Source organism: Sediminitomix flava, from assembly GCF_003149185.1.
GTDB classification, from domain to species: Bacteria; Bacteroidota; Bacteroidia; order Cytophagales; family Flammeovirgaceae; genus Sediminitomix; species Sediminitomix flava.
In genome coordinates this window covers 230,686-288,356 of the sequence record NZ_QGDO01000007.1, presented here as the reverse complement: position 1 = coordinate 288,356, position 57,671 = coordinate 230,686, and the positions used below count along the sequence as shown (strand labels likewise).

At 33.7% G+C, this 57,671-nt stretch carries 54 protein-coding genes, 1 tRNA gene and 1 riboswitch (1 of these 56 running past the window's edge); of the genes, 29 read left to right on the top strand and 26 right to left on the bottom strand.

The window, feature by feature from the left end; translation table 11 throughout:
- The first annotated feature begins 213 nt into the window (after positions 1–213).
- The 4 genes from BC781_RS21720 (at position 214) to BC781_RS21705 (ending at position 6,529) form a co-directional block, all read left to right on the top strand.
- Positions 214–1,530 carry an alginate export family protein gene (locus BC781_RS21720; RefSeq protein WP_109621893.1) on the top strand — a complete coding sequence of 439 codons (1,317 nt, stop codon included), beginning with the start codon at positions 214–216 and terminating at the stop codon, positions 1,528–1,530.
- A gap of 321 nt (positions 1,531–1,851) precedes the next feature.
- On the top strand, positions 1,852–3,453 hold the full coding sequence (locus BC781_RS21715; protein WP_109621892.1) for a glutamate synthase-related protein: 1,602 nt from the start codon (positions 1,852–1,854) through the stop codon (positions 3,451–3,453).
- Between the two features lie 13 nt (positions 3,454–3,466).
- On the top strand, positions 3,467–4,267 hold the full coding sequence (locus BC781_RS21710; RefSeq protein WP_109621890.1) for a hypothetical protein: 801 nt from the start codon (positions 3,467–3,469) through the stop codon (positions 4,265–4,267).
- Between the two features lie 315 nt (positions 4,268–4,582).
- Positions 4,583–6,529, top strand: coding sequence for a thiamine pyrophosphate-dependent enzyme (locus tag BC781_RS21705; RefSeq protein WP_109621956.1), 1,947 nt, complete (start codon positions 4,583–4,585; stop codon positions 6,527–6,529).
- A 149-nt stretch (positions 6,530–6,678) separates the two neighbouring features.
- Here BC781_RS21705 and BC781_RS21700 read toward each other — a convergent pair whose 3' ends face one another.
- The 6 genes from BC781_RS21700 to BC781_RS21675 form a co-directional block, all read right to left on the bottom strand.
- Positions 6,679–7,041, bottom strand: a complete 363-nt coding sequence (locus tag BC781_RS21700; RefSeq protein WP_109621888.1) for a hypothetical protein — start codon at positions 7,039–7,041, stop codon at positions 6,679–6,681.
- A gap of 3 nt (positions 7,042–7,044) precedes the next feature.
- The gene (locus tag BC781_RS21695; protein WP_109621886.1) at positions 7,045–7,395 is read right to left on the bottom strand and encodes a DUF1622 domain-containing protein; all 351 of its coding nucleotides are present in this window, start codon (positions 7,393–7,395) and stop codon (positions 7,045–7,047) included.
- A 7-nt stretch (positions 7,396–7,402) separates the two neighbouring features.
- On the bottom strand, positions 7,403–7,873 hold the full coding sequence (locus tag BC781_RS21690) for a hypothetical protein (protein ID WP_109621884.1): 471 nt from the start codon (positions 7,871–7,873) through the stop codon (positions 7,403–7,405).
- A gap of 523 nt (positions 7,874–8,396) precedes the next feature.
- Positions 8,397–9,254: a GIY-YIG nuclease family protein gene (locus tag BC781_RS21685; protein WP_109621882.1), complete on the bottom strand. Its 858-nt coding sequence runs from the start codon at positions 9,252–9,254 to the stop codon at positions 8,397–8,399.
- A gap of 448 nt (positions 9,255–9,702) precedes the next feature.
- A tRNA-Arg gene (locus tag BC781_RS21680) sits at positions 9,703–9,775 on the bottom strand.
- Positions 9,776–10,004: 229 nt separating this feature from the next.
- Positions 10,005–10,346 carry a hypothetical protein gene (locus BC781_RS21675; protein WP_109621880.1) on the bottom strand — a complete coding sequence of 114 codons (342 nt, stop codon included), beginning with the start codon at positions 10,344–10,346 and terminating at the stop codon, positions 10,005–10,007.
- 154 nt (positions 10,347–10,500) lie between these two features.
- Here BC781_RS21675 and BC781_RS21670 point away from each other — a divergent pair, with 154 nt between their 5' ends.
- From BC781_RS21670 to BC781_RS21655, 4 genes are all read left to right on the top strand, one after another.
- Positions 10,501–10,839 carry an enzyme of heme biosynthesis gene (locus BC781_RS21670; RefSeq protein ID WP_109621878.1) on the top strand — a complete coding sequence of 113 codons (339 nt, stop codon included), beginning with the start codon at positions 10,501–10,503 and terminating at the stop codon, positions 10,837–10,839.
- On the top strand, positions 10,829–12,070 hold the full coding sequence (gene xseA / locus BC781_RS21665; protein ID WP_158281552.1) for an exodeoxyribonuclease VII large subunit: 1,242 nt from the start codon (positions 10,829–10,831) through the stop codon (positions 12,068–12,070). The genes BC781_RS21670 and xseA overlap by 11 nt, the downstream gene beginning before the upstream one ends.
- On the top strand, positions 12,057–12,263 hold the full coding sequence (gene xseB, locus BC781_RS21660; protein ID WP_109621874.1) for an exodeoxyribonuclease VII small subunit: 207 nt from the start codon (positions 12,057–12,059) through the stop codon (positions 12,261–12,263). The genes xseA and xseB overlap by 14 nt, the downstream gene beginning before the upstream one ends.
- Before the next feature lie 87 nt (positions 12,264–12,350).
- The gene (locus BC781_RS21655) at positions 12,351–13,157 is read left to right on the top strand and encodes a M48 family metalloprotease (protein ID WP_109621872.1); all 807 of its coding nucleotides are present in this window, start codon (positions 12,351–12,353) and stop codon (positions 13,155–13,157) included.
- A gap of 57 nt (positions 13,158–13,214) precedes the next feature.
- On the opposite strand, the gene BC781_RS21650 is transcribed toward BC781_RS21655, so the two are convergent.
- On the bottom strand, positions 13,215–13,475 hold the full coding sequence (locus BC781_RS21650) for a hypothetical protein (protein ID WP_109621870.1): 261 nt from the start codon (positions 13,473–13,475) through the stop codon (positions 13,215–13,217).
- Positions 13,476–13,738: 263 nt separating this feature from the next.
- Between BC781_RS21650 and BC781_RS21645 the strand changes: the two genes are divergently transcribed.
- From BC781_RS21645 to BC781_RS21620, 6 genes are all read left to right on the top strand, one after another.
- Positions 13,739–14,617, top strand: coding sequence for a formyltransferase family protein (locus BC781_RS21645; RefSeq protein WP_109621868.1), 879 nt, complete (start codon positions 13,739–13,741; stop codon positions 14,615–14,617).
- 223 nt (positions 14,618–14,840) lie between these two features.
- On the top strand, positions 14,841–15,422 hold the full coding sequence (locus BC781_RS21640) for a peptidase associated/transthyretin-like domain-containing protein (RefSeq protein WP_109621866.1): 582 nt from the start codon (positions 14,841–14,843) through the stop codon (positions 15,420–15,422).
- 65 nt (positions 15,423–15,487) lie between these two features.
- Positions 15,488–15,597, top strand: a riboswitch (SAM riboswitch).
- A 174-nt stretch (positions 15,598–15,771) separates the two neighbouring features.
- On the top strand, positions 15,772–19,566 hold the full coding sequence (metH, locus tag BC781_RS21635; RefSeq protein ID WP_109621864.1) for a methionine synthase: 3,795 nt from the start codon (positions 15,772–15,774) through the stop codon (positions 19,564–19,566).
- A 69-nt stretch (positions 19,567–19,635) separates the two neighbouring features.
- Entirely contained in the window at positions 19,636–20,496 is an 861-nt protein-coding gene (locus BC781_RS21630; RefSeq protein WP_109621862.1) for an alpha/beta hydrolase, read from the top strand.
- Between the two features lie 67 nt (positions 20,497–20,563).
- Positions 20,564–21,154: a porin family protein gene (locus tag BC781_RS21625; protein ID WP_109621860.1), complete on the top strand. Its 591-nt coding sequence runs from the start codon at positions 20,564–20,566 to the stop codon at positions 21,152–21,154.
- Between the two features lie 74 nt (positions 21,155–21,228).
- Positions 21,229–22,104 carry a DUF6263 family protein gene (locus BC781_RS21620; RefSeq protein ID WP_109621858.1) on the top strand — a complete coding sequence of 292 codons (876 nt, stop codon included), beginning with the start codon at positions 21,229–21,231 and terminating at the stop codon, positions 22,102–22,104.
- Positions 22,105–22,166: 62 nt separating this feature from the next.
- Here BC781_RS21620 and BC781_RS21615 read toward each other — a convergent pair whose 3' ends face one another.
- The 5 genes from BC781_RS21615 to BC781_RS21595 form a co-directional block, all read right to left on the bottom strand.
- Positions 22,167–22,589, bottom strand: a complete 423-nt coding sequence (locus BC781_RS21615) for a DoxX family protein (protein WP_109621856.1) — start codon at positions 22,587–22,589, stop codon at positions 22,167–22,169.
- A gap of 95 nt (positions 22,590–22,684) precedes the next feature.
- Entirely contained in the window at positions 22,685–25,384 is a 2,700-nt protein-coding gene (locus BC781_RS21610; RefSeq protein ID WP_109621854.1) for a DEAD/DEAH box helicase, read from the bottom strand.
- Positions 25,385–25,453: 69 nt separating this feature from the next.
- Positions 25,454–26,482 (bottom strand): potassium channel family protein, encoded by a 1,029-nt coding sequence (locus BC781_RS21605; RefSeq protein ID WP_109621852.1) that lies wholly within the window; start codon positions 26,480–26,482, stop codon positions 25,454–25,456.
- 15 nt (positions 26,483–26,497) lie between these two features.
- The gene (gene murB / locus BC781_RS21600; RefSeq protein WP_317047249.1) at positions 26,498–27,523 is read right to left on the bottom strand and encodes a UDP-N-acetylmuramate dehydrogenase; all 1,026 of its coding nucleotides are present in this window, start codon (positions 27,521–27,523) and stop codon (positions 26,498–26,500) included.
- A gap of 105 nt (positions 27,524–27,628) precedes the next feature.
- Positions 27,629–28,990 carry a UDP-N-acetylmuramate--L-alanine ligase gene (locus BC781_RS21595; RefSeq protein WP_109621850.1) on the bottom strand — a complete coding sequence of 454 codons (1,362 nt, stop codon included), beginning with the start codon at positions 28,988–28,990 and terminating at the stop codon, positions 27,629–27,631.
- Positions 28,991–29,215: 225 nt separating this feature from the next.
- Here BC781_RS21595 and dnaB point away from each other — a divergent pair, with 225 nt between their 5' ends.
- Entirely contained in the window at positions 29,216–30,856 is a 1,641-nt protein-coding gene (gene dnaB / locus BC781_RS21590) for a replicative DNA helicase (protein WP_109621848.1), read from the top strand.
- A gap of 73 nt (positions 30,857–30,929) precedes the next feature.
- Here the strand turns inward: dnaB and BC781_RS21585 are convergent, their stop codons facing one another.
- The 5 genes from BC781_RS21585 to BC781_RS21565 form a co-directional block, all read right to left on the bottom strand.
- Entirely contained in the window at positions 30,930–31,109 is a 180-nt protein-coding gene (locus BC781_RS21585) for a histone H1 (protein WP_109621846.1), read from the bottom strand.
- 229 nt (positions 31,110–31,338) lie between these two features.
- Entirely contained in the window at positions 31,339–32,586 is a 1,248-nt protein-coding gene (locus BC781_RS21580; RefSeq protein WP_109621844.1) for an aminotransferase class I/II-fold pyridoxal phosphate-dependent enzyme, read from the bottom strand.
- A 252-nt stretch (positions 32,587–32,838) separates the two neighbouring features.
- Positions 32,839–33,483 carry a polysaccharide deacetylase family protein gene (locus BC781_RS21575; protein WP_109621842.1) on the bottom strand — a complete coding sequence of 215 codons (645 nt, stop codon included), beginning with the start codon at positions 33,481–33,483 and terminating at the stop codon, positions 32,839–32,841.
- Between the two features lie 143 nt (positions 33,484–33,626).
- The gene (locus BC781_RS21570) at positions 33,627–34,298 is read right to left on the bottom strand and encodes a DUF4159 domain-containing protein (protein ID WP_109621953.1); all 672 of its coding nucleotides are present in this window, start codon (positions 34,296–34,298) and stop codon (positions 33,627–33,629) included.
- 11 nt (positions 34,299–34,309) lie between these two features.
- Positions 34,310–35,017, bottom strand: coding sequence for a 16S rRNA (uracil(1498)-N(3))-methyltransferase (locus BC781_RS21565; protein WP_109621840.1), 708 nt, complete (start codon positions 35,015–35,017; stop codon positions 34,310–34,312).
- A 202-nt stretch (positions 35,018–35,219) separates the two neighbouring features.
- Between BC781_RS21565 and BC781_RS21560 the strand changes: the two genes are divergently transcribed.
- From BC781_RS21560 to BC781_RS21530, 7 genes are all read left to right on the top strand, one after another.
- Positions 35,220–35,753 (top strand): YceD family protein, encoded by a 534-nt coding sequence (locus BC781_RS21560; protein WP_109621838.1) that lies wholly within the window; start codon positions 35,220–35,222, stop codon positions 35,751–35,753.
- Between the two features lie 21 nt (positions 35,754–35,774).
- Positions 35,775–35,975, top strand: coding sequence for a 50S ribosomal protein L32 (gene rpmF / locus BC781_RS21555; RefSeq protein ID WP_109621836.1), 201 nt, complete (start codon positions 35,775–35,777; stop codon positions 35,973–35,975).
- 331 nt (positions 35,976–36,306) lie between these two features.
- The gene (locus BC781_RS21550; protein WP_109621834.1) at positions 36,307–37,296 is read left to right on the top strand and encodes a beta-ketoacyl-ACP synthase III; all 990 of its coding nucleotides are present in this window, start codon (positions 36,307–36,309) and stop codon (positions 37,294–37,296) included.
- A gap of 73 nt (positions 37,297–37,369) precedes the next feature.
- Positions 37,370–37,936, top strand: coding sequence for an elongation factor P (gene efp / locus BC781_RS21545; protein WP_109621832.1), 567 nt, complete (start codon positions 37,370–37,372; stop codon positions 37,934–37,936).
- Positions 37,937–38,017: 81 nt separating this feature from the next.
- Positions 38,018–38,536: an acetyl-CoA carboxylase biotin carboxyl carrier protein gene (accB, locus tag BC781_RS21540; protein WP_109621830.1), complete on the top strand. Its 519-nt coding sequence runs from the start codon at positions 38,018–38,020 to the stop codon at positions 38,534–38,536.
- 52 nt (positions 38,537–38,588) lie between these two features.
- Entirely contained in the window at positions 38,589–39,932 is a 1,344-nt protein-coding gene (gene accC, locus BC781_RS21535) for an acetyl-CoA carboxylase biotin carboxylase subunit (protein ID WP_109621828.1), read from the top strand.
- Positions 39,933–40,376: 444 nt separating this feature from the next.
- Positions 40,377–41,786: a tyrosine-type recombinase/integrase gene (locus tag BC781_RS21530; protein ID WP_109621826.1), complete on the top strand. Its 1,410-nt coding sequence runs from the start codon at positions 40,377–40,379 to the stop codon at positions 41,784–41,786.
- Positions 41,787–41,829: 43 nt separating this feature from the next.
- Here BC781_RS21530 and BC781_RS21525 read toward each other — a convergent pair whose 3' ends face one another.
- From BC781_RS21525 to BC781_RS21495, 7 genes are all read right to left on the bottom strand, one after another.
- Positions 41,830–43,254 (bottom strand): PP2C family protein-serine/threonine phosphatase, encoded by a 1,425-nt coding sequence (locus tag BC781_RS21525; RefSeq protein ID WP_109621823.1) that lies wholly within the window; start codon positions 43,252–43,254, stop codon positions 41,830–41,832.
- 146 nt (positions 43,255–43,400) lie between these two features.
- Positions 43,401–44,720, bottom strand: a complete 1,320-nt coding sequence (gene mtaB, locus BC781_RS21520; protein ID WP_109621821.1) for a tRNA (N(6)-L-threonylcarbamoyladenosine(37)-C(2))-methylthiotransferase MtaB — start codon at positions 44,718–44,720, stop codon at positions 43,401–43,403.
- A 152-nt stretch (positions 44,721–44,872) separates the two neighbouring features.
- Positions 44,873–45,406: an SRPBCC family protein gene (locus BC781_RS21515; protein WP_109621819.1), complete on the bottom strand. Its 534-nt coding sequence runs from the start codon at positions 45,404–45,406 to the stop codon at positions 44,873–44,875.
- Positions 45,407–45,480: 74 nt separating this feature from the next.
- Positions 45,481–46,062 carry a DUF3109 family protein gene (locus tag BC781_RS21510; RefSeq protein WP_109621817.1) on the bottom strand — a complete coding sequence of 194 codons (582 nt, stop codon included), beginning with the start codon at positions 46,060–46,062 and terminating at the stop codon, positions 45,481–45,483.
- Positions 46,063–46,143: 81 nt separating this feature from the next.
- The gene (locus BC781_RS21505; protein WP_109621815.1) at positions 46,144–46,965 is read right to left on the bottom strand and encodes an aminotransferase class IV; all 822 of its coding nucleotides are present in this window, start codon (positions 46,963–46,965) and stop codon (positions 46,144–46,146) included.
- 29 nt (positions 46,966–46,994) lie between these two features.
- Positions 46,995–47,459: an SsrA-binding protein SmpB gene (gene smpB, locus BC781_RS21500; RefSeq protein ID WP_109621813.1), complete on the bottom strand. Its 465-nt coding sequence runs from the start codon at positions 47,457–47,459 to the stop codon at positions 46,995–46,997.
- An 11-nt stretch (positions 47,460–47,470) separates the two neighbouring features.
- The gene (locus tag BC781_RS21495) at positions 47,471–48,181 is read right to left on the bottom strand and encodes a 2-phosphosulfolactate phosphatase (RefSeq protein ID WP_109621811.1); all 711 of its coding nucleotides are present in this window, start codon (positions 48,179–48,181) and stop codon (positions 47,471–47,473) included.
- 302 nt (positions 48,182–48,483) lie between these two features.
- Here BC781_RS21495 and argS point away from each other — a divergent pair, with 302 nt between their 5' ends.
- Complete coding sequence (gene argS, locus BC781_RS21490) at positions 48,484–50,388, top strand: arginine--tRNA ligase (RefSeq protein WP_109621809.1); 1,905 nt, start codon at positions 48,484–48,486, stop codon at positions 50,386–50,388.
- Between the two features lie 64 nt (positions 50,389–50,452).
- Here argS and BC781_RS21485 read toward each other — a convergent pair whose 3' ends face one another.
- Entirely contained in the window at positions 50,453–50,842 is a 390-nt protein-coding gene (locus BC781_RS21485) for a VOC family protein (RefSeq protein WP_109621807.1), read from the bottom strand.
- Positions 50,843–51,052: 210 nt separating this feature from the next.
- On the opposite strand from BC781_RS21485, the gene BC781_RS21480 reads away from it, so the two are divergent.
- From BC781_RS21480 to BC781_RS21455, 6 genes are all read left to right on the top strand, one after another.
- Positions 51,053–51,838: a LytR/AlgR family response regulator transcription factor gene (locus BC781_RS21480; protein ID WP_109621805.1), complete on the top strand. Its 786-nt coding sequence runs from the start codon at positions 51,053–51,055 to the stop codon at positions 51,836–51,838.
- A gap of 138 nt (positions 51,839–51,976) precedes the next feature.
- Positions 51,977–53,242 (top strand): sterol desaturase family protein, encoded by a 1,266-nt coding sequence (locus tag BC781_RS21475; protein WP_109621803.1) that lies wholly within the window; start codon positions 51,977–51,979, stop codon positions 53,240–53,242.
- A gap of 103 nt (positions 53,243–53,345) precedes the next feature.
- Positions 53,346–54,206, top strand: a complete 861-nt coding sequence (locus BC781_RS21470) for a fibronectin type III domain-containing protein (protein WP_109621801.1) — start codon at positions 53,346–53,348, stop codon at positions 54,204–54,206.
- A gap of 39 nt (positions 54,207–54,245) precedes the next feature.
- A complete protein-coding gene (locus tag BC781_RS25895) occupies positions 54,246–54,479 on the top strand; it encodes a T9SS type A sorting domain-containing protein (RefSeq protein WP_109621800.1) in 234 nt (77 codons plus the stop codon).
- Positions 54,480–54,666: 187 nt separating this feature from the next.
- The gene (locus BC781_RS21460; RefSeq protein ID WP_109621799.1) at positions 54,667–55,473 is read left to right on the top strand and encodes a DUF3298 and DUF4163 domain-containing protein; all 807 of its coding nucleotides are present in this window, start codon (positions 54,667–54,669) and stop codon (positions 55,471–55,473) included.
- Position 55,474: 1 nt separating this feature from the next.
- Positions 55,475–56,500: a radical SAM/SPASM domain-containing protein gene (locus BC781_RS21455; RefSeq protein WP_109621797.1), complete on the top strand. Its 1,026-nt coding sequence runs from the start codon at positions 55,475–55,477 to the stop codon at positions 56,498–56,500.
- 113 nt (positions 56,501–56,613) lie between these two features.
- Here the strand turns inward: BC781_RS21455 and BC781_RS21450 are convergent, their stop codons facing one another.
- On the bottom strand, positions 56,614–57,671 hold the 3' portion of the coding sequence (locus BC781_RS21450) for a glycerate kinase family protein (protein WP_109621795.1). The gene runs 55 nt beyond the window's last position; the window shows 1,058 of its 1,113 coding nt (coding positions 56–1,113); its start codon lies beyond the right edge, outside the window; it ends in the stop codon at positions 56,614–56,616.

Genomic DNA, 57,671 nt, shown 5'->3' with positions numbered 1-57,671 from the left:
ACTCTAATCATAAAAATCATCAATTAAGGTAGGTAGAAGATTTATAAAACATGAGCTTTTATAAGATATATTAATTCTAGAGTAATAACCTTTTTTGATAATTAGGATACGATTTTTTAAGGCTATTTCTTATGCTTAAATCTAGGATATGAATATGAATATGAGTATTTAACTTAAGTAAAAGTACCGATTTCTTTAAGTCTCTTATGTTTTATGATAGAAACAATTCTACTTTTACTAATTCTATTATTTAGATCTTCAGTTTATGCACAAGAATATAAAGTAGATCTAGACATTCGCTCACGCTTTGAATATCGGAAAGGTTTTGGTGAGCCTCGTCCTACCGATGAAGATTTAGATGTAGCAGCTAACTTCATTTCTCAACGGACTAGAATGAATACTTTTTTTAAGGATAAAAGAAGTTTCATTGAATTAAAATTCAGTTTTCAAGACGTAAGGACATGGGGTGCAACTCCAATATTAAATAATATTGATTATGGAAACTTTAGCCTTTATGAAGGTTGGGCAAAATTTAATATTAGTAAATCCACTTCAATAAAAGTGGGGCGACAAGAACTAAAATATGATGATTACCGAATATTAGGTAATGTGGATTGGGCGCAACAAGGCTTAGTTCATGAAGCTATAGTTTTCACATATGAAGGTTTATTCAAAATACATGTAGGCGGAGGGTATCAAACGGATGAAGAAAATCTATATAGGCAGGCCTACTCAAGTAACAACTACAAAACACTACAGTTTGTATGGCTAAATAAGAGTTTTAAGAAACTCCAATTAAGCTTTCTTTTTCTCAATAATGGAATTGAACAAGTTGAGTCTATTGATCCTAACTTTACTGCAAGTGATCTTAAAATCCGTTTCAGTCAGACAATGGGTGGACGTTTACTATTTAATTTAGAGTTTTTAGATGTGACTCTTAATGGTTATTACCAAACTGGGAAAGATGGGGTAAATAGAAATATCAATGCATATAACTTGCTTTTAGAGCTAAGGGGGAAATTGTATGAATTAGTAGAGATAATCGTTGGGGGAGAACTCCTATCTGGTAACGATGTTATTGACGATGGTAGTAATAAAGCATTTAATCCATTGTATGGAATGAATCACAAATTCAATGGATTAATGGACTATTATTATGTTGGAGGAAGGCATGTAGATAATGTAGGCTTACAAGATTACTATGCTAAGTTGAAGTTTAATATTCGTGATAATTGGAAGCTAAATGCAAATTATCACCTTTTTAAATCAATAGGGCGTCAATTATTAAATTCTTCAGGGGATTTAACCGATATATCCCTAGGTCAAGAATTTGACTTCATAGCGACTTATGAACTAAATAATCAGATTAAGTTCGATGGTGGTTTTTCATTTTTATTTGCACAAGAAGGAATAATTGATTTAAGACAATTAAGTACTGGAATTGCTAGGGACAAAAATAAAATCAACAAATGGGGATGGTTTCGTGTAAGTATTAATCCAACTATTTTCTTTATTAAGAATGAAAATTAGTAAAATGTATTTAAAACTGAGTTTACTTTTTTAGTCTTTATACCTTAAACGAGAATATATTTTTGTTGGTACATTTATCCTATTTCTATCATAATCAAATAGCCCACTCAGAACATTAATCACAATCCTTCCAATCCCATTATTCATAACTACATTCTGGATAGTGGGATTATTTTACCAAGTAACTCCTTAAATATGGAACCTAAATAGTATAATAATGGTAAGTGTTAGAAATTAACGAGTGTTTATCTTACGCTTATTCACTAAGGAATAGCTACCTATAACTCTTTTAATTTATCTGAATTATTTACTATCTCAATCATGATAAAAACACTTCTATTTAGTAAGCTCCACAGCAAAACACCTTATCATTATCAGGTGAACGGTCTTGATTTAGTAATGATAAGGTATGATGAAAATATATCAGTATTATATGGAAGGTGTCTTCATCGTGGAGCTCTAATGTCTGATGGACGAATTGAAGGCAATAATATAATATGTGGTGTTCATGGTTGGGATTATTGCTATGATACTGGAATCTCAGAATACAATAACAATGAAGCTCTCTACAAATTCAAATCTGAAATTCGAGATGATTTCGTCTGGATTGATGAAGATGAAATAAATGAATTTTTAAAGAAGCATCCTCAACCTTTTAATCGAAATGAGTATTTAGGACAGTATGCAGATACACATCCTGAAAATACTGAACCTTATACAAGGTATATAAAGGAATTATCGCAAAATGGACTCAAAAATTATGGTCATCATGGACCTTCAGAGGCTATGGGTGTTGATAGAAACACACTACCGAAATGGGAAGATATTCAATTTTTACCTGCCCAATTATCTAAAAGACCTTTACTTGATGAAGTAGAAGTTGTGACATCTACCATTATTGGTCCAAATGCGAAAAAACCACTACAATTGGACATTCCTATTTTTGTATCCGATATGAGTTTTGGTGCACTTTCTAAAGAAGCTAAAATCGCTTTGTCTAAGGGAGCCGAATTGGCAGGGACAGGAATTTGTAGTGGTGAAGGAGGCATGCTAGAAGAAGAACAATCTAGTAACTCAAAGTATTTTTATGAACTTGCTTCAGGTAAGTTTGGGTTTTCTTGGGAAAAGGTAGAAAAGGCTCAAGCTTTTCATTTTAAATGTGGGCAGGGGGCAAAAACAGGAACTGGGGGACATTTACCTGGTCATAAAGTTACTCATGAAATAGCAAATGTTCGAGGGTTAAAAGAAGGCCAAACAGCAATTTCACCAGCAACATTCCCAGATTTAAAATCTGTTGAAGATTTCAAAAACATTGCTGAAGAGGTTAGATCAAGAACGGGAGGTATCCCTATTGGTTTCAAAATTGCTGCGAGCCATTTAGAAGCTGATATTGATTTTGCACTAAAAGTTGGAGCTGATTACATCATTCTAGATGGTAGAGGAGGAGGTACAGGTTCTGCTCCAACTATTTTGAGAAATAATATAAACATACCCACCATTCCTGCATTGGCTAGAGCAAGAAGGCATTTAAATAATGTTGGAGTTGAAGGTGTGACTTTGATCATTACAGGAGGGCTAAGGGTACCAGAAGATTTCTGTAAAGCAATGATGCTAGGAGCAGATGCCATTGCTGTCTCTAATTCTGCTTTGCAAGCTATTGGATGTTTAGGGATGAGAGCTTGTAATACCAATAATTGTCCTGTAGGGATTGCTACTCAAAAAGAAAGTTTAAGACAGAGAATTATCATTGATCAATCGGCAAAACAACTTTATAACTTCTTCAATGCAAGTACAGAATTAATGAAGGTTGTCGCAAGGTCATGTGGGCATGATCATCTATCTAAATTTAATTTTCATGATTTGAGTACTTTCAATTATGAAATACACCAACTCACTGGTATATCTTATGCTGGTGTAAAGTAATAAATTAATAATCATGCAATTATATTCAGAAGCGGACCAGTTATTACACTTACTTTCTCAGGTTATTGCCAAGGTTAATAAAGTGTTTGTGCCTTCAAAAGAAGACGACAGTCATACGAATTTATATTTTGATTCAGTAAGTAAAGCTATTTATGGGAGGTGGTTTCAAAAGGGGCATAAACGCTATATTTTTTCATTGAATCTAATTGCGTTTCAATTTGAATTGTTGGATGAAAGAAAAAGAATTGAAATAAAACAGGATATAGTTGATAAAACTATTTTTGAAGTAGAACAAGAGTTAATTATAAAATTGACAAAAAAAGGTTTTAAAGCAGAATCTATTAGTAAACCATTACACTTTATTATAACCGAATATGATTTTGCAAATAATCCTATCCAATTTCTTTCAGAAGAAAGTATTTCACAATGGCTAGGCTACAGATCATTAGCTAATTATGCTTGTTTAGATTTCATAGGTTTGACCCAAATTTCATCTGAAATACGAATTTGGCCTCATCATTTTGATACAGGAATTTATTTTGAACCAACCCCTAAATTGGGTATTGGTTTTGGTTTAGCTATGGAAGATAATAAAGTAGGAAACCCCTATTTTTATATATCAGCTTATCCAATAAAAACTGAAATTGACTACACTAAGATTGATGATCCACAAATTGGAAAATGGATCATCTTAGATGATTGGAAAGGATGTGTTTTAAGTCTTGAAGAAATAGGGAATAAAGCCATTCAAAAACAGCTAAATCAGATTGGATACTACATTGAACATGTCTATCACTGGCTTATAAATCAATAAAAGAATTTGATTTACATTAGTTTGATTGTTTTCTATACCTGTACCTTAACTAAGTAATTTGATGTTAAGTACAAAGGAAAGTGATTTGATTGAGTACTTGAACAAAAGCTTAGACGGCTTAAAAATTGGATATGGCTAATGCTTAATTTTATTTAAGAGTTATATGCATTATCAATACAAATCAGAGATTCTATGATCTAGTATTCGTTATCCCATTTTTATAGCCTTCGAAATAATTTGTGTGAAGACTAAACGAGTATTTCAATAATTAATTCGTTCTCTATAATCCATTGAAAACCAGGAAATCATATGAAAATGAAAAAAAAACTGTACTGGCATAAGGTTCTCGACAATAAGGATACACTAAAAGAGGGAAGAGTTATGACTGTGGTCGCAGGACATAAGGATATCTGTTTATCTCACTTTAAAGGAAAGTTTACAGCCTTAGATAACAAATGTCCTCATCAAGGAGGACCTCTTGGTGAAGGTTCTATAGAAAATGGATTATTGAGATGTCCTTGGCATGGATGGGATTTTTGTCCTCATGGAGGAAGTTCTGGAGATTATAATGATGGTTTGAAGACTTATGATGTTAAAATTGAGAATGACGCTATCTATATTGGATTGGAGGAAGAAGCTCCTCATGAAACTACCGTAACAGATATTATGGTGGAAACTATGGTTAATTGGGGAGTAACTAGTGTATTTGGTATGGTCGGACACTCTAATTTAGGCTTAGCAGATGCTATAAGAATACAGGAAGAGAAGGGACACTTAAAGTTTATAGGTATTAGGCATGAGGGGGCAGCATCTTTCGCTGCTTCAGCTTATGGAAAATTGACGGGTAAACCAGCGGCTTGTTTTGCAATAGCAGGACCTGGAAGTACCAATTTATTTACAGGATTATGGGATGCAAAAGTAGATAGATCCCCCATACTAGCCTTAACAGGACAAGTTGCTACACAAGTTGTAGGAACTGGTAATTTTCAAGAAGTTGATTTAGTTAGAGCTTTTCAAACTGTAGCCGAATTTAACCAAAGAGTTGAGCATCAAAGTAAACATACTGAGCTTATGGCTTTGGCAATTAAACATGCTATTTTGAAGCGTGATGTATCACATTTGACCTTTCCTGATCAAGTTCAAGTATTACCTGCACAAAATGAAAAAGCTCAAACACCAGAAGGTAGAATTGCAAAACTAAGTATAGCACCTCCTGAAGATCAATTAGATACTGCTATTAATAAAATTGCCCAAGCTGAAAAACCTATAATTATCGTTGGACATGGAGCTAGATTTAACATGAAAGAGATTATTGAGTTAGCAGAAAAACTCAATTGTCCTGTCATGACAACATTTAAAGGTAAAGGTCAAATCTCAGATTCACATAAACTTGCATGTGGTGTGTTAGGAAGAAGTGGAACTCCGATTGCATCATATTTTATGAATGAAGCAGACCTACTAATCGTTATTGGCGCTTCATTTTCGAATCATACTGGAATCACTCAAAAGAAACCAATTATACAAGTTGATTTTGATCCATTGGCTTTATCTAAATTTCACAAAGTTGATGTTGCTGTGTTTGGTGAAATCTCAAGAACCATTGGTCTAATACATAAAACGGATGTTGAAATAAAAGCAAATAAAGTTAATCAAATAGAGTCAATAGCTAAAAGGTGGAAGATCTGGAGAGCCGAAAAGAAAAAAAGATTAACTGAAGCAACAGGTCATGGAATTAGTTCAATTGCAGTTTTTGATACATTAACTAGACTTGCTCCAGAGAATGCAATAATGTGTGTTGATGTAGGGAATAATGCATATTCTTTTGGACGCTATTTTGAGTCCAAGAATCATAATTTTCTGATGTCTGGATACCTTGGATCGATTGGATTTGCTTTACCTGCAGCTATTGGTGCTTGGGCTGCGGTTGGAGATAAAAGGCCAATTATTGCTGTAGCTGGTGATGGTGGAATATGCCAATATCTTGCAGAATTTACAACTTTGGTGAAATACAATATGAACATCAAGGTTATTGTATTAAATAACAATGAGCTAGGTAAAATAACCAAAGAGCAGCGGGCAGGAGGATGGGATAAATGGGCCACAGACCTTGTTAACCCAAGTTTTGCTAAATATGCACAAAGCTGTGGCGGGTTGGGGTTAAAGGTAGATTCAGAAGAAAAGCTTGAATCAACAATAAGGACATTAGTCTTACATGAAGGACCTGCATTACTTGAAATAACTACAGATGTAAAGCTCATATAAGGCAATTATATTGCTCTAGCATATAATTATGCTAGAGCAATATAATATCGATGATATTAGTATGATAAATTCAGTATTGTAAGTTGTAAGAATACTCAAAGTATTAGTATAGGAAATGCTCAAGATTTAGCTCAAGGAAGGGTATTTTATTAAACATCTAAATTTTTTTGTCTTACTTGGATTGCTTTGATTGAATGGATACATAAAAAAAATAATGCTATTGTAGTAAATATGACAGCAATTATCATCATCATTTTAAATATATATTCATGTTGAAAGATTGCTTTTGATAAACCAGATAATAAAAAAATAAGGGCACTTCCATAAAGACAAGCATTAGCGACCCCTAAACGTTTCAATTGTTTTAACTTTTCTCTAATAATTGGAATATTCTTCTCTTTTAATTGTTCAAGTTGCGTAAGTTCATTGTTGAGTGCTACAATAAACCCACTCGTAGACATAATGATTAAACCTATTGCTGGTAAAATTGTTAAAGGGGCATACCATTCCATTAATTATTCATCTTGTTTTTCTTCACTTAATTCTTTGATTTCTTTCCCTAAGAAATAACCGATTGCTATTCGAGTTACAATAAATAAACTTAAGGAAATCATTTGTTCCTCTGAAAGCTCACTGAGAGTGAAAATAATATCAGATGTGATTAAGAAGTCAAGCGCAAGTAATATATAAATCCCAATCTGACATCTTATTCGTTGAATATAGTATATATCAACTTTTGTGATATCTTTTCCTTCAATACATATAAATTTTATAAATACCTTAAGAAATCCATAAATTAATATTGTCATTGCTACAACCTCAATTATTTCGGCAATTATCCAAAATATATTTTTAATTTCTTCCATATTTACTTTAAAATGTATACAAGATTGCTAGACTAACAAAAGAATCACTCAAACTGCTTTCCACTCTGGTAAATTCTCCAAGTATGGTAATGTTTTTTATATTTCTGTGTACACCTACTCCCCATAACACACCAAATGCATCTTCTTCATGATGATGGTCCAACTCTTTTTCGATTGTATAATTTAAGCCCACTACTGGGTAGATGCCTACAATAGGAGTTTCAAAAATATAATGAAAGACAAAGTCCATATCATACAATTCTATCTCATTCTTTTTGAAATAAGTGAATTCAGGGCCGAAACAGATATGTTCGCCAATATTGTAATACAACCTTCCATTGATACCCACAGTTCCTAATTCCGAAGATAATGCAGCTCCTACTCCTAACGTAATAGATCCCTTTTCAAAAAATGTGTGATGATGTTTTTCTTCCTTCCCTTCCTCTTTAGATTGATTTTCAGAGGTGTGCTGAGCCATAATTATTTGAGGGCTACCTATGAAAAAAATAATGAATAAAATGCCTATAAATCGTGTCAAAATCATAGTTAGTATTATGGGTAATAATCTAAACCATTTGTTAAATATGTCTTTAAATAAAGCCTATATTATTTCAAAAATTCACTTTAGTTACTTTTAAAGTAAGTGTTCTTGCCATAAAATTCATCAAGAATAATCGCTTCAACAGATATTGATCTAAAGAAAAAAATAATTACAGTAAAAAAATCAACTGCCTCTTAGATTATGACTATGTGGTAACGAAATTCATAATTGATAAGAACAAGGTTATCATTAACATGTATCACCAAAGAGCTATTTCCCTGCCATAAATCCATGGCAGGGAGTTGCCTACTTATACTGTTGTGAAATAGTTCACGAGTATAAATAAGACTAATAGAAATAATCATTTTACTAAAAAAACACCCAGCAGATTTAATAAAAACCATTGCTGGGTTCTAAATAACCAAGTACCTTATACTTAATAAGTTTGTAGTAATAAAAATTATTTATAATCAGTACCCTCCATTGCTTCTCTCAACGTCTGTCCTGTAGCATTTTTCCATAATTGCCATCCATTTCCAACTGTACCGGTAATAACTTGCCCAGCGGTAGAAGGAGTTGGGAATATATAATCTTTTTGTAATATATAATGTTCACCTTTATCTAAAAGTAATCCATCTTTCACTAGTTGTCTATGTAGTAATTTATGGGAAGAGTATAGACTTTTCGTAAATGTTTTTGTAAAAGCTGAGCCCTTGAAAACGACAAAACCTTGACTTGATGGTTGTCCTTTAGCTCCAGATGTTGTTTTATGCTTAAGGTAAAATGTCATATCATCTTCAGTGTCAGTAATTGATTTGAAGACTAAATACCCAGCATCATTCATTAAAAGTTTAATTATATCAAAGCAATCAAGGTAACAGTCTTTTTGTCCCCTTGTTATATGAGGTTGATGTGGTTTTGTTCTATTGACTAGCTTGTATCTCCCTATACTTAATGCTAATTTATATGAATGTGATTCTAGAAAACGAGTAGCTGTAGTATCTAAGTCTTTCTCCGTTAATGATTCGAAAACAAAAGCAAAGTTCCAATCAATTCTCTCTTCTTGTATATGCTCTTTTAAACGCCTATATGTATCGGCAGATTCTCCAATGTAAATACATGGCTCCAGTGACTTTTCATCATAGCCAAATAAGTAATAGAGATTGGCAGATTCCCTTTGTAAGTAGTTTTTTACATTTTCAATGAGGTGCCTAGGGAAACAATAAGCTCTAATGACACTATTACTAACAGTTTTTATTCTTACGGAGTCTTGATCAGGATTAGGGATGTGGGTGTTTATACTTTTTCCTCTTTTCATTTATTTTATTATCGGGGTTTTGTTAAAGAGTAGCTTTACCTAAAGGTTTATGTTTTTAAATACTTTAGGGAGTGATTCCTCTTGGTTTGATTATAGTACTAAATTAGTACCTTAGATTAAATATTAGGTATTTAATAGAAGGTTATAAATGATGTTTTAGTACAGACTATTAATTGAAAGCTTGTGATTTAACCTTCTTACTTTTAATTGTATGTTTTGAGCTAAAAAAGATTGATTATGAAATTGAATATTGGGGAAAGTGATTTATTTTGGTATTTACCTTAACTTCTATACCTTTATTTAAAGAATACTGAGACTTATACTGTGTTGATTATCTGTCTAATAGGTGGTTTTTATACATATTAGGAAATGTCCCCCTATATTGTCCCCTAAATAAAAATAAAACGCTATAACAATTTACATATCAATGTGTTACAGCGTTTAGTTGTAGCCCCAGCGGGACTCGAACCCACATCAACGGCTCCGGAAACCGGCATGCTATCCAGTTGCACCATGGGGCCAAAATCATGACAAATATAATTATTTAAAGGGCATTATACTATCTATCTATTAAGAATTAGATGGTATATAATTTTACGAATTGATTTTCAATTGAAAAAGTTAGTTTTTATAAAAGCAAGATTGATGATACTGACTATCTATTAGTTATAAAATATCGGAACATTAAAACAAAAAATCCCTTATTCTGAAAAGAATAGGGGATTTTTAATTATACGAATATAGATTCTATTACTTAGGGTTTTCATAGAATATATATGAAGTAGAATAATCTGAGAATTCAAAATAGACTTTTTTCTCACCTGGATCTTTTACTCCATTCATATTCTCATCATATATACCATATCCATAACGATAAGGTCGATCTGATTTACCCTCAGTACTTTTCGAGGTTGTAAGTTTATCAATTTTAATAAACTTTTTTACCAATTTATCACCAGCGTATACTTCTAAAACGCCATCAGTACCTGTCCAATTTTGTACGCCTCTACTGAAACGGTTCTGTGTTTCTTGTGTACAGCCCATTAAGGCTACAAACAATAATAAAGGGACACTATAGAGTAATTTCTTCATTTTTTTAATCCGTAATTGAAAGATATAGCTATCTAAAAAGCAATAATATTAGAATGCGAGTTCACTATTGAAGAACATAAGTTCTATGACAATTTGCAACTGATGTCTAAATATTATCATTTTTGTCAAATATTTATAGTTAACATTTAACGAAATGAATCAGGAAAGGTTGAATAAACTTTTTGCGTTTCTAGAGGAAGAGCCTAATGATCCGTTCCTTATTTACGCAATAGCAAATGAATATTTAGAGTCTAAGCCTACTGAGGCTAAGAAATATTACGATAGATTATTGTTTGAGCATGAAAATTATACTGGTACATATTATCATGCAGCTCAGTTGTATTTAGATTTGGGTGATAAAGAAAAAGCAGAGAGTATCTATAAGAAGGGCTTGTTAATTTGTCAGAAAGAAAATGATAGACATGCTTTAGCAGAGCTTCAACGAGCGTATAATGAATTTTTATACGAAGACGAAGAGGAAGATGAGTGGTAACAAACAAACATTTACCTTATTACAACTCAATAAAAGTATTAAAAAGCATATTGAGAAAATAGGGACAAGTATTTGGGTTACCGCAGAAATTGCTAGAGTTCAAGAAAAGAATGGACATTTATATCTGGAATTAGTACAGAAAAAGGAAGATTTTCTTGTTGCTCAGATAAAGGCAAATATATGGAAGGATACCTATAAAATTCTTCTTCAAAAAATTGGGGAAGAGGAGTTTTCATGGATTATTGAGGAGGGAAAAGAAGTATTAATTGAAGTATGGGTTACATTCCATGAAGTTTATGGAATGTCACTTCGAGTAAATGACCTTGATTTAGCTTACACAATAGGGGAAATGGCTTTAAGAAAGCAAATGAACCTTAAAAAGCTACAGGAAGAAGGCTTTTTATTTTTGCAGAAGCAATTAATTCCCCCTAAAGTAATCCAAAAGATTGCTATAATTTCTTCTTCAAATGCTGCTGGTCTGAAAGACTTTTTGGATCAACTGACTAATAATTCCTATGGTTACAAGTTTTATACAGAATTATTTGAAGCCACAGTTCAGGGAAAAAATGCAATTCAAGCAATCCAAGATCAACTTCAGAAAATTAGTGTAGATGAATTTGATGCTATTGTTCTAATTAGGGGAGGAGGAGCTAAATCAGATTTAGAGATTTTTAATCATTATGATTTATCAAAAACGATAGCACTTACGAAACTACCCATTTATTGTGGTATTGGACATCAAATAGATGAAACAATTGTCGATATTATATCTCATAAATCATTAAAAACACCTACTGCGGTTGCTTCTTATCTTATAGAAGATATGCTTTCATATGAAGAAAAACTATTGCAGTCTTTAATTTCAATAGAAAGAACAATACAGAATAGGTTGCTGGAAGAAAATTGGCAGTTAGATAAATTAATGTCAATGATTCAAAACCAATCGAATCAATTGATCCAAAATCAATTATATGAATTGAAAGGAGTTGAAGATGGTCTTAAAATGAAGTCTGAACATATTCTTTACCTAGAAAATGAAAGGTTAAAGAATATTGCTTGGAGGATTAAAGAAATGGATCCGAGAGCCTTATTCAAAAAAGGATTTTCTCTTTCCTTGATTAATGGTAAGAAGATTGTAGAAGAAACAAAGATTAATAAAGGTGATAAATTAGAAACACATATTTCGGGAAAGAGACTCTATTCAACAGTAGATAAATATGAAAGAGGATAATAATGAATTAAGCTACGAGAAAGCATTGGAAGAGCTACTTTCCATTCAGTCATTAATTCAAGATAATGAGATTCCTATAGACCAATTAGAAGGAAAAGTAAAAAGAGCAAACGAGTTGATTAAATACTGTCAACAAAAACTTAGAGGAATTGAAAGTAAAATAGATGAGCTTTTCAATGATTCTGAAAAATAAAATGTAATTTTAGGCTTAGTTTAAGTGGTTCATTATAAGTTGATAACACTTATTCTTGAGAAGTATATTAAATATATCAGACCTATTATGTTAAAACACTTTTCAAAAATCTTATCATTTATACTCATTATGAGTTTTACAGCATCTTGCGGAGAAGATGGTGTTTTTTTATTTAGTATTGAAGATGATGTAGCTCTAGGAGCACAGGTCAATGATCAAATCCTTTCAGATCCACAAACTTACCCTGTTTTATCTGAAGATGATTACCCAGATGCTTATAATTACCTTCGAGGAATACTTGATGATATTTTAGCTTCACCCGAAATTAAGTACAAGGATACTTTTGCTTATGATCAGATTAAAATCATAGACAACGATGTATTGAATGCATTTGCAACCCCAGGTGGTTATATTTATGTACATAAAGGTTTGATTCAATACTTAGACCATGAAGATCATTTGGCAGGGGTTATTGGACATGAAATTGCCCATGCTGAAAAAAGACATTCTTCTAAGGCAATGCAAAGACAATACGGTATCTCTATATTACTTGAGATCCTCTTAGGTAATTCAGCAGACTATCAACAACAACTTGCTCAGATTGCCACTTCTCTTGTTACCTTGAAGTTTGGTAGAGACCAAGAAGCTCAATCAGATGAGTTTTCTGTAAAGTACCTTAAATCTACTTCATATGATTGTGGCGGTGCTGCTGGATTCTTTGAAAAAATGGAAAGTGATCCAAATTTTGAATCTTCAACTCCTGCATTTTTAAGTACTCACCCGTCGAATGACAGTAGGATTTCAGATATCAGAAGTCAAGCTGATGCACAAGGGTGTGAAAGAACTGAAGGAGGAATAACAACATATCAACAGTTTAAGAATATGCTTCCTTAAGGTAAGACATATGCAATACGAAAAGCCTTTCAGATTTAGATATTTGAAAGGCTTTTTTTATGGGGTAACTTCTTCAGATTGGTTTAAGATATAAAATAGGTCATTCAAATTAGACACTCGGTCCCTATTAAGGTCAATTAGGTTGAGATGATATTCATCCTCAATTTCTAAAATTATGGTTTCAAGTTCTATTCTTGAAAATGAATACTGAATAGCTTCTTCTGATTTTATGATTTGCTGAGGCGAATTAAGAATTAACTCTTTTTCAATCGATAGGATATTAGCAATAAGTGCAGCAGTAATTAGGTTTCTATACATATCTCAGAATAGGTTATTTCATAATTATGCTAGATACTACTTTCTTTTAACCTATTTGTAAACAAACAGCGGCGTATCTTACTCATATACAGGTTTACATACTTTAAAATATTTTGATTTTGTAAGAATTGTAGATTTAATACAATTTATTTCATTAATGAAAAATCATTCACTTAACATTAAATAATTGTATTATTTTATTATTTAAATACCAACATTGCTATATTCGGGCATCATTTACATATCACTATTCTAATTTTTTTATGAACATTGTATACGGGTGCTCACCATCTTATGTGGCGGTGTTAGCTTTGAACTTAATGTTGAGAAAATATAAATTGCCTATAAAAGCAGTTGTTTTTTCAAAAAAAGACATGAAAATTGATGGAGTTACTATCAACGATTTGAAGGGATTGAGATTCATGTTTAAACGATTTAATTCTTCCTTCATTTTTTATTATTTAGGTTTAGCGGCTTTTATTCCTTTGGCTGCATCAATCTTAAATATATTCAGAAAAGAAGAAGATAAACTATACTCCGTTCAAGAGCTTTCTAAAATGTATGGATTCAAAATCATTGAATCAGACAACTTTAATAAGAAAGAAACTATTGATGAGTTGAAAAATCTTGAAACAGATGTTTTCCTTTCTTGTGGCTTAGATCAAATCTTGAAAAAAGATTTTATCAATATGCCTAAAGTATCAATTGTCAATATTCATCCATCACTTCTTCCTGACTTTAGAGGAGTAGAACCATTTGTACACCTAATGGAATCTGATGAAGAAGTTTATGGATCAACACTACATGAGCTTACAGCTGACATTGATTGTGGTGACATTTTAATTCAGACTCCAATAAAAAGAGGAAAGAAAGATTCTCATTTAACTATCATGTATAACTTTATGCATGTTGCGATGAAACAGTTTAATGAGTATTTCCACAAGCTTGATAATAAAGAAGCAATTATTCCAATACCACAATTCAAAGAGCCTAAATATCCATATATGTCATGGCCATCTATTCAAACTCTTGATAGATTGAAAGAAAAAGGTTTAGAATACACAAATTGGACTGAAGTAAGACAATATACTAGATTCACACCCAATCAAAAGGTACATACAATAGAAGAGTCATACGCTTAGATTTTCTATTAAAGTATAAAAGGCTATAAGTTAAATCTTATGGCCTTTTTTTGTTTTTTTTATAGCTGTAAAAACAAAACCTTACTTGATTAGGTTATTCACTTATGTTTTAACCCATTAAGAGAATTTATGACTTTTAAAGTCAACAAACAGTAATACTGTTAAATTTATTCCGATAATGATATTTTACTAGCAAATTACTTCAATATAGAATCAGATTTTTATGAGAAGAAACATCAATTATATAACCTTAGTCATAGTAGGACTATTCTTTTATTTCCCATCTTTTGCTCAAGACCAAGCTAAGACTGATAAATTAACAGTAATTGTTTACGAAAAAGAAACAGGGCGTCCGTTGAACAGAGCGCATGTGTTGGCAGGAAGAACAGGAGCTATTACGAAAGGAGATGGTAGAGCAGAAATGCTGATCAAACCTGTAGATAGTATTCAAGTGAGTTTTCAAGGATATAAAACAGTAAAGGTGGCTTTACCTGAGTTTGAAGGTAAGGATCATTTATTCATTAAAGTACCTTTATCCGAAATGACAGTTTACTTGGATGAAGTTGATATTTTTCCATTTCCAGAAACCAAAGAAGAGTTTAAAGCAACTTTCTTAGCATTGAAAAATATGCAAACCGAAAATCAAAGATGGGCAATGGAATTAAAAAATAACTTTAAGCCATTTAGTAACCCACAAATTGTAATGTCATATCGTTCTAATTACCAAGATCCACAAGAACAATATCGAATTTGGATGAATATACAGAAAGAACCTGTGGGAGAAGGACAAAATTGGAGAAATTAATTAAGTGAAATTACATTTCTCAATAATAAAATTTTAATAATAAGATTGATTACATATCTTTGTACCACTTATCCTGAAAGGTGGAGAGACCGGGCTCAATGATGCCTTGGCAACCAAGAAGCTTTACATGCTTGGTGCCAATTCCCGGCTCAGAGGTGTCTGAGGAAGATAGGTGAAAGCAATCATAGATTTATTTTGATTAAATAGGGCTTTCTTGCCCTTTTTTTTATGACCAAAAACTACTTACAAAGTATATGTAAGTTGCTAGTAATCAATCAAGAATTTTCTATTGTTTGTTTTCACATGCGTCTGTATAATTAGTGTGTCAAAATATGAATTGACTGCAAGCATGGAGAAAAAAGACATCAAAGACTTAGCGAAAGAACGTATTCTAATTTTGGATGGTGCAATGGGTACTATGATCCAACGCCATAAATTAGAAGAAAAAGATTTTAGAGGAGATAGATTTACTGATCATCCATCTGACCTTAAAGGCAACAACGATTTATTGTCTATTACTCGTCCAGATATTATTAAGGATATCCATAGACAGTATTTCTTGGCAGGGGCAGATATTGTTGAAACCAATACCTTTAGTGGTACAACAATAGCCATGGAAGATTATAAGCTTGAACATATAGTTTATGAACTTAACTATGAATCTGCAAGAATAGCCAAAGAAGTAGCTGATGAATTAACAGCGGAAGATCCTTCTAAGCCTAAATATGTGGCAGGTTCTATGGGACCTACAAACAGAACAGCTTCCATTTCCCCAGATGTGAATGATCCGGGTTATCGTGCCGTTACTTTCGATCAACTTGTAGATGCATACTATTTACAGACCAAAGGATTAGTAGAAGGTGGTTGTGATCTACTTCTAGTCGAAACGGTTTTTGATACGCTAAACTGTAAGGCGGCTTTATTTGCGATCGAAAAGTATTTTGATGATCAAGAAAAAGGTAATGTTGAAATCACTGATGAATTTCCAAATCTAAGCTATGGTAAAAGACTTCCTGTAATGGTTTCTGGTACTATTACTGACGCGAGTGGTCGTACGCTTTCTGGACAGGTTGCAGAAGCATTTTGGCATTCCATTTCACACGCAAACTTGTTTAGTGTAGGTTTGAACTGTGCTTTAGGTGCAGATCTTCTCAGGCCTTATGTTCAAGAACTTTCAAGAGTCTCTAATTGTCTAATCTCAGCACACCCAAATGCAGGTCTTCCAAACGAATTTGGTCAATACGATCAAACAGGAGAGGAGATGGCAGAAATTATTGAAGGCTTTGCTAGTAATGGTCTAGTAAATATTATTGGTGGATGTTGTGGTACTACACCAGATCACATTCAGAAAATTGCTGAAGTAGTTAGTCCTCATGAAACAAGACAAATTCCTGAAGAAGATGCAGTACTTCACCTATCTGGACTAGAACCTATTTCTATCAAAGAAGATAGTATGTTTGCTAACATTGGTGAGCGTACAAATGTTACTGGTTCGTTGAAGTTTAAAAGACTTATCAAAGAAGATAAGTACGATGAAGCTTTGGAGGTTGCTCGTAGCCAAGTAGAAGGTGGTGCACAAATGATTGATGTAAATATGGATGAAGGGATGTTGGATTCTGAGGAAGCCATGACCCGATTCCTAAACCTCATTGCATCTGAACCAGATATTGCTCGTTTACCAATTATGATTGACTCTTCAAAATGGTCAGTAATTGAAGCTGGTCTGAAGTGTGTACAAGGTAAAGGGGTTGTAAACTCAATTTCTTTGAAAGAGGGAGAAGAAGAGTTTATTAAAAAGGCAGAACTGGTAAAGAAATATGGAGCAGCTGTAGTAGTCATGGCATTTGATGAAACAGGGCAAGCGGATAGTTATCAAAGAAGAATTGAAATCTGTAAGAGATCATATGATATATTAGTAGAGAAAGTTAATTTCCCTCCACAAGACATCATTTTTGACCCTAACGTACTTACTGTTGCTACAGGTATTGATGAGCACAATAATTACGGTGTTGATTTTATTGAGGCTACACGTTGGATCAAACAGAATCTTCCTCATGCGAAAGTGAGTGGAGGTATCAGTAATGTCTCTTTCTCTTTTAGAGGTAACAATGTAGTTCGTGAAGCAATGCACTCAGCATTCCTTTATCATGCAATTAAAGCAGGTTTGGATATGGGTATTGTAAACGCTGGTATGATTGAGGTCTATGAAGAGATTCCTAAAGAACTACTAGAACGCGTAGAGGACGTATTACTCAATAGAAGAGATGATGCGACAGAAAGACTTGTTGAACTTGCTGAAACTGTAAAAGGGGATGGTAAGAAAAAAGAAGTTGATCTTTCTTGGCGTGAAGCTCCTGTAGAAAAGCGTCTTTCTCATGCGCTAGTAAAAGGTATTGTAGACTTTATAGATGAGGATACTGAAGAAGCAAGGCAGAAGTTTGATCGCCCACTTCAAGTAATTGAAGGCCCTCTGATGGATGGAATGAATATCGTAGGTGATCTTTTCGGAGAAGGAAAGATGTTCTTGCCACAAGTTGTTAAATCGGCTCGTGTAATGAAGAAAGCTGTAGCCTACTTGATTCCATTTATTGAAGAGGAAAAGAGAAATAACCCTGGACTTTCAGGAAAAAGTAGCGCGGGAAAAATCTTGATGGCTACAGTAAAAGGAGACGTACACGATATCGGTAAAAATATTGTAGGAGTTGTACTAGCTTGTAACAACTTCGAAATAATTGATATGGGTGTGATGGTTCCTCTTGAGCAGATTATTGCTAAAGCTGTAGAGGAGAATGTAGATATGATCGGATTGAGTGGTCTAATTACTCCATCGCTTGATGAAATGGTTTATGTAGCTGAAGAATTGGAGCGTAAAGGACTTAAAATTCCTTTAATGATTGGTGGTGCTACTACGTCAAGAATTCACACAGCAGTTAAAATTGACCCTGTATATAGTGGTCCTGTGATTCATGTTTTGGACGCCTCTAAATCTGTTCCTGTAGCGAGTGCATTTACATCTGAAACTGAAGGTGTATATGAAGAAGCTTATGAGAATTTCAAAAATGAATATGCTCGATTGAGAGAAGATCATTCAAAGCGTAAATCAAATAAGAAATATATCTCTATTGAAGATGCTCGAAAGAACAAGGTGAAAATTGATTGGGAAAATACAAATATCAATAAGCCTTCATTCTTCGGATCTAAAACTTTCGATGATTATTCACTAGAGGAAATCCAACGTTATATCGATTGGACACCGTTCTTCCAATCTTGGGAATTAGCTGGTAAATTCCCTGCTATCCTTAAAGATGAAATTGTAGGAGAGGAGGCTAGCAGATTGTATAAAGATGCTCAAGAAATGGTTGAAAAGATTATTTCTGAGAAATTGTTAACGGCTAAGGCTGTCATTGGATTCTTCCCAGCCAATACAGTAAACCATGATGATATTGAGGTTTACGATTATAATATTGAGGAAATCCCGATGCCTGATAACCCTTCTCATACTGAGATTTTCTTTAAAGAAAACAGAGAAGCGACCATACAAACACTTTCTCATCTGAGACAGCAAAACAAAAAGGCTAAAACTTCACCTAACTTCTCTTTGGCAGATTATATAGCGCCTAAGGAAACCGAAAAACGTGATTATATTGGTGGTTTTGCTGTTACAATCACTGGAGCTGATGAAATTTCTAAGAAATATGAAGCAGAACTAGATGATTACAATTCTATCTTGGTGAAAGCAATTGCTGATCGTTTTGCAGAAGCATTTACAGAACTTCTTCATGAGCGTGTAAGAAAAGAATATTGGGGTTATGACAAAGATGAACTTTTAGATAACGAATCTTTGATCGAAGAAAAGTATAGTGGTATTCGTCCTGCTCCAGGTTATCCTGCATGTCCAGATCATCTAGAAAAGAGAAAACTGTTTGATTTACTGAATGCAGAAGCCAATATTGGAATTAAACTGACTGAGAGTTTTGCGATGTACCCAGCTTCGTCTGTAAGTGGTTGGTACTTCTCACATCCTGAATCAAAGTATTTTGGATTAGGTAAAATTCAGAAAGATCAAGTTGAAGAATACGCTAAGCGAAAAGATATGGATTTAAAAGTGATTGAAAAATGGCTTAGTCCAAACTTAGCTTACTAATTTAATTATAAAAGAAAGGTACCTTAGGGTGCCTTTTTTTGTTTTTATACTGACTAACATTTCAACTTTATGAAAAAGGTATTTCTGATTACCGCCTTAATCTTTTCATCACTTGTTTTATTTGGACAAGAAATCCATCCTGAGAAATATCTTTACGCTATTTCAAAAGGAGATTCACTTTTTGTAGATATTTATGAGCCTTCAAGGCAAGAAAGAAAAGATATAACTGTTTTAGTAATGCATGGAGGCGGATTTATGGGAGGTAGTTTCCGAAATCCTAGAATTGTTGAATTTTGTGAGACTTTGGCTAAAGAAGGCTTTCAAACTGCAAGTATGAGTTATAGACTTACCAGAAAAGATAAAGGATTTGATTGTGATACACCCAAGGCGGATAAAATTCAAACTTTTAGATTTGCTGTTCAAGATATAAACTCTTGCCTTGACTATCTAGACACAGAAGTAGGGATTAAAAGAAATAAGATTGTAATGTTAGGTAGTAGTGCAGGGGCTGAAGCAGTTTTACACGCAGCTTATGGAGTTGATGCACCTACTGTAATGCCTCAATTTGCTGGATTAATTTCATTGGCAGGGGCTATCACACACATTCAAGATATAACTGAAAATAATGCCATTCCAAGTCTATTTTTTCATGGAACTTCAGACAAACTAGTTCCTTATGGTTCTGCCCCTCACCATTTTTGTACAGAAGATAAAAGAGGCTTCCTCATATTATATGGTTCTAAAGCTATTACAGATAAATTAGAAGCTTTAGATAAACCGTTCACTATATATTCTGTAGCTAATGGAGGTCATGAAATCAGCTGGGAGCCTATGACAAATAACATTGAACAAATAAATGAATGGATTGAAAAAGCTATCATTCAAAAAGAAAACCTTCAACAAAGACTCGAAATCGTTAAAAAAGAATAACTTGCCCTCAGATTCATAGTTTCTATTTAAATTGTTTTAAGAACCTATGATTCCAATACCATAAACTATGAGAATTTATATTCTATTTTTTGTATTTCTATTTTTTCAAAATTTATATTCTTTCGCACAAGATGCTCAATTAGGTACTGGCCGTTTGTCATTTTACTCTGATAATGTTCTGGGTTTTAAACTTGGTTTAAATCATTCTTCAATAAAGAGTGATACATACCAATTTGAAGATATTACAGGTTTTCATCTCGGAGGTTATCTAAATGCAAGATTTAATAAAGATATGGCCTTTCTTTTAGAGTTAATGTATTCCCTTGAAGGAGGGAGTTATCAAGGAAATACTATTTTTCATAAAAAGATAGCCTTACCACTTTTACTAAAAATATATTTTTTAGAAACTGTAAATATGCAGTTAGGACCTGCTATAGAATTACCTCTTCCAAATCAAGAAATTGGCATTTCTTCAAATTTAAATGAAGCAGAAAATTTAACCCCGACTGTAGGGCTTTCATTAGGTCTAGGAGTAGATATCAAAGAATATAATTTAACCCTAAGATATAATGTTGGCACTTCCCAGTATTATGAAAGTATTGATGGAGATTTAGGTAGTAAAGTATTGCAACTGTCTATTGGAAAGAACTTTGATTAAACGATGAAACACGACCAATTTTAATATAAAAATTCAGAATAGACATATTTTTTTAAACAAAACAATATTAAACAATGAAAAAATTTATACTCTTAGTCTTAACCTTAGGATTGTTCTCTCAATTTGTGACTTTAGCTCAATCAAATTTACGTTATAAGTTTGTCAAAGGAGAGAAATATTCATTTACTCAGAAGTCTAACCAAGCTATTGATCAGCAAGTAATGGGACAGATCATGTCTATCACTCAAGTTATTGAAGCTGACTATACTATGGAAGTGCTAGAGGTATTACCAACTGGAGGTAAAGTTTCTATGACTTATGATCGTATGAAAATGTCTACAGTTTCTCAAATGGGATCTGTAGTTGTTGATAGTGAGGCAGGGGAAGAAAATTCTAACCCAATGAATAGTGTTTTTAAACTTATGATGAAAAAGCCTTTTACGATTGAATTATCAGATAGAGGTGAAATCACAAAAGTTGAAGGGCTTGAGCAAATCCATGATGCTTTACTTTCTGAGGTTGATGCATCAATGAAAATGCAAATTGAAGGAATGTTAAAGCAATCATTTGGAGAAAAAACGATAAAAGATAGTTTTAAATCTGCTTTGGTTTCATTCCCCGAGAATGCTGTAAGTGTAGGTGATACTTGGTCTGAACAAATGGATGATATTACAAATATACCAGGTATTGTTGATGTTACTTGGACTTATACATCTGCTGAACAGTTGAATGCGAAGGTTGTGTATTCACCCGCTGCTGAACCGAAGTCATTAAATGGTGCTCAGGTAAGTAAACTTGAAGGAACAGCTACTTATGAAGCTATTCTTAATAAAAATAACTGGGCTAAAAAGTTTATTAACAAGCAAGATTTATCTATGGAAATCAGTGCACAAGGTGTTACTATTCCAATGACTATTGAGTCTGAAACAACAATCACATTACTTGATTAGAGCTAGTCTACTACTCAGTTAAGTAAAAAGCCTGTATATTAAATACAGGCTTTTTTTATTTTTTAAATACTTGATGAGGGTTTCATTAAAAAAAGTCGCCATAATTCATTTATCTTTCTCGGCATAAAAAATACCAAGTAACAGATAGCCATAATAAATGTTGAAAGTGCTAGACTAAATAATGTTCCTCCATCAGATTGACCATCCCATTCTACTACAATTCCTAATGGTGTAAATAGGTGAGAAGCTAACGCTCCAAACATTAAACCTATAACCATTATTATACCGTGAAGCTTAGTCTTGGGTATAAAGATTAAGACTGATGCCACAAGTTCGAGAGTCCCCACCATTATTCGTCCAAATGGTTCTGCTCCAAGGGTAGAGAAAATATATACAGATTCTGCGTGTCCAGTAAATTTGAAGAATAAAGTTTGAAGTAGAATTATAGCAATCGCTATTCGTAAAAGAAGATCGAGAATTTTCATAAGCAATGATGGTTAATACTATTTCAATTTAGTATTTCTAGAATCATAACCAATAAATAGATTCAATTACGACTAAACTACTATGTATTAACTTATTACTTCAATAAATCTTTAATTTGATTTTCTATTACTTGTTTATTGTTTTTCCAAGTGTAATAAGGCAGGGGGAAGACATCTATTCCTGCTCTTTTCAATATTTTATAATAACTACTCGGGAAACTTTCTGAAAATGCACCCGGATAACCTATCAAATCAATACAAATACATTTTTCTTTATGAACAAATACCAAGTCTAATTCTATACCTGCGATGATGTAAGATGAGTGAATAGTCTTAATCCCTAGATTTGTCAGCATTTCTTTTGTTTCCTCCCAAAACTGATCGGTTTCATTGTTCTCAATGGAATGAGTATTTACTTCTGAGATAGACCTAAGGTATTTTGTCATTAGGTGTTTTTCATTTAATGAATTTAGATCTAAAGAATGCACAATATGTTGTTCAGCTCTAGCTCTTGTAATCGATACATTGAATACATCTTCTTTGTTTAAATGAATAAAAGCTGAAGGATGTGTTTTTTGATCTAAACAAAATGAAAGGAACATTATATCTTTTTCTTCCCCTTGAAAGGAGTGAGGTGTTCCAACAACTATTTTATGGCGTTGAATATCTTTAGACTGAAACTCTTTAAGAATTCTTTTTTGTATATAATTAATCTGTTCCCTAAAAGGAGAAAGTACTCCTATTGATTGACAAATCTCAAAAGGAAGATCAGCTTCATTTTCAATGATTTTTTCTATTTTCTCAAATATGAAATCTACCTCAACTTTATTGTATCCTGATTTTACTCTTTTACCATCTAGTGGATGTATTTGTACCGATTGTTGACCTTCATTCAGAGGTGAATTAGTCATAATCGCTAAACCATTTGAGTAGAAATTTTGGTTACTAAACTCAATTATAGAAGGTTGAGAACGGTAATGCTCATTAAGAAAAATAGTTTGATCTTGAGAGGTTAATTGGTTATTCAAAAGCTCTAAACTACTGAGATTTCGAAAATCAAAAGTAGACACTTCATGATCTTTTAACTCATAATTGTTCGCTAAATAAGATTGCTTGCTCCCCGAGAGAAAAGAAATATGCTGTAACTGGTTTGAGTCTCCACAAATAACTACCTTTTTAGCTCTTTGGAGTACGGGCAGAATACTAGCAATATCGGTTTGGCTTGCTTCATCTATAATTACAAGATCAAATAAGTCTTTACTTAATGGAAGCATTGTACTTACTTCATTAATACTAGAAATCCAGATTGGAAAAGGTTTCTGTAGTTTTGAAAAGTTGATTTGATCGAAAAATTCTTCTTTGCGAGTAAAAGTCCTTGCTATTATTCCAGAATGAAAGTTTTTAATAATCTTTCGTTGATTTTTTAATGTAGCATATTGCCACATCATAGATTTCATTCGAATAAATTTTCGGATGGTATCATTCTTCTCTTCTGATAGTTTTTCTAAACGAGAAGCCTGAGTCCAAAGGTGCTTGTTTCGGAGAAGAAAATTTAAATAAATCAGTTTGAGTTTATCGAGTAGATTTTTCTCTTCTGTGGCATCTAATTCACCTCTTTGTTCCTCACGTAGGGAATTCTTTTTAAAAAGTGTCTCGGTCTGATCTAACTTTTTGCTCAAATCTTCAAGTTGGATATAAACCGAATCAAGTTCGTGTTTTTCTACTTCATCTATTCCTACTCCTCTCAATAAGTCTCTAAGATGACTTTTCAGACTTTTTTTGGAATCACGATCAGCACCTCCACGAACAATGACATTTTCAAGTTCAAAGTCATTTGATATCTTACTTTCAATTACATCTAAAGCTTGATGATTGGAAGCAACAACTAGTACTGACTTATCATGAAGTGCATAATTAGATGCTAAAGCAGAAATTGTAAAAGATTTGCCAGTGCCAGGAGGGCCTTGAATAAGTGTTGAGGTAAATCGATCAACAGCCTTAAAAATCTGTTCTTGAGCTTTACTCAGTATCACAGGGACAAGCGAATCTACTTTATTATCATTCTCAGGATAAGGTTTACAACCTTCTAAAAATTCAATTAAAGGTTCAGAATACTCATTGGAGGAAGCTAATTCTTCTAATTCGTTTAAAACGCCAAGAGTTGAAGATGACTTTTTTAAGATACAAACCCCTACAGATGGCCATATTTTAGGATTATCGGCTTCTTCTTGTTTTTGTTTAAATTCTTTCTTGTTTAAGGTTTTAGGATAAAGAAGTAATTCCTTGGTATCTAACTCTGGGAAATATTCAGAAAGAATACTTCGAATTTGGTGTACTTGTTCAACTTCTAGTTGACTACCTTGGCATACATCTGATAACTTTTGAAGTACATCAGCTAGATCAACCTCAGTAGTTTTTAGTAATTGTAATAATGGACTATTTATGATGACTTGTTTTCCTGTAAGACTAACACCTCGCTCTTCATAGTTTATTTCAGAAGGGTATAGTAGGAGAGGGGCAGCAATTTTTTGTTTCTTATTGACGATAAGAATGTCAGCAGTTACAAATAAAGCACAGGTATATAATTCCTTTTCCTTTGAATATGTACTTAAAATGGGTAGAGATTTGTCTAACCAATTCTCAGAAATAGGATAAAATGGAAGTGCTGAATTTAGTAGCTCAGAGTCTGATAAAATTAAAGACTGTTCAGCCTTACTAGAAAAGAAGTTATATAAACTAAGAGCTCGATTATCAGTTTGATAACAAGCTCTTAGATATTTGATTATATGTTGCATTTACTAAAAAAATAGGTTTTTTACTGACTATAAATGGTATAGAATATCACACTATTGAATAATGATAAGTTAAGCTTTACCTAACTTTCTCTTATTCATCAATTCATGTAGTAGCTTAATTTCTTCATTTGATGAGATCATTACAATAGTATCATGGTCATGGATAATTTCCTCATCAGAGGGTAAGTTCATCCATCTGTCTTCAGCTCTAAGCGCTAGAAAAACAGCTCTTTCTAAACCCGATTTCTTCAAATACTCAATAGTGAAATTCCCTGCTCCAGTTGGAATATAAAATTCATCCAAATTGATTTCTCCTAAAGCTCTATTCTTTAAGTTTTCCAGAAAGAAAGAAACACTAGGGTTTACCATTTCTGAAGTCATTCTACTTCCACCTAATTTGTGAGGTAAGATTACTTTATCTGCACCAACTGATTTCAGCTTTGACTTAAAACCACTAGTTTTACACATAGTGATCACTCGAATGATGGGGTTAAGCTGTTTTGCTGAAAGGCTAATCACCAGATTGACATTATCATCATTTGTACAAATGAAGATGCCTTTAGCATTTTCTACACCAAGTTTTTTGAGAAAGTGATCATCTGTTGCATCGCCCTCAATTCCATCGTTTGCACCGTATAAACCATGCATTTTATCGATAACTTCCTCTGAAATATCTGAGAAGCAAAAGTTTTCTTTTACAATATATAATTCATCTGCAATTTGTTGACCAACACGCCCCATACCACAGATGATGTAATGATCTCTTAAATGTTCCATTCGCTTCATGATTTTTTGTTGGGAATAATGCTTTTGGAGATGACCTTCAATTATCAAGCTTGAAAAAGTAGATACCATGTACGTAAAACTTCCAATACCTGCAAAGGCAAGGAGCATTGTAAACAATCGTCCATATAGTACTTTTTCTTGGTCTATGACCTCTTCAAAACCAATTGTAGTAATTGTAACTACAGTCATATAGAGCGCATCATCCCAAGTTGTATCATCTGGCCCAAGTAGCATATATCCCACTGTTCCGATGATAACAATAGTAAAAGCAATCCCAAAAGCCTTAAAAATTCGCTCTTTTATGGTCATCATATTTATCTCTCTCTCCTAAATTATATTTACTTCTGGATTGATTTCAATATTAAATTTTTTGAATACTGATTGTTTTACTTCCTGTGCATAACTCCAAGCCTCTTCTCCTGTAGCCATACCTGTGGCATTTATTAGAACTAATGCTTGTTTTTCATAAGTTCCTACATTCCCAATCACTTTACCTTTCCATCCAGATTGATCGATTAACCAACCCGCAGGTACTTTTACTTCGCTTTCAGATAATACATAACCAGGTATGCTAGGATATTCTTCTTTCAATGATTTATAATCTTCAGTTGAGATTACGGGATTTTTAAAGAATGAACCACAGTTTCCAATATCTTCTGGATTAGGCAGTTTAGAGTTTCTAATAGCAATTACAGTTTCACTAATAGTCTTTGGGCTTAATTCTGAAATTCCTTTTTCTTGAAGCATATTCTCAATTGCACCATAACTTGTATTATAAGCATGATTCGTTTTACGAAGTTTTAAAGTAACACTAGTAATAAAATATTTCCCTTTTAGATGTCTTTTGAATACACTATCACGATATCCGAAACCACAATCGTCTTTGGTGAAAGATTTAATTGTTCCTGTTTCTAATTCAAAAGCTTCAAGGGATTCAAATGTATCTTTCACCTCTACTCCATAAGCACCAATGTTTTGGATAGGAGAGGCTCCCACTGTTCCAGGAATAAGACTAAGATTCTCAATTCCTTGCCAATTATTTTCTACAGTATAAAGAACTAGTTCATGCCAATTTTCCCCACCACCTATTTTCAGCCAAACGAATTCATCATTTTCCTTTTCAACGTCTATTCCCTTTATCTCATTTTTAAGGATGATTCCATTATAATCTTTGGTGAAAAGAACATTACTTCCTCCACCCAAAATCATTATCTGATCTAGTTCAAAGCCCTTATTATCAATAAAATTCTGAAGGCCTCCTATATCTGAGATTCTCAAAAAATAAGAAGTATTTTGTCTTGCTCCGAACGTATTAAATGGGTGAATAGATATATCTTTCTCAATCTGAATCATGATTTTATATTTCGTTTGTTCAAAGTTAATATAAAACCTAATAGAATTGACTTCTATTAGGTTTAACTATAACTAGCTTAGTTGTTACTTCACTATTCTATATAATTATTTGGCAATATCTTTTGCCAATTCTTCTAGGTCAATGTTTCCTAAGTTTCCTGAAGTCATAATCAGAAGGTTTTTGGCATTCCAATTTACTTGATTCAAATGTTCTTTTAATTCATCTGAATTTGTAATCACTTTTAAGTTCGAATGGTCAAATGCATTCGCAACATCTTCCTTTGTGATTTCTTTTAAACCTTTATTAGCGATGATATCAGGATTGAAGAAAACAACAGCTTCTTTAACATTGCCTAAAGCCCCTTTATATTCAGATAAGAAATCCTTATTCAAACTGCTGTATGTATGTAATTCTAGAAGAGCGAAAGTATCTTCTGGAAACTGATTATCGAAAGCTTCAACAGTTGCTTTTACTTTTGATGGAGCATGTGCAAAATCTCTATAAACTCGAGTACTGTCAGAAGAATGTAAATGCTGCATACGCATATGTGCACCTTCAAAACTTGCTATAGCTTCTTTGAAACGGTCTTCTTTTACACCCAATCGTTCGCACACATGACGAGCTACTTCAATATTTTTGAGGTTGTGTTCTCCAAATACTTTAATGGCTGTTTTTCCTTTTCCAAAAGTAAGTTCAGTTGTCCCATTTTTGATCTTGTGTTTAGCTTGATTGTAAGGGATTTTCTCAACATCGAAATAAACTTCTGATTTCTCGATCTGGTCACATAGTTCCTTATCTGTTTCATCATAAAGAATCACACCGCCTTTAGGTGTACTCTCAATAAATCTTTTGAACTGATGTACATAACCATCATATTCTGGATATACATTAATATGATCCCAAGCAATTCCTGTAACTACACCAATATGTTGATGATAATGAATGAACTTAGGATTAGGGTCTAGGGCAGACGACAAATATTCATCGCCTTCAACGATAAGAATAGGAGCCTCTTTGGTTAGTTTAAATGAACTTTTAAGTCCTTTTACTTTTGCACCTATCAAATAATCAGCATCTATATTCCAATAATTCAGTACATGAACAATCATTGAAGAAACTGTAGTTTTTCCATGACTTCCAGCAATGACTACTCTGTGCTTAAATTTCGAATTCTCGTAAATATATTCAGGGTAAGAATATATATTAAGACCTAACTCTTGTGCTTTTTTGAGTTCAGGATTGTCAGCTTTTGCGTGCATTCCTAAAATAATCGCATCAATGTCTTCTGTGATGATTTCAGGGTTCCAACCTTCTTTTTCGGGTAATAGCCCATTTTCTTTCAATCGACTTTTTGAAGGCTCGAATATCAGATCATCTGATCCACTCACTTCATATCCCTTTTCTTTTAGTGCAATTGCCATATTATGCATTACACTACCACCAATCGCAATCAAATGAACTCTCATAAATGTTACTTATTAAAGTGAGAATGGAAATTAAAAATTACAACAGCGAATCAAACATATAGTAAATTCACTTCATAAAGATGAACTTGAAAATAACATCATTATCATTTCAAAAAATCGTGATATAATGATTTTAAGCACCCAGAGTGTAAAATAAAACAAATTTCTAAAAAAGAGTCCTAAGGGATATCATAAAAAATGTCTTAAAGTTCATATTTTTGTACCATGAACGAAAAACTACCAGATAGTAATCAAACATTTCCTTCAAGAGCTAATAAGTCTGTCGCCAATGAGTTTGTTGGCGGATTAAAAAGACCATATGATCATGAAATGGAACAAGCTGTTATTGGAGCACTGATGCTTGATAAAGATGCTTTGACCGAAGTGATCGAGGTATTAAAAGTAGAAACATTTGATAAAGAAGCCCATCAATTAATATATAAGAGTATACAAGCCCTTTTTGGACGTTCTGAACCTGTGGATTTATTGACAGTAGTTCATGAATTAAGAAAAGGCGGAGATATAGAGAAAGTAGGAGGTCCTGCATATATTTCGCAGTTGATGAATAAGGTCAGTTCTTCTGCCAATATTATTCATCACTCAAGGATCTTAGTAGAATATGCGATTAAACGTGCACTTATAAATATTTCAAATGAAATCTCAAGAGACTCATACAGTGACTCTGAAGATGTATTTGAAATTCTAGATAAAGCTGAAGCCCGATTATTTGAGGTTTCAGAAATGAATATCCGTAAGAACTACTCAGGAATGCCCGAGGTAATGAATGAAGTTATTCAAGAACTTGAGGCTATGAAAGATCACACGGATGGTTTAACGGGTGTTCCTTCAGGTTTTACTTGGCTAGATAGAGTAACATCAGGTTGGCAGCGTTCCGATTTAATTATTATTGCAGCACGTCCTGCAATGGGTAAAACAGCATTCGTACTTTCTAACCTTAGAAATGCAGCAGTTAAGTTTAATGTTCCTGTAGCTATTTTCTCTCTAGAGATGTCTGCTGCTCAGCTTGTAAAAAGGATGATTTCAGCTGAAGCAGAGCTTGAGAGTGAGAAGTTAAAGACAGGAAAGCTTTCGGACGAAGAGTGGAAGAAATTCATTGATAAAACACCTAAGCTTACAGAGGCTCCAATATTTATTGATGATACACCAGCCTTGTCTGTCTTAGAACTTAGAGCAAAATGTCGAAGACTTAAAGCTCAGCATGATATTCAGATTATTGTAATTGACTACCTCCAGCTTATGAGTGGTGGTTCAGGAACAGCAAAAGGTAACCGTGAACAGGAAATTGCCTTTATATCACGTTCCTTAAAGCAATTAGCAAAAGAATTGAATGTACCTGTAATTGCGCTTTCTCAGCTTTCTCGTGCCGTAGAAACTAGGGGAGGAGACAAAAGACCTCAACTATCCGATCTTCGTGAATCTGGGTCTATTGAGCAGGATGCTGATATGGTATGTTTCCTTTATCGTCCTGAATATTATGATATCACAGAAGACGAAGAAGGTAACTCAGTCTTAGGACTCGGAGAAGTTATTATTGCAAAACACCGTAATGGTGGATTGGAAAATGTTAAACTCCGATTTATTGGTAAGTATACCCGATTTGAGGATTGGGATGGAGATGCCTTTGGTAGTGGTCAAGATGCCGGATTCTCACCATTTGATTCTGTAGCTCCACAAATTCCTGCGGCTAATGAGCCATTCCCTTCATCTATGAATACAATGGATGCTATGGGTATGCCTCCTGAAGCTGATTTTGGAAATGATGCACCTCCAAGTGGTGGTGAAACGATTACGCTAGGCAGTAAAATGAATAACACGGATGAAGATCCTGGCCCTCCGCCATTTTAAATAAAAGATTAGATCAAAGCATATAAAAAAAGGAGTCCATTTGGACTCCTTTTCTTTTCAATAAGAAATAAGACTACTTCTTAGAGTTTTTAATGTCTTGTACCTCAACTCTGATATCTTGAGCTAGTTTTTTAATTTCTTGCATTTTACCTCTAACGCGTGTACCTGCAGCTTGAACGTCGCTGTTGTAGAATTTGTCTGCGTCAGATTTTGTCTCTTCGATTAGTTTAACAAGTTGATCAAATTTTTCCATTACTGTATTATTTAAGCGTTTTATGTGAAACTTCTAATAAGCAAGATAGAAATTCTTGGTTAAATTCTAAACCGCGATTTTAAAAAAATGCCTTTTTTTTTGTAAAAAACAGCGATTTAATGCTTCAATCTATGCAATTATAGAAGTATTAGAAAGGTTTCTATGTAAAAAAATTGAATTTGTACAAAAAAGGAGACATTTACAATGCCTCCTAAGTATAATTATAAAATTATTTTGCCACTTGAGGTTCTGCTGATCTAGCGTATTCGCCACTCTCTAGCTTACCTTTTACTGCTTCGAAAGCAACAATTGTTTCTTCAACATCTTTCAAGCTGTGCATTGCTGTAGGGATAAGACGTAACATGATCACATCTTTAGGAACTACTGGGTATGCAACCACTGAACAGAAAATATTGAAGTTTTCACGAAGGTCCATTGTTAGGTTAGTAGCTTCATTCACTCCACCTTTCAACATTACTGGAGTAACTGGAGATTGAGTCTCACCTAAATCAAAACCTTTCGCTCTTAAGCCATCTTGAAGAGCAGTTGCTACTTCCCAAAGCTTATTCTTCAATTCTGGCATTGATTTCAACATTTCCAAACGCTTCATGTTACCAACAACTAGAGGCATTGGAAGAGTTTTCGCGAAGATTTGAGAACGAGTATTGTATCTCAAGTATTCAATTACTTGCTCATCTGATGAAACAAATGCACCAACACTTGCCATTGATTTAGCGAATGTAGAGAAGTAAATATCTACACCTTCTGTTACTCCTTGCTCTTCTGCTGCACCAGCACCTGTTTCACCAAGTGTACCGAAACCGTGAGCATCATCAATAAGAAGACGGAAGTTATATTTATCTTTAAGCGCAACGATATCTTTCAAATTACCTTGGTCACCTAGCATACCGAATACACCTTCAGTAATTACCAAGATAGCACCACCTGTTTGTGCTGCAATTTTTTCAGCTCTCTGAAGCTGCTTTTCACAGTTATCGATGTTATTGTGAGGGAAAACAAAACGCTTTCCTGGGAACATTCTCAAACCATCAATAATACAAGCGTGGCATTCAGAGTCATAAACTACTACATCTCTACGGTCAAGAAGAGCATCAATCACTGACATGATACCTTGGTAACCGAAGTTAAGGATCATAGTATCTTCTTTACCTACGAAAGCACTAAGCTGAGATTCAAATTCTTCTATCACATTTGAATTACCAGACATCATACGAGCACCCATTGGATAAGCCAATCCCCAATCTGCTGCAGCTTGAGCGTCAGCTTTTCTTACTTCAGGGTGATTCGCTAAACCTAAGTAGTTATTCAAACTCCAAGTAAGTACTTCTTTACCTCTAAATTGCATTCTTGGTGCAATCTCACCTTCTAACTTAGGGAAGGTAAAATATCCATGTGCATATTTCGAGTGACTACCTAGAGGTCCTCTGTCTTGTAAAAGCTTTTCAAATAAGTCCACCTTGTTCTATTTTTATATTAATAATGTCTTATTAAATCTAAGAAACACTCAAATTTACGATGAAACCTTTTTTAATCAAAAGATTCTAACCCATCTAAAGAGTGAAAACATAGGGTAAAACAGTGATTAAACGCTTTTTTTACATCAAAAACTGCAAATAATCATACACTTACCGCTTTCAATTAGTTTTCGTTAATAGAAGTTATTAACAATTGATAACCAACTTACTACACATAACAGCATAACACTAGTTTAGATAGTATTAGTTGGCATTTTATTAAACTTATATCCTTTATTCTTAAAGTATTGTAAAAAACGAGGAAGAACATAATAAAGGTTCTTTTCTGCCTTCAGGCTGTCATGAAAAACAACAATTGAACCCTTTTCAGTGTTTTTAATCGCTGAATCTAAGCACTTTTCTTCATCTAACTTACTTTCGTAGTCCATGGTTAACACATGCCACATAATTATTTCATATTCATCGGTAAGCTGTGTTATTTGTGGATAGGTAATCTGACCATGAGGAGGCCTAAACAGAGGTTTTCCTTTAGGTTGAACGTATTTAGTCATTTCAGATTGACATAGACTTATATTTTCAAAGTAATGATCATTAAGAGTCGTCCAACCCTTTAAGTGATTAAATGTGTGATTCCCTATTGCATGTCCATCATTTAGAACTTTCTTAAAAACATCTGGATGTTTTCTAATATTATCTCCTACACAAAAGAAAGTAGCTTTTGCATTATATTCTTTCAATGTTTTCAAAACCCATTCAGTTACTCTTGGAATAGGCCCGTCATCAAAGGTTAAATAAATTTCTTTTGAGTCAGTTTCTACTTTCCAAGTAAGCTGTGGGTATAATATTTTTCTAAAAAAGTAATTAGTCTTCTTAATCATACTCAGCCTTTATTATTAAAGACAAACTACATACATTTTATGTACTATTAAAAATCAAATAAAAAATATAAAAAATCCCTACATCTTTTTTTATAGATGCAGGGATCATTACGGTCTTTAATAGACTAATTTTGATCGATTAATTAGTAGTTCATACAAGCAAATGAGATGATATTAGCACCCATTTTAAGTGCTTGTTGTCTTATTTCTTCAGGATCTCCATGGACAACTTGATCTTCCCATCCATTCCCTAGATCAGACTCATAAGTATAAAAACAGATAAGTCTTCCCTCATATATTAACCCGAAGCCTTGAGGAGACTTTCCGTCATGTTCATGAATTTTAGGTAATCCATTTGGGAAGTCATATTTCATGTGATATATCGGATGATCGAATGGTAATTCAACAAATTCTAATTCAGGAAAGACCTTTTTCATCTCTATGCGAATGAATTTGTCCAAGCCATAATTGTCATCTATGTGCAAAAAACCACCAGATATCAGATAGTTTCTAAGGTTTTGAGCTTCTATTTCCGAAAGAACGACATTACCGTGACCAGTCATATACACATAAGGATAGGAGAAAAGCTCATTACTTCCGACTTCTACGACCTCTTCTTCTACAGCGATGTTTGTTCCCAAATATGTATTACAATAATCTATAAGATTTGGAAGAGCCGTTTTATTCGCATACCAATCACCGCCTCCATTGTATTTTAGCTTAGCAATTTTATATGCTGAGTTTTGAGCAAAAGAAATTCCTACAGCAGAGAATATAAATAAAGACAATAAAATTAGTGTGCGGATGTATTTCATAAATCTATTGGTTATAAGTTTTTCAAGTGAATAATTTGACAAGAAGCTATTCCTGCAGTTTCTGTTCTAAGTCTTGAATTACCTAAACTAACGGGTTTGACATTGTAAGATTTAGCTAATTCAATTTCTTCAGGTGTAAATCCTCCTTCAGGGCCTACAAAAATGATACTCTCCGTACTTTTTGGTAACTCTTTGAAGAAATGATGTTCAGGGTTTTCAGGAACATAAGCAATAAAACGCTCACTTTCTTGTATATTTTTCAAACATGCTTCAAATGGCTGCAGTTCTGAAATAATTGGTAAATAAGCCTTTTTTGATTGTTTAATTGCAGAAACTAGTATTCTTTCAATTCTATCTACTTTTAGTACTTTTCGTTCTGAATTCTTAGATGTAAAGAATGTGATTTGGTCAATACCAAATTCAGCAGCCTTTTCAACAAAATACTCAATTCTGTCCATATTTTTAGTAGGCGCGATAGCTATATGTACAGAATAACTTTGGTTTTTCTCTTGTTTTTCAACCTTTACAATCTCTAATAAGCATTTTTTAGGGTTAGAATCCGAAATGACAGATTCATAAAAATATCCTTTACCATCGGTAAGTAATACTTCATCTCCATTTTTTAATCTCAAAACCTTGATTGCATGCTTTGAATCATCTTGGTTTAGATGGATTGTTGTTTGCTCTGGAGATAATGATGGTTCATAAAATATTCTCATAGACAATTTTTGTTCTTTCAATTAATAGCCCAAAATTAGCCAAAGATATTTGATAAGTGATGTTTTTAGGTAAAAGGTAGGCTAGATCTCATACATTTTTAAGAAAGAATAATTATCTTTGAAGAATGAACGAAATATTTTTATAGATATTTTTTTCATTAGAAGATAGAATTAGTAAATTTGCACCCTAAATTATACAGTCGTGAAGCGTAAAAGTGATTTTACGATTGAAGTTTTTGGTCTAAAAGAAGGTAAGCATGATTACCAATTTCCTGTAGACCTAAAGCTTTTTGAGCAATATGAAGTTGACTATTTACAAGATGCTAACTGTATTGCTAAAGTTAAGCTCGACAAATCATCTACGATGATACGAGTTGATATTGAAATCTCTGGTAAAGTGATTTTGATCTGTGATCGAAGTCTTGAGCCATTTGATTATGATGTGAAAGTAAATGAGAAATACTTTTTCAAATACGGCGATCGTCATGAAGAGATTTCTGAAGAAATATGCCTGATTCCTTTCAACGAATCAGAAATTGACCTTCAACAACTGTTATATGATTTTATTCTGTTGGCTTTGCCTACTAGAAGAATTCATCCAGATTACATGGATGGAGTAGAGGATGAAGATGATACTTCAGCTTATTTCTCTACAGGAAATGTAATAGAAGAAGACGAGGAAGAAGAGGATAAACCTATTGATCCACGTTGGGAAAAATTGAAAAAACTTAAATAACGATATAAAAAAGATTAAATAATGGCACATCCTAAAAGGAAAATATCGAAACAAAGAAGAAATAAGAGAAGAACTCACCAAAAGTTAACTCTTCCAGCTGTAGCAGTATGTCCTACAACTGGTGAGCCGCACTTGATGCACAGAGCTTACTGGTCTGAAGGTAAATTATACTACAGAGGTAACGTTGTTATCGATAACAGTGAAGAAGAAATTGCTGAGTAATTCTGCAAGATATCTTATATAATGAAAGAGGTTCTCTGTACTGAGAACCTCTTTTTTTTACCAAAAAGATTAAATTACAATTTTTTCACAATGTTGTGCTAAAAATGTATTTGTTACTGATATATTTATATTTTGATGCATTTTATTTGTGGCAGTAGGCTATTCGAGTCTAAGTATTCTGAAATATTAATCAATCATAGATTATTATTTCTTAATTAAGGATACTGACTTTAGTCAAATTCTGTTACATTTGTCAAAATATTTCAAGTCAGAACATCGATTTGGAGTAAATGCTTTAAAGTTTTTTGTGTGGAGTAAACAATTTTTATAGATGACTAAACTAAGAGCAGCCATAACAGGTGTAGGAAAATTTCTACCAGATTATATTCTAGACAATAAAGAGCTGGAAGAATTAGTAGACACAAATGATGCTTGGATCATGGAAAGAACAGGTATCAAAGAGCGTCGAATACTTAAAGGTGAGAAGGGTACCTCTTATATGGGAGTTCGAGCTGTTAAAGATGTTCTTGAAAAAACCAATACTTCTCCAGAGGAAATTGATTTGATCATCTGTGCAACTGTTACTCCAGACATGCTTTTCCCTGCAACAGCAAATATCATTGCAGGACAAGTAGGAGCTGTAAATGCATTTTCTTATGATGTTTTAGCCGCTTGTTCTGGATTTGTATATGCATTATCTACAGCTTCTCAGTTTATTGAAACTGGAAAGTATAAAAAAGTAGTTGTAGTTGGAGCAGACAAGATGTCTAGTATTGTCGATTATACAGATCGTACAACTTGTGTTCTGTTTGGTGATGGAGCAGGAGCTGTATTGTTGGAGGCTACAACTGAAGAGGAAGGAATTATGGACTTTGTCTTGAAAACAGACGGAGTTAATGGTCCTGATGCATTAAAAATGCCTGCAGGAGGTAGTCTTAAGCCTGCTTCTGTGGAAACTGTAATGGCAAAAGAACATTTTGCAAAACAAGATGGTCGAACAGTATTTAAATATGCTGTGACTGCTATGGCTGATGTCGCTGCAGAAATTATGGATCGCAACAAATTGAGTAGTGATGACGTTGCTTACCTAGTTCCTCATCAAGCTAACAAACGTATCATTGATGCTACAGCTAGAAGAATGGGAGTAGGGGAAGAGAAAGTAATGATGAATATCGAAAGATATGGAAACACTACTGCAGCTACGATTCCATTGTGCTTAAATGATTACGAAAATAAGTTAAATAAAGGCGATAATATCGTTTTAGCTGCCTTTGGAGGCGGATTTACATGGGGTTCTGTCTATGTAAAGTGGGCATATTAATTTTCTTTGATATATTTGTATCTTCGATAGATTAATATTGAAAGGTAATTTTAAGAAATAAATAAGAATTACAATGGCAACAACAGCAGATATTAAAAAGGGTGTTTGCTTAGAATTTAACAATGGTCTTTACATGGTGATTGATTTTCAACATGTAAAACCAGGTAAAGGACCTGCTTTTGTTCGTACGAAGCTTAAGAATGTTTCTACTGGTAAAGTAGTAGATAACACATTCTCTTCTGGACATAAGATTACAACAGCACGTATTGAGAGACGTCCTCATCAATTTGTATACAAGGATGATTTTGGATACAACTTCATGAATATGGAAACTTTCGATCAGATCGCAGTTGAAGAGGATCTTGTTGAAAATGCAGATTTAATGAAAGATGGACAAGATGTTGAAATTCTTGTACATGCTGAACAAGAAAAAGTATTGGGTGTAGACTTGCCTCAATATGTTATTCTTTCAGTTACTTATTCTGAGCCAGGTGTTAAAGGTGATACAGCTACAAATGCTACAAAACCTGCTACGATGGAAACTGGTGCTATTATTCAAGTTCCTTTGTTTATCAACGAAGGTGACGTGATTAAGGTAAATACAGAAGATAGATCATACTCCGAAAGAGTTAAACAATAGACCAAAAGTCGTAAATGAAGGATTATTCATTTACGACTTTTCATTTATATTTTTTTTGTTAGACCAACTATTTGATGTCAGATGAACGCTTTAGAAATTAAGGATTTAATCAGCTTTATTGCTAACTCAGGTTTAAATCAAGTTAACCTTGAGACTTCAGAAATTAAATTACATATTAAAAGAGATGCGGATACAGTTGCAGCAGCATCTTCAGATAATTCTTTATTTAGAGCTGCGCCAGCTCCAGCTCCTGTAGCAGCAGCACCAGTTGCATCCGCTCCTGTAGCTGCACCAGTTGTTGAAACTGCCGCTCCAGCTCCTGCACCAGTTGTATCTACAGAATCTGACAATTCAGATAATTATATTACGATTAAGTCACCAATGATTGGTACTTTCTATACTTCACCAAATCCAGATTCACCTCAATTTAAAGAGGTTGGAGATACAGTTAAATCTGGAGAAGTAGTTTGTATCATTGAAGCTATGAAGTTATTCAACGAAATTGAGTCAGAAGTTTCTGGTAAGATTGTTAAAATCTTGGTAGATAACGCAACTCCAGTTGAATATGATCAGCCACTATTCTTAGTTGACCCTTCATAATTAAGGAAAGTGATATTTAAACTTTCCATTTTTTGAACAAACGACCATCATTGTGTTTAAGAAAATATTAGTTGCGAATAGGGGAGAGATCGCATTAAGAGTAATCCGTGCTTGTTCCGAAATGGGAATTAAGTCAGTAGCGGTTTATTCTACAGCAGATAAAAACAGTCTTCATGTGAAATTTGCAGATGAAGCTGTTTGTATAGGACCAGCCCCAAGTCCACAGTCATACTTGGATATTCAAAGAATCATTGCAGCAGCAGAAATTACAAATTCTGATGCAATCCACCCTGGATATGGATTCTTAGCTGAGAATGACAAATTCTCTAAAATTTGTGAGGAGAATAACATTAAATTTATTGGTGCAGATGCTGAAATGATCCTAGGAATGGGTGATAAAGCAACAGCTAAAGCAACAATGAAAGCAGCTGGTGTACCAACAATTCCTGGTTCTGACGGATTGCTTGACTCAGTTCAACAAGGTCTTGAAGTTGCAGAGGTAGTTGGCTATCCAGTAATTTTGAAAGCTACTGCTGGTGGTGGTGGTAGAGGTATGCGTATCGTAAACGAACCATCTGAATTCCAAAAAGCTTGGGACAGTGCTCGTCAAGAGGCTGGTGCTGCATTTGGTAATGACGGTATGTACCTTGAGAAATTCGTAGTTGAACCTCGTCACGTTGAAATTCAAGTACTTGGAGATGCTCACGGAAACGCTTTCCACTTGTCGGAACGTGATTGTTCTATCCAGCGTAGACACCAAAAGTTAGTAGAAGAAACACCTTCTCCAGCTTTGACTCCTGAAATTAGAGAAAAGATGGGTGCTGCAGCTATCGCAGGTGCTAAAGCCATCAATTACGAAGGAGCTGGTACTGTTGAATTCTTGCTTGATAAATACGGAGATTTCTATTTCATGGAGATGAATACTCGTATTCAAGTGGAACACCCTGTGACAGAAGAAGCTACTGATGTTGATTTGATTAAAGAACAAATCAAAGCAGCAGCAGGAGTGGAACTTACTGTTGGAAACCAAGAACCACAAATGTGCGTGATGGAATGTCGTATTAATGCTGAAGATCCAGCTAATGATTTCCGTCCGTCACCTGGTAAAATTGAATCATTGCATTTCCCTGGTGGATTGGGAGTTAGAGTAGATAGCCATGTATACGCAGGCTACGTAATTCCTCCAAACTATGATTCAATGATTGCAAAGCTTATTGTGAAAGCTCCAACTCGTGAAGAAGTTGTAACGCGTATGAAACGTGCTTTGAAAGAGTTTGTGATTGAAGGTATTAAAACAACGATACCATTCCATTTGAAACTAATGGATAATGAGCAATTCAAATCAGGAGATTTTACAACGAAATTCCTAGATGAAAACTCTTATGAAACTCTTTAATAGAGAGTAACATAAATTAATATAAAAAAGACCACTGGTGACGACCAGTGGTCTTTTTTTATACCCAAAAATACATGACCTAATTTACGTTCACTAAATGTTAATGCATTTGTATAAAATGTTAATACTAAATAGTAGCGATCATTCCTTAAAAAATCTAAATACCTGTCAATTTCTGTTTATAAATAGAGTCCCCAATAATTAGAATCATTTATACAATTAACCAACCTTACATATACCTTCCTCTAGGAAGTTTATAATGTAAGAATAATTAATATAATAATTAGATATGTGCGTTATCGCGTACGCGGTATAACGCATATTTGATAATGTAATATTAATCATATGTTTAATAATGTGAAATATTATTTTTTTAGAGTTTTTGTAGTTCAGATATGATATTTTTATTTGTAGATTTGATATGAATAAGCCAATTGAGAGAAAATGAACGATTCACTAACCACTTTAAATACAAATGCATTAACAAATGAACTTTCACCTTTACAGAATAGTGTCGCTTGGTATATAGAAGATGTAATAACACTTTATCACGACTATTTAGTAATTCAACTATCTGAAGGTTCAGAGGAATACACATCTGAAATTGTAAGGGTAAACAAAGACTTACTTGCCAAAGCAAAATCGAACTTAAAACACTTTCTATTATATCTAATTGAATATCAAAGGGGTTATATTCAAGATCCTGTAACGAGCTTCAATGGCTATGTGAATTATTTAGAAGTAAAAGTTGAACGAGGAGACTTTACACAGAATAGATTATACAATTTCAAGGCTTATCATTCTTCATATAGAAAATACCCTGAATTGAAGGGCTTTATACCTTGGCTTACTCAACAACAAATACAAAGGGTTAGTCAAGATCAGTCTGCCCAGCAATTGATAAAAGAAACCCCTATCCTATCTGCATTTAAAGCTTGGTTAAAGACACATTCCAAACTTACAAGAGAAACGAAGTACCCAAAGGACGCTACGGATATCGTTTCAAAATTTTTAGATTGGGTAAGAATAAAACAAAATGAGAATTTTCAAATAACCGTTCTGTTAGTTAACGAATATCTTGAGTCAAAGAATCACCTTAAAGTCAGCTCTTTAAATAAGTATCTAAAATGGATTAAAGTGTTTTGTCAGTTCTATCTAGAAAACTTAGAGGCAGAAACACCTTATAATGAGAGAGGTCAAAACTTTCATAGATCATCTGAAGAAATCAAACGGATTTTAAATCTAAAACCAAAACAAGATGATGAAGAAAGTATCGTAAGGATTGCTATACCAGAGAATTATATTTATAAAATGCTAAATGAGGCGGATGAAAAACAGACACTTATCATACAGTTGGGGCTTCAAATGGGATTAAGAGCTTCTAGCATGTTGCACCTCACTCCTTCAGATATCAACTTCGAATATAATAAGGTAGATTTGTGGCTTAAGGGAAAGAATAATAAACGGACATTACCAATGCCGCCTACCCTTTCTAACCTTTTAGAAGACTATATTAAAAAGCATTCGATAAAAAGTAATGACCGAATTTTAGGATTTAAAGGAGAAAATAGCTCTTCAATGTCTGCTCACTTTAGCAATTTTTTAAAACGAATAGAGCTGAAAGAAGTATGGAAACATGGTAAACATTACCCTATTTCATTACATAGCCTAAGGCATACTTTTGCATATAATACAATAGACAAATATGGATTACTCATGACTAGTAAATTACTGTGTCATGAATCTGTTGATGTAACTGAAAAATATTACTTAGCAGACAAACTATCTGACACCATGCAAAGAGTGTATGAAATGTCAGAAGATGAAATAAAGAAGATGAAAGAAACATGGTAACATAAAAAAGGCTTGTAATTTAATTACAAGCCTTACTATTACATTATATTTTAACACCAACCACGATAATGTCATCTGTTTGAGATTGACTTCCCTTCCAGCTATTGTAGGTTTGTTCCAATCTTCGTCTTTGAACATTCATAGACATACCTTCATAAGAATGAAGTAGTTCTCTGAACTTCTTTTTCATAAACTTACGATCTTTATCTCCTCCAAATTGGTCTTGGAAGCCATCTGAAGCTAAATAATATGTATCCTCAGTTCTGAGATCAATATTTATAGTTTCATATTTCTTATCTAACTGACGCGCGTCACCTATTGGGTAAACACTCCCTTTAATTTCTTGGATATTACCATCTCGAACTTGATATAATGGAACTTTAGCACCGCTATAGACCAATTTTTCTTTCTTTAGGTCAAAAACAGCAATTCCCATGTCCATCCCTTCATTTCTTTCTTCATTAAATTCATCCAGTATCAATCTGTTCATTTGTTGGAGTATTAAAGAAGGGTCAGTGATTTGTTGTTCATCTATAATTTTCTTCAAATACGACGAGGCTAATAATGTCAAGAAAGCACTCGGTACTCCATGTCCTGTACAATCCGTAACTACTAAAATATGCTTATCATCAATGGATTGAAACCAATAGAAATCACCACTTACAATATTTCTTGGTCTTTGGTATACAAATGAGTCTTTAAAAACACTCTTCAATTCTTTGGTATAATTGAATACAGATGTTTGTATTTTACGTCCATAGTTTAGGCTAGAATACATCAACTTTTGGAAGTTAGCTAAGTGCTCATTTTGAGATGAAATTTCCTCTTTTTGTTGATTTAATTCTTCATTCTGAGTGAGAATTTCATCCGTCAGATCTTTTAAGCTATTCTGAGCATCGACATTCCATTTTTGATAAGTATAAAGTACATAAATTAAGCAGGCTAAAAAACCGATATAAGTCGGATAGGTGATCACCTCAACATAATTAGGATTCAAGTGATTTGGAATTTGAACACCTGAAAATTCTAGAATGGAAATAAAAATAAGTGCAACGATGGCAAATCCACTTGAAATACGACCTTTTTTTAATCCTCCGTAAAAAAATGACTCGGTAAATACACCTCCGTACCAAACTGTACCTGGTGATTTAACCCCTCCACTTGTACATATTATACCTAAAATAAGGGAATGAAGTAATATTGGATAAATTGTATGTAGGGTTTCTTCTTTAAGAATATTTCTCTTGTTTAGAAAGATCAAGCCAATCATCGCTGTACCTATCGTAGACGCTATAATAGCGCCACTGAAATATTCCACAAAATACATGAGTACAACATAAAGAACACATGAGATAGCGATTACTATCATCGAGCCTTTAAAGAGTTCTCTTTTCTTATTTTCTTGGCTTTTAATAAAGTTACTTATACTGTTTAATCCAGTATAGTTGTTTGTTATTTCTTGGTTCATGTTCTAGCTGGTATTGATAAAAAGTAAGCGATGATATACACGTTATTAAATAACGAAGCTGTCCTTCAAAAAGATATATGCTTATATAAAAAAAAAGCCAAATCTTTAATTTAAGATTTGGCTATTTTCTCTAAATGAATTTATGATTAATGCGATTCGTAAACAATTTCTGGCTCTTTAACCTCAACAGTCAAATCATCATTTATCGCTACTAACTCTACTTCCTTCAACTCATTTACAAGCATAGGATCATATTTAGCACGAACTTTCACATAGTTTTCCGTAAAGCCATACATAAATCCATCTTTAATTTCATCTTCAAATAGAGCTACTTGCTTGCTTCCTAGCTGAGTTTCATAGAATGCTCTTTTCTTTTTATCTGAAAGAATACGAAGCATTTTAGAACGTCTGTGTCTTTCACCAGTATCTACAACACCTTCCATGTCTATAGCAGGTGTATTTGGTCTTTCAGAATATGAGAATACGTGGAAGTATGATACATTTAACTCATTCAAGAAATTGTATGTATCCAAGAAATCCTCTTCTGTTTCACCAGGGAAACCAACGATAACATCAACCCCAATACAAGCATTAGGATCTCTGTCTTTGATCTGATCAACTCTTTGTTTGTAAAGGTCTCTCAAATATCGTCTTCTCATCAGACGTAAAATCTTATCTGAACCAGACTGTAACGGAATATGGTAATGAGGTACAAACTTTTCAGAATCTTGACAGAAATCTAAAATTTCCTCAGTAAGAAGGTTAGGTTCGATAGATGAAATACGGTAACGCTCTACTCCTTCTACTTTGTCAAGTTCTTTGATCAGATCGTAAAAACGGACTTCACGCTTACCATCTATGATACCAAAGTCTCCAATATTTACACCTGTAAGTACAACCTCTTTTACGTCTGATACGCCTACTTTTTGAGCATCTTCTAATACAGAATCAATTGTACCACTTCGACTTTTACCTCTTGCCATTGGTATTGTACAGAACGTACAATTGTAGTTACAGCCATCTTGGACTTTAAGGAAAGTACGTGTTCGGTCGTTCATTGAGAAACCACTTACGAAAGAGCGAGTTTCTTTAATTTCTTGAGCGAAAACTTTAGTTGTATCTTCCTTCTTGAAAGTGTCAATCAGCTCAAGCAGTCTGAATTTTTCTGCAGCACCCAATACAGCATCAACACCTTCTATATTCGCGATTTCGGTAGGCTTTAACTGTGCATAGCAGCCAATAATTGCAATATAAGCATCAGGAGATATCTTCTTTGCCTCCTTTACAATCTTACGACACTTCTTGTCTGCATTGTCAGTTACCGAACAGGTATTAATTATGAAAATATCTGGTGTATCTGAAAATTCAACTCTCTTATATCCTTTCTCTTCGAACTGACGTCCAATTGTAGAAGATTCAGAGAAATTCAATTTACATCCTAATGTATAAAATGCTACTTTTTTCATATCCTACGACTTCAGATCCTTCAACGATCTGAATTAATTCATTGTTCTTTTTGAAAAATCCGTGCAAAGGTACGGAAAAACATTTTACATGAAAACACTTTAATGATCTCATAAGTCTATCACAATCGAATTATTGCAAATAGTCTTAAAAGTTATTCTTTTTCTATATAGTTTTTTAGCGTTTCCAAAGCCAATTGATACTTCTCTCCTATTTGACTTTCAGCATCAACTAAACCTATCAAAATCTTATTTACAGGATTCCATCCAAGATCGCTTATCTCATTCCAAGTCACTTTAGTTTTCCCATTTACATCCTTAACTATAAAAGTTGTAGTTGCTAAATATCCAGCTGAAGTTTTTGTCGTCATTTCAATCAATGAATCACCTTCTGTTTTCGTAATTTCCATTTGGTTTTGAACACCGTCTTCTAAATACCAAGAATATGTAGCACCAGTTCCTTCTATATTCCCTTCAAATTGTCCTTGTACCTGTTTTATTTCATCTTCTGATAAAGCCCAATGTGTCCAATTTCTGAGAATTGCTATTTCTTGGTATACTTCTGCTTTTGTTGCATTAATTGTGATTTCTCTTTGAACTACCAAATCAGATGGAAAGAAAGATGATACGATAAATAATAGTAGCATCATTGAGCCACTCCCTAATAAAAGGTTTCTAAAGAATTTCATTGGTCATTAGTTTAATCTTCAAAAAAAGGTCTTAAAGTTTCCTCTAAGACCTAAACTCAATATTTTGTAACTTTCTATTTACCGAGAATTTCTTTTCGGTCTTGAATCTCTTTTTCAAGCTTAGCATACCATTCTGCCCCGTATTTATCGGTCAATGGCTGCTTCAAGAATTTATATACTTCCACTTTTAAACTCTCACCAAGGGTACAAGCATCTGCACAAATGTCCCATCTGTCGTAGTTCAAAGCATCATAATTATCATACTTAGTGATTCTGATTGGATATAAATAACAAGAGATTGGTTTTCTATAATCAATCTTTCCATCTCTGTAAGCCTTCTCAATCCCGCAAGAAAGTGTCCCATCTTCTAAATAGATAGCATATGCACATTCTCTATCATCAATAGTTGGAGTTGAGTAATCGCCTTCAAAATCTTTGATATATTTTCCTTGTTTCTCAATCTCTTCAACCCCTCTTTCCATCAGATAAGGTTTTACGTCATCGTAGACCTCTTCTAATTTTTGGAGTTCGTCCTCATTCAAAGGAGCGCCTAAATCACCTTCAATACAACAAGCTCCTTTACACTTGGTGAGATCGCATACAAATTGCTTTTCTGCAATATCGTCGCTGAGTATTACGTTGTCTATTACTATCATTCTGAAATACAGGTATTTTCTCTCAAAAAGAAAACACAAAAATAGCCTAAAATAAATCTATTAGGCTGTTAATAATTACCATTAGAGGTCATATGCTTTAAGGAAAAGCGTACGCCATGCTCTTGGGCTATTGTAAGTTCTCCCTTCTAATTCTTTTACGATCTTTACTCCTGCAATATTTGTAGAAAGAATCACATCAGCATAAGTAAGATCATATTTTCGGGCAAGTACTTTCTTTACCTTATAACCGTGGTTTTCTAGTACTTTAATAATGTTTTTACGACTAATTCCAGCAACACATCCAGTTTCTAATTTGGGAGTGTAGACTTTATCATCTTTTATCCAGAAAATATTACTACTGATAAATTCAGCAACATACCCTTCTGTATTACAAATAATCAGATCATCGACCTCTTTCTCTTTTTTCTCAATTCCGGCCAAAACGTATGACATTGAAGACAAAGTTTTACAGAAAGAGACAGCTGAATAGGCTACAGTTGAAGTTTCGCAAAAGTCAGTTTTGATAAAATAATTTTCATCAGTCTGTTGCTGAACAGGCTTTACTGTAATCATGACATTTGCTTCATTTGAAATTGGAGTATACAAACCTCCCTCCTTTCGCCAAGTGGTTAACTTTACGCGAATATGATCACCAAGTCCATCAGCTTCAGCCAAAGAACGAACTTCAGAAATAATTGTCTCTTTGTTCAATGACTTTGGTGGGGTAATACGTAAAGCTTTTAATCCTTTACGAAGACGTTCCAAATGATCTTCTAAAAATAAAATCTGTCCATTTTCACAGATCATGGTTTCAAATAAGCCGTCTCCATATTGAAACCCACGATCTAAATTCAACGCTCCTATCTTTTTCTCTGGAATCAGTTCAAAATTATAGCTGACCATGATCTTGTTTGTTAGTCGTAAAAATTGAATTAGTATTTGCCCATTTCCCTCTTCTGATCTTTAGCTTTTAAATCTTGACGCTTATCGTAAAGTTTTTTACCCTTAGATACCGCGATTTCGATTTTAGCCCAACCTCTAGAAGTAATGTACATAAATGTAGGAACTATCGTAACCCCTTGATCTTTGAGCGCTTCTTTAATTTTTCTCAGCTCTCTTTTATTCAATAGAAGTTTACGATCTGCTTTAGCCTCATGATTGACCATAGTGGACATTTCATAAGGTGCAATGTGCATATTTCGTACAAAAAGTTCCTCTCCTACAAAAAGACAGAAAGCATCTTGCATGTTTACTTTCGACTGTCTGATTGATTTGATTTCGGTACCTGTCAATACCATACCTGCCGTAAATTTCTCAACAAAATGATATTCATGAGAAGCTTTACGGTTTTTTATACTTACATTTTTCTTGAATTCTGCCTTTTCCTTCTTAGCCATATTCTCCTAAATTATTGCTCAGGCACTACGATAGCTGTATTTTCCAATACAGGGACAATATCAAATATATCTTCCTTTAAGCAATATTCAATGTCGTCAATAACTCCTAATTTACCGAGTCTCTGAACGTGTGATGAGGTTTTCATAAATCCGAAAATATCATCTTTGACCGCATTGTACATAGTCAAAGCAGCCAAACCTGCATCACATCCAATTGTAAAATCTGATTTTAGTCTTTCTAAAAGTGCTCCAGCGAACAAAGAATCTTCTAAGCTGTATTTGCCTTTCCAACCTGCACAATGAATAATCACATCGTGGTCATACTTTTTTAGGTATTCTGCTACTGCAGAAACATTTAGCATTGCACCTATAATGACATGAGGAGCATAAGCCGATTTGTCGATTGCTAATGTACCATTCGTAGTCGTTTGGACAATTTTAGCATTTGACTTACCCATTTCCATGTGCTCAAAAGGCGAATTTCCGATTTGGAATCCTTCTACCTTTACTCCGTTGCGCTCACCAGCAGTGATGTAGCCCTCTTTTGCAATCTCCCAAGCTGCATCAACTGACGCTACAGGTCTCACTTCTTTCACACCATTGGCCAAACCTGCAACCATGCAAGATGTCGCTCTTAAGACATCTACAACCACTACAACCTTATCTTCTAAAGGATAAAGCTGGATAAGCTCAGGCGTATAACAAACTTCTATTTTTCTCATTTTCTAAAAATTCGCTGAATCTTAACGGACAAATTTAGGATAAATCGATGCTTATGCCAACCCAAAAGCTATTTTGAATTCAAAATAGATGTATCTATCTGAAGATAAAGAAGGAATTCAGGTTTATTTATTGAACTGAAAAACAAAGCTTTCGTCTAAAATTTATTCAGAATATCACTGAAGACTCGAATCTAAACTTCTTATCCTTCGTTTTTTTGTTAATTTTGTCAATTCAAATAGAAACAGCAAAATTGCTTCATAAAAGGCATTTGCCTTCACTAATTATAAATCAATATCATTCGATGAATCTCGAACAACTGATTTGCCAAGGTATTTCCGAGGCGTTTAAAGGACTCTATGATGCAGACGTAGCATCGACAGATATATCTCTTCAACCAACAAAAAAGGAATTTGAAGGTGCTCTTACTTTTGTAACCTTCCCTTATGGTAGAATCAGCAAACAAAAACCTGAAGAAACAGCCAATGCGATTGGTGCATATTTGAAAGAAAATAATGCAGCTGTTGCAGACTTCAACGTGGTTAAAGGATTTTTGAACCTTGTAATTTCTGATAAGGTTTGGATTGAAGCTCTTGATGCCATGTTGAAAGATAGTTCTTTTGCCCAATTGGAAAGCAAAGGACAAAATGTAATGGTTGAATATTCTTCGCCAAACACAAACAAACCACTTCACTTAGGGCACCTAAGAAATAACTTTTTAGGTTATTCTTTGTCAAATATTCTTTCAGCAAACGGTTATGACGTAATCAAAGCCAATTTGGTAAATGACCGTGGAGTTCACATTTGTAAGTCTATGTTGGCTTACCAAAGGTTTGGAAATGATGAACAACCATCAGCTGAATTGAAAGGTGATCACCTTGCAGGAAAATATTATGTAGAATTCGATAAGCACTGCAAAAAGCAAATTGCAGAGTTGGCTATTGAAAAGAAATCAGAATATACTTCTCTAGCAAATGTAGAAGACCCTAAATCTTACAAAGCTGAGCTGGAGAAAAAAGGGAAAGACGGAGAGCTTACTGACGAAGAGAAAGTTCAGATCAAAGACTTGAAAGAGTTGATGACTTTCGCTGAAAAGAATGCCCCTCTCCTTTTAGAAGCTCAAGAAATGCTTCGTAAGTGGGAAGCTGGTGATGAAGAAGTAGTAACCCTTTGGACTAAAATGAACAACTGGGTATACGAAGGATTCGATCAGACATATAAACTGATGGGTGTTTCTTTTGACAAAATGTATAAAGAGTCGAACACCTACCTATTGGGTAAAGAAGTTGTTGAAGAAGGATTAGAAAAAGGAGTTTTCTTCAAAAAAGAAGATGGATCTGTTTGGATTGACCTTTCTGAAGATGGATTAGATGAGAAACTAGTTCTTCGTGGCGATGGTACAGCAGTTTATATGACGCAAGATATGGGTACTGCTGATCTTAAATACGAAGATTACAAAATCTCTAAATCAGTTTATGTAGTAGGTAATGAGCAAGATTATCACTTCAAAGTGTTGAAGTTGATCATGCAAAAACTTGGTCGCTCTTATGCTGATGGTATCTATCATATGTCATATGGTATGGTAGAACTTCCATCTGGTAAGATGAAATCTCGTGAAGGAACAGTTGTAGACGCTGACGATTTGATCTATGGAATGATCGATATCGCAGAAGAAAGAACAAAAGAGTCAGGAAAGATTGACAATTTCACTGAGGAAGAAGCAAAAACACTTTATAGAACCCTTGCATTGGGTGCTTTGAAGTACTACCTACTAAAAGTAGACCCTCGTAGAAAAATGATGTTTAACCCAGAAGAATCTATTGATTTCCAAGGAGACACTGGTGTTTACATCCAATATAACCATGCTAAAATTTCGGCTTTATTGCGTAGAGCTGAGTTGGAAGGTATTGCTCCTTCAGGATTTGAATCATTGGAAACACTTTCTCAAGTAGAGGCTGATCTGATTCAATTCTTAGGCAAATTCAAAGATAAAATTGCGGAAGCAGGTAGAGATTATTCTCCTTCTGTGATTGCCAACTATGTTTATGATCTTTCGAAATTGTACTCGAAATTCTATGCTGAAATGCCAATATTCAATGAAGAAGATTCAGCTAAAAAATCTTTCAGAATTGGTTTATCTGCAATGACACAAAAAACAATTAAAGCTGCATTGGCTATGCTTGGTGTTGAATCACCGGAGCGTATGTAAGATAGCTTTTTAGGAATAAAAAATTTAAGACGAGTAAAGTATCAATCACTTTACTCGTCTTTTTTTATGAAATACTTTCTTGAAGTCTCCAAGGTGGATTTAACCTATTTTCGCCAGCATAAAATAGGATGATCTGGTTTCCGTCAGTATCTTTTAAACGGGCTTCTCTCCAAAGCCAAGTTTTATCATTTGGGAGCTCTTCAAATGTTAACCCTTCCTCTAGCAATTCAGCTACTTTTTCATCGAGATTTTCACATTCAAAATAAACGTATACTCCCTCTCCTTTTGGTAATTCTTCAACCAAATGAATTGAAAACGTAGATTGTCCATCTGGACATTCAAACCTGGCATAATGAGGGGCAGAATGTACAATAAGTTTCAAACCTAATGTTTGATAGAAAGGAATTGATTTACCCAAATCTAATGATGGGACTGTTACTTGATTTAAGTTCATGGTAAAAAGCGTAATTGCAATATAAAATCAGCTCTAGTTGAATAATTTATCAATGTTAATTTATGAAAATATCCTTGTTGGATTTATTGACTTGAAAATTAACATTCACAAATCAGATACATTTTTTGTACCTTCGGGATTAACCTTACTCTTTTGGAGAGAGAAAACCACGATTTTACTAGTATTAACATCTACAACAACTAACAAAACATGAAGAGGATACAAAGTTATTACCCTTATGTTGCTGACTGGCAGAACAAATTAAAAATTTCAATGATTGCATTTGCAATCATGTCTTTCATTATACTATTCCTTGAACCTTTCAAGACTGATGAAAGTACAAAATTGATGGTTTGGGGGTATTGTATTTGTTTCTTGGTTTCCTATCTTTTTGTATTAGTTATCGAGTCTTACATTTTTAATAGATTAAAAATATGGTACACCAAGACCGAAGCTTTTATTCTTTTCACCTTATTCTTGATTTGTGGTTTACTTGTCTATTGGTATGATATTACCGTAATAAAACAGTTAACGTATTATTGGCAAGATTTCTTTTCTTTTACCCTACGAATAACACTTCCCTTTAGTGTTATCATGATTCCGATATTGATTAAACTCAGACAGCTTTATGGTTCAAATTATGAATTGCCAAATGAGCACAAAGCTTTAATAAAAGGAACTACAAAATCGGACATCATTCAGTTAGATCAGCGTCAAATTTTATACTTGAAATCGGCAAATAATTATGTCGAAGTCATCTACAAAAATGAAAATGGAGAAGTTCAAACAAAGTTGATCAGAAATACACTCTCCAAAATCTCTGAACAACTTCCCAACTTTATCAGATGCCATAGAAGTTATTTTGTCAACCCTGAAATGATTTCTGAAGTGAAAGGAAATGCCAAAAAAGGCCAGATTTTTCTTAAAAATTTGAATGATGAAGTTCCACTTTCAAAGACTTACTATTCCAATTTCGATAAGTATATGATTGCTTAAGCTTCTTTAATCAGGGAATTTCACCACAAAGCCCTTCCATTTGACCACAAATAGCCTCTAGAGCTGTTTAAGTAGTATTTTTTTGATCGTAAGTCATCTAAATTTGAAATATTACGACCAATTAACAACGCTACAACTATGAACGTCTATGCTTTCGTAACACCCATTGTGGTATTACTTTTAGTCTTAGAAATTATCTATTCTGCTAAAACCAAAAACGGTAAATATCCTTTTCAGGATACAGTCACGAACTTAGGAACAGGAATAGGTAATCAATGTATTAATTTGGCTGTTGCCTTTTTTGTATACAAATGGTACGGATGGTTATATGAGCTTGCGCCAATACAAATTCCTATCACTTGGTATACATTAATTCTGTTACTGTTACTACAAGATTTTGTATTCTATTGGTTTCACAGAATTGGGCATTCAGTAAATATTTTCTGGGCAGCACATATGGCTCATCACTCTTCAGAAGAGATGAATCTTTCTGTAGGGATTAGAGCTAGTTTTACCCAACGATTATTCCAATTTCTATTCTTCGATTGGATTTTGGTTGTTGTAGGATTTAGTCCAGAATCGGTATATGCCATGGCAGCTATTCATTTATTGTTGGCTTACTGGCATCATACGGCTGTAATTAATAAAATGGGATGGTTTGAGAAGTTTTTTGTTACTCCTTCTCATCATAGAGTACATCATGGGGTAAATCCTCAGTATATCGACAAAAACTACTCCGAGTTCCTGATCATTTGGGATAAATGGTTTGGTTCTTATGAGGAAGAAATTGAAGAGGTATGTTACGGTGTTACCCATCCTCCTAGAACATGGAACCCGATACATATCAATTTCCAGTTTTGGGCTCAATTGTGGAATGATGCAAAGGCTACCGATTATTGGTGGGATAAAATAAGAATATGGTTTATGCCTGTTGGCTGGAGGCCTCGTGATTTAGAGGCATATCCAAATAATGGTAGAATCGGTTATAATAAAGAGGAACAAGTGAAATATGAGAGCAATCCGATGGCTAATTCAAAGAATTACCTTATTAGTCAAGTTGCAGTAGGAGTTGCATTCCTTTATTTCACTATAAATCTTCAATTGCCACTGTTGTATTGGCATAGAATACTGTTATCAGTGGGGATATTTGGGATGATTATCAGTTGGGGAGGCATTTTAGAATCTAAATCATGGGCTTCTCCTATCGAGATACTTCGCCTTTTATTTATGGCGATTTCCGCAATTTTTGTACTGGACTTCACTGGTATATCTAGCTATGAAAATTGGTCAACCATTATCATTTTAATTACTGCTGGGCTTAGTATCGTATACTATTCGGTGGCTGTGGGAAAGAAATCTGAGAAAAAATATATACGTCAAACAAGTAAACAAACTAAACCTTAGTACTTTATGAAGCAATAAGTCAGACAATCAATAAGTTCATCCATCTAACAAATATTGGAGATGTCCAATAGAAATACACCCTCATCATTTCACAATTAGTAAAATGTATGAGGGTGTTTTCTTTATATATATTCATGATAACCAAGCTCCTAGCACTCCAACACTTTCTGCTTCAAATATTACAAGTAATAGTATTGATTTAGCTTGGACTACTGCTGTAGATGATATTGGTGTCACTTCCTACAACTTGTATAGAGATGGTATTTTACTAGAATCTTCACTAACTACTTCATATCAAGCACAAAACCTTACAGAAGGTACGACTTATGTATTTACCGTAAGTGCTTCAGACGCCGCGGGTAATGAATCAAATATTAGCAACTCACTTATAGTTATAACATCTACTTCTACCATAGATACTTGTACGGATGGAATACAAAATGGAGATGAAACAGGAATCGACTGTGGAGGATCAACTTGTCAACCCTGTAATGATAACTCAGGTGTAGTTTATGTCGACATTGAAGATATTACTACTGATGCATCTAATACTTGGAACTATTTCAGAATTGATATTGGAGATGATCCAGCTTTTGGAGGGTGGTACAGTGGAGGAAATCTAAGGTTCGAAACCTATGGTAAAGACTTAGTGGCTGTTGGAAACTCTTCAAATACTGCTGTATTAGGTGAAAACGTTGCAATTGATGCCCAAAGTAATTTCTATGATTCACCAAGCCAATATTTTGTCAGTTCAGTTGATTTTAATGAATGGAATGGTAAAGACGGATACATAGGATTCCAAGTCACACAAAATGGTAGTATTTACTATGGTTGGTTTCACATTAATGTAGCCTCAGATGGTAGCTCATTTACAATAACAGACTACGCCTATCAAACCAATGCTGGAGCTACTATTTACACTGGAGGTCAATACCCTGTAGGTCCTACTGGTAGAGCAGAATAGAATACTTCTAAAGTTGAATTTACTCGATCTTTTGAATCAATTATATATCCGAATCCTTTTATAGATGAATTCAAAATCAATCTTGAAAGTATAAAAGACGAACAAGTTCGTGTGGAAATTTATGATGCTATTGGCAAAAAAGTATTAGAAAGACATTATGTCCGCCCAAATCAACTTCTAGTTTTAGGTCAGGAAATCAAACTTAGTGGAACATATTATATCCGACTTACAACTGAAAATCACAATGGAGTTTATAAGCTAATTAAGCGATAATCTATTTGAAAAAAAGTAGGTTAACAATTCAAGCCATCTCTAGTTAATAAATTAGGGATGGCTTTTTATCTTTTATTAAGAAGTATTCTAAGGTCTATCATCTTTAAAAATCTATTTTCACATATCCTTATTAACTTACAAATACCTCTAAGCTGTAACAAAACCATTTAATCCCATTCATCCATTTATGCGAAATTTAATTCTGATCACTCTATGCATCATGTTTGTTGCTTGTGAATCCAATCAAACTCCAGAGGAAAAATTAGCAGAGGCAAGAATTGATGCAAAAATCATTGATAGATATGTCCATTTAAATGAATCATTCAAGAGAAATAAGGAAGATATAGATTCAACTTATTTTGATGTAAAGTATCCAATCTTAAAACTTGAGAATTATAACTCTGACTCTGTTATAAATGCTCAAGTATTTCATGATTTAAAGGAAAGTATTGCTGGAAAAGGACAAAGTACAATTCAGAAACAAATGAAAGATTTTGTTTCTGACTACAAACGATTTATCAAGAGACATGAAGATTATAAGCATAATTGGACTTCACAGTTTCGTGTAGATGTCAGTACATACATTCCTCCTCTCGTTGTCTTTAAACGAGAAATGATCATGTATACAGGCGGAGCTCACCCAAATTATGGCTATGCTTACCAAAATTTTGATGCAGATACTGGAAAAGAAATTAAACTAGAAGATATATTTGTAGAAAACTATGAACATATACTAGAAAAAATTGGAGAAACTGCGTTTAAACAAGAGCATAAAATAGTAGGTTCTTTACTAGATGCTAACTTTACTTTTCCAAGAAATAAATTCTATGTACCTGAAGAATTTACACTCTTACATAAAAGTATAATGTTCATGTATCCTCTTTATGCTGTAGCCCCTTATTCTAAAGGTTCTATTCATTTCGAGATACCTTATACTGAGTTAAAATCAATCATAAAACCAAATTCAATCATTCAAAAAATTACTAGAAAGTAAAATGCTAAAAGACTCTTTAAACTTACTAAACAAACTAACATTCAAGAAAGTATTTAATGCGGCATTGGTTTATAGCTCATTTTATAAAGCTAAATACACAAAGAAAATACATCATAAAGGATTACCGATTAGTCTTTCCTATGAGCCAACTACTTCTTGTAATTTAAGGTGTCCTGAATGCCCTAGTGGTCTTCGTTCTTTTACGAGGCCAACTGGAATGCTTGAAAATACTACATTTTTCAAAACGATTGATGAACTAAAAGAAACACTGATCTATCTGACTTTATACTTTCAAGGAGAACCTTACCTCAATAAAAACTTATTTGAGATGATAAGGTATGCCTCTTCAGAAGGAATTTATGTCAATACATCTACAAATGGACATTATTTGAATGACGAAAATGCGAAAAGAACTGTTGAATCAGGTTTAGATCGTTTGATTATCTCTATAGATGGAACAAGTCAAGACACATACGAATCTTACCGCATAGGTGGAAATTTAGAGAAAGTATTGGAAGGGACTTCTAATATCATAAAGTGGAAAAAAGAGCTGAAATCTGCTACGCCTCATGTTGTATTCCAATTTTTGGTAGTGAAACCCAATGAACATCAGATTGAAGAAGTAAAAGAGTTAGGAAAAAAATACGGAGTTGATGAAGTGAAGTTCAAAACTGCTCAGATTTATGATTATGAAGATGGTTCAGATTTGATTCCTAGTAACTTAAAATATAGTCGATACATTCCTACAACAAATGGTAAGTGGAAATTAAAAAATAAGCTTGATAATGAATGCTGGAGACTTTGGGCTTCTTGTGTGATTACTTGGGATCAGAAAATAGTACCTTGCTGCTTTGATAAAGATGCTCAATTTATCATTGGTAATCATAAAGATTCAAGTTTTAAAGCTATTTGGCGTTCAGAAAAATATAATAGTTTTAGAAAAAAAGTTTTTACTGATCGTTCTCAAATAGAAATCTGTAAAAATTGTACAGAAGGAACAGAAGTATGGGTAGATGCGAGTATTTAAAACCCTATAACTTTATTAGGTTATCATTTACTACACGAACATTTAACTGTTGCAAGTAAGCATCTTTAAATGAAAACATATTTGGATTGAAACATAGAACAATTCTCTGTGTTTTAATCCTTATTTTTCAAGTTTATAATACGCGATACTTGATGAATAGTGAACTCAATTGCTTTTCTTTCTGCTGATTCTCTGTCATCTGCTTGCTTTATATTCATTGGGAAAACTGCATCTATTCCTAAATAATCCGCAACTTCTACATTTTCTCCCAAAGCAATTACAGGAATATTATTTTCTTGGGCATATTTAATAACCACAGACATAAAACCTTCTAAAGAATTAGGGTATATATGTTTATCTAAAGTGATAATTAAGTTCGTATTTTTTACATGTTCTTGAAAGTTCAAATACTCAAAAAATACTTCTGTACCATTCGAGACTTTACAATCAAGATAAGCCCACAAACCTGCGACACTACCTCCTGCGCCTGCTCCATATTTTAAGGATTTCATATCATTTTGAGTAACTGATTGTGTAAAGTCTGCAAATGATAGAATGTTTTGTTCTAGTAATTGAAGTGACATTTTTGATACTCCGTATCCTTTTACAAAACCATAAATGAGACCATTTACTCCTGTCAAATAATTGGCTTTATCACAGGCTAGGATTATTTCTGTTTGAGCAAGTCTTTTATCTTTATTCTTAAAGTCAACCTTTTTTATGCGGTCTAGAAATCCCCCTCCCTTGTGAGCAATATTTCCTTTGGCATCTAAAAATTCAATTCCTAAAGCCATCAATAATCCCATTCCTACATCAGATGGAGACCCCTCTCCCATTCCAAGGATAATTTTACGATAACCTTTGTCTAAAGCATCTTTAATCAATAAACCTGCACCAAAAGTGGAGGCACAGAGAATATCACTATCATTTTTATTGAGAAGATGTATACCTGAAACATCAGAAATATCGATGATAGCGGTACCATCTAAAGCTCCATAATGTGCACTAATCGGAAATCCTAGAGGGTCTACGGATTGACAATGAATAATTTCTCCTCCCAATAAATTGATCATTAACTCTGAAAAACCACTACCACCATCACTAGCTGGAAATTTTACAATTTCATCATTGGGATTATGCTGAAGGTATTTCTTGGTCATAATTTCTACAA

Coding starts and splice junctions, on each gene's coding strand:
- efp (WP_109621832.1), top strand. CDS start 37,370: ATGGCAACAACAGCAGATATTAAAAAGGGTGTTTGCTTAGAATTTAAC.
- BC781_RS21640 (WP_109621866.1), top strand. CDS start 14,841: ATGAGAAGAAACATCAATTATATAACCTTAGTCATAGTAGGACTATTC.
- BC781_RS21620 (WP_109621858.1), top strand. CDS start 21,229: ATGAAAAAATTTATACTCTTAGTCTTAACCTTAGGATTGTTCTCTCAA.
- argS (WP_109621809.1), top strand. CDS start 48,484: ATGAATCTCGAACAACTGATTTGCCAAGGTATTTCCGAGGCGTTTAAA.
- BC781_RS21480 (WP_109621805.1), top strand. CDS start 51,053: ATGAAGAGGATACAAAGTTATTACCCTTATGTTGCTGACTGGCAGAAC.
- BC781_RS21485 (WP_109621807.1), bottom strand. CDS start 50,842: ATGAACTTAAATCAAGTAACAGTCCCATCATTAGATTTGGGTAAATCA.
- BC781_RS21655 (WP_109621872.1), top strand. CDS start 12,351: ATGTTAAAACACTTTTCAAAAATCTTATCATTTATACTCATTATGAGT.
- BC781_RS21690 (WP_109621884.1), bottom strand. CDS start 7,873: ATGGCTCAGCACACCTCTGAAAATCAATCTAAAGAGGAAGGGAAGGAA.
- BC781_RS21475 (WP_109621803.1), top strand. CDS start 51,977: ATGAACGTCTATGCTTTCGTAACACCCATTGTGGTATTACTTTTAGTC.
- accB (WP_109621830.1), top strand. CDS start 38,018: ATGAACGCTTTAGAAATTAAGGATTTAATCAGCTTTATTGCTAACTCA.
- rpmF (WP_109621836.1), top strand. CDS start 35,775: ATGGCACATCCTAAAAGGAAAATATCGAAACAAAGAAGAAATAAGAGA.
- BC781_RS21685 (WP_109621882.1), bottom strand. CDS start 9,254: ATGAAAAGAGGAAAAAGTATAAACACCCACATCCCTAATCCTGATCAA.
- BC781_RS21630 (WP_109621862.1), top strand. CDS start 19,636: ATGAAAAAGGTATTTCTGATTACCGCCTTAATCTTTTCATCACTTGTT.
- BC781_RS21670 (WP_109621878.1), top strand. CDS start 10,501: ATGAATCAGGAAAGGTTGAATAAACTTTTTGCGTTTCTAGAGGAAGAG.
- smpB (WP_109621813.1), bottom strand. CDS start 47,459: ATGGCTAAGAAGGAAAAGGCAGAATTCAAGAAAAATGTAAGTATAAAA.
- BC781_RS21695 (WP_109621886.1), bottom strand. CDS start 7,395: ATGGAAGAAATTAAAAATATATTTTGGATAATTGCCGAAATAATTGAG.
- BC781_RS21495 (WP_109621811.1), bottom strand. CDS start 48,181: ATGAGAAAAATAGAAGTTTGTTATACGCCTGAGCTTATCCAGCTTTAT.
- BC781_RS21610 (WP_109621854.1), bottom strand. CDS start 25,384: ATGCAACATATAATCAAATATCTAAGAGCTTGTTATCAAACTGATAAT.
- BC781_RS21455 (WP_109621797.1), top strand. CDS start 55,475: ATGCTAAAAGACTCTTTAAACTTACTAAACAAACTAACATTCAAGAAA.
- mtaB (WP_109621821.1), bottom strand. CDS start 44,720: ATGAAAAAAGTAGCATTTTATACATTAGGATGTAAATTGAATTTCTCT.
- BC781_RS21645 (WP_109621868.1), top strand. CDS start 13,739: ATGAACATTGTATACGGGTGCTCACCATCTTATGTGGCGGTGTTAGCT.
- BC781_RS21705 (WP_109621956.1), top strand. CDS start 4,583: ATGAAAAAAAAACTGTACTGGCATAAGGTTCTCGACAATAAGGATACA.
- BC781_RS21515 (WP_109621819.1), bottom strand. CDS start 45,406: ATGAAATTCTTTAGAAACCTTTTATTAGGGAGTGGCTCAATGATGCTA.
- BC781_RS21525 (WP_109621823.1), bottom strand. CDS start 43,254: ATGAACCAAGAAATAACAAACAACTATACTGGATTAAACAGTATAAGT.
- BC781_RS21460 (WP_109621799.1), top strand. CDS start 54,667: ATGCGAAATTTAATTCTGATCACTCTATGCATCATGTTTGTTGCTTGT.
- BC781_RS21550 (WP_109621834.1), top strand. CDS start 36,307: ATGACTAAACTAAGAGCAGCCATAACAGGTGTAGGAAAATTTCTACCA.
- metH (WP_109621864.1), top strand. CDS start 15,772: ATGGAGAAAAAAGACATCAAAGACTTAGCGAAAGAACGTATTCTAATT.
- BC781_RS21595 (WP_109621850.1), bottom strand. CDS start 28,990: ATGAGAGTTCATTTGATTGCGATTGGTGGTAGTGTAATGCATAATATG.
- BC781_RS21470 (WP_109621801.1), top strand. CDS start 53,346: ATGTATGAGGGTGTTTTCTTTATATATATTCATGATAACCAAGCTCCT.
- BC781_RS21585 (WP_109621846.1), bottom strand. CDS start 31,109: ATGGAAAAATTTGATCAACTTGTTAAACTAATCGAAGAGACAAAATCT.
- BC781_RS21700 (WP_109621888.1), bottom strand. CDS start 7,041: ATGGAATGGTATGCCCCTTTAACAATTTTACCAGCAATAGGTTTAATC.
- BC781_RS21615 (WP_109621856.1), bottom strand. CDS start 22,589: ATGAAAATTCTCGATCTTCTTTTACGAATAGCGATTGCTATAATTCTA.
- BC781_RS21650 (WP_109621870.1), bottom strand. CDS start 13,475: ATGTATAGAAACCTAATTACTGCTGCACTTATTGCTAATATCCTATCG.
- dnaB (WP_109621848.1), top strand. CDS start 29,216: ATGAACGAAAAACTACCAGATAGTAATCAAACATTTCCTTCAAGAGCT.
- xseB (WP_109621874.1), top strand. CDS start 12,057: ATGAAAGAGGATAATAATGAATTAAGCTACGAGAAAGCATTGGAAGAG.
- xseA (WP_158281552.1), top strand. CDS start 10,829: ATGAGTGGTAACAAACAAACATTTACCTTATTACAACTCAATAAAAGT.
- BC781_RS21720 (WP_109621893.1), top strand. CDS start 214: ATGATAGAAACAATTCTACTTTTACTAATTCTATTATTTAGATCTTCA.
- BC781_RS21625 (WP_109621860.1), top strand. CDS start 20,564: ATGAGAATTTATATTCTATTTTTTGTATTTCTATTTTTTCAAAATTTA.
- BC781_RS21710 (WP_109621890.1), top strand. CDS start 3,467: ATGCAATTATATTCAGAAGCGGACCAGTTATTACACTTACTTTCTCAG.
- BC781_RS21565 (WP_109621840.1), bottom strand. CDS start 35,017: ATGAGAATATTTTATGAACCATCATTATCTCCAGAGCAAACAACAATC.
- BC781_RS21570 (WP_109621953.1), bottom strand. CDS start 34,298: ATGAAATACATCCGCACACTAATTTTATTGTCTTTATTTATATTCTCT.
- BC781_RS21575 (WP_109621842.1), bottom strand. CDS start 33,483: ATGATTAAGAAGACTAATTACTTTTTTAGAAAAATATTATACCCACAG.
- BC781_RS21510 (WP_109621817.1), bottom strand. CDS start 46,062: ATGATAGTAATAGACAACGTAATACTCAGCGACGATATTGCAGAAAAG.
- BC781_RS21505 (WP_109621815.1), bottom strand. CDS start 46,965: ATGGTCAGCTATAATTTTGAACTGATTCCAGAGAAAAAGATAGGAGCG.
- BC781_RS21675 (WP_109621880.1), bottom strand. CDS start 10,346: ATGAAGAAATTACTCTATAGTGTCCCTTTATTATTGTTTGTAGCCTTA.
- murB (WP_317047249.1), bottom strand. CDS start 27,523: ATGATTCAGATTGAGAAAGATATATCTATTCACCCATTTAATACGTTC.
- BC781_RS21715 (WP_109621892.1), top strand. CDS start 1,852: ATGATAAAAACACTTCTATTTAGTAAGCTCCACAGCAAAACACCTTAT.
- BC781_RS21605 (WP_109621852.1), bottom strand. CDS start 26,482: ATGATGACCATAAAAGAGCGAATTTTTAAGGCTTTTGGGATTGCTTTT.
- BC781_RS21530 (WP_109621826.1), top strand. CDS start 40,377: ATGAACGATTCACTAACCACTTTAAATACAAATGCATTAACAAATGAA.